The sequence below is a fragment of the Candidatus Amarolinea aalborgensis genome, from assembly GCF_900491745.1.
GTDB lineage: Bacteria > Chloroflexota > Anaerolineae > SSC4 > Amarolineaceae > Amarolinea > Amarolinea aalborgensis.
This window is the reverse complement of record NZ_UETR01000012.1, coordinates 57,672-114,409: the sequence shown is the minus strand read 5'-3', so window position 1 is coordinate 114,409 and position 56,738 is coordinate 57,672. Positions and strand designations below refer to the sequence as shown.

The window sequence follows — 56,738 nt, the reverse complement described above, 5'->3', positions numbered from 1 at the left end:
TTGTTTTGGGGTTTCCCGAAGGGGAGTCATAGCCCATGGTCATCGGTGATTACCTCGGCCGGCGGGCCATCTACTCGCCCGCGCAGATGGCCGTTGTGGATGCTGGCAAGACGCCAGCGTTACGGTTGACGTATGCAGACATGAACCTACGCGCCAATCGCCTGGCAAACTGGCTGCGCACGATGGTTGGCGTTGGCAAGGGGGATCGGGTGGGCGTCCTGGCCCGCGATGGCGTGGAGCATCTTGATCTTTTCTTTGCCTGCGGCAAACTAGGCGCAATCCATACCCCCTTCAACTGGCGTCTCCACTGGCGTGAACTGCTGGTGGTGGTCCAGGAAACCAGCCCGCGCATCTTGTTCTATTCGGATGAGTTCCAGGATACCGTAGCGATCCTGCGCGACGCCCTGCAGAGTCTCACTCTGGACAAGCCCCGCGTCTTTGTTCATCTCGAAGGCCGCGGCGTGAGCGACAGCCATGCCTATGCCGACATTATGGCGCATGCCGCCACGACCCCTGTCACGTGCCCGGAACTGGACGCGGAAGACACCGCGGCGCTGATCTTCACGGGCGGCACCACCGGCCATGCACGAGGCGCTCGCATTACGCACGGCCAAATTGCCTGGAACACACTCAACACGGTCATTCATGATCTGCAGCACCACGACATCTTTCTCAACGTCTTTCCCTTGTTTCATACTGGCGGCCTTTTCGTGTATACTCTACCGCAGATTGTCCTGGGCGGCGCGGTTATTCTGGCCCGGCAGTTCGACCCGGTGCAAGTGCTCAGCCTGATTGAGCAGGAGCGGGTGACAGTCTTTCTGGGCGTGCCGACCATGTACGAACTGTTGACGCAGGCGCCCACCTGGCCCACGGCCGATCTGAGATCGCTGCGCTTCTGCACCAGCGGCGGCGCGCCGCTGCCGGTCCCCTTGGTCGAAAAGTACACCACCGAGAAGCGCGTTCGGTTCAAGCAGGGGTTTGGCATGACCGAATTCGGCCCTGGCGTCTTTGCCCTGGCTGCGGAAGATGCCATCCGCAAAGCTGGCAGTATCGGCCGTCCTAATTTTTACGTGGACGCCCGCATTGTAGACAGCGAAAACCAACCGCTTGGCCCAGATCAAGTGGGTGAGCTGGTCTTGAAAGGCCCGTCCGCGGCGGCCGGCTATTTCGATGCTGCGGCCAATACGTCTCTCGTGGATGACGAAGGCTGGTTTCACACCGGCGACCTGGCGCGCTACGATGCGGAATGGTATTTTTTCATTGTCGGTCGTAAGAAAGACATGTTCATCTCTGGCGGTGAGAACGTTTACCCGGCCGAGATTGAAGCGCTGCTTTACCGCCATCCTGCGGTTGCCATGAGCGCGGTGATCGGTGTGCCGGATGCGCGTTGGGGCGAAGTGGGGCGGGCGTTTGTGACTCTGAAGCCAGGCGCAGCCGTGACGCCGGAGGAATTGCTTGCGTTTCTGCAGGCCAACCTGGCACGCTTCAAAGCGCCGCAGCGTGTGGTGATCCTGGATGCCATGCCGCTGTCCGCCGCGGGCAAAATCTTGAAGCATGAACTCAAGGCGCGACCAGAGCCGGCCTGACGCAGAGATTCAGCAAACATCAACTTGCTAGAAGGGCGCGAATGACAAGAAGGCAGCTCCAGAAAATTCAGGAAATTCACGGCAAGATTCCGACGCGCGGCGCAGGACAATATGCGGCCTAACCTTCTTTTGTTCGATGTGGATAGCACGCTGGTAAATTCACATGGCGCGGGGCGGCTGGCGCTGGCGCGCGCGCTGCAAGCCGTCTATGGGGCACGCGGCGCCATCGAGGTCATTCCCCTGGCCGGGAGCACCGATTGGCGCGCGGTGCGTGAGGCGCTGACCCCCACCGGCCTCAGCGAGGCAGACATCGTGGCTGGATGGCCTGAATTTTGCCGTGTGGCGCCGACCTGCCTGGAACTGACGATTGCTGAGGTCGGCATTGGTCCCTGCCCAGGCGCGCGGGAACTGCTGGCCGCGCTGCAACCGGCCGTGGCGCGCAACCAGGCCCTGTTGGGACTGGTCACGGGCAACCTGGAGAGCACCGCGCCGGTCAAGCTGCGCGGTGCGGGCATCAACCCGGCGCAGTTCCGTGTGGGCGGCTACGGCTCGGACAGCGGCGACCGCAATCAGCTTCCCCGACTGGCCGTGGAACGCGCGGCCGCGCTCACCGGTCACACCTTTGTGGGGCGAGAGGTGGTGGTGATTGGCGACACGCCCGCCGACATCGCTTGCGGCCAGGCGGTGGGCGCGGCTACGATCGCCGTCGCTACGGGGCCATTCAGTGTGGGCGTACTGCGCGCCGCCGGCGCCGATTGGGTGTTCGACGATCTGCAGGAAACCGAGCTATTACTGTCTGTACTGTTCGGCGATAGCCAGAAACCTGATCCCGTGATTCCTCTGGAGTAACCCCCGTGAACGTTGTGTACAGACTTCAAGGAATTGAGTTTGAGTGGGATGGCGACAAAGCTCGTAGCAATAAGGCTAAACACGGGATTGGTTTTGAGGAAGGATGCGAGGTTTTTTAGATCCGTTTTACCAGGAAGGGGACGCCTCGACCCAGGAAGAACAACGCAATTTCATCATTGGCTACTCCTTGTCCCAACGGATGCTGTTGGTAGTTCACTTGATACGTGGAAAACGGATTCGCCTTATTTCTGCGCGATTGGCTACACGAGCTGAAAGGAAACTGTATGAAGAAGCGTGATACGAAAAATCAACTACTTCTACGAAAACGGCCGACGGAGCCTGTCGCCATTGAGATTCCGCAAGACACTCTGCAATCGCTCAAGTACGTTGCCAGGCGGCGGGATATGTCTGTACAAGCCTTGCTCAAGTTCTATATTGGCTGTGGGCTACGCCAAGACCTGAGCCGCTTTTTTGCTGAGCGAGTATTGGACACAACGGCGGCGGTCTTAGCGCGACACATTCAATCAACCGACGAAGTGTCCGCCATTTTGACGGAGATCAAAGGCGGAGTAGATGCACCGGATCCTGTAGATCATCTGCCAGCGAAAGACAATACCACCGTTGAGCTTCCGGTTGACCATTACTATCACCATCCTGCCTGGGCGTATGAAGTAGCGGAGACCAAAACGACGGATAAGGACGAGGCGCTTGCCTGATGACGATGATCACTCTGCACGACATTGAGCTGCACTACGATGACCAGGGGCCGGCGGATGCCAGCGAGACCTTGCTGTTCGTGCATGGCAGCCTGGCGAGCAGCCGCTGGTGGCAGCCGGTGCGGCGGCATTTGCCGGCCGCGTGGCGCCTGATTGCGGTTGACCAGCGCGGCAGCGCGCGCTCGCGCCGGCCAGGTAGGGATGATGACGAAGCGTTTTACGCTATCCCGCGCCTGGCAGCCGACCTGGCGCAGTTCGTCGCCGCCCTGGGGCTGACCGACTATCACCTGGTGGCCCATGCCTTCGGCGGCGCCGTTGCCCTGGAGGGCATCGTCAGCGGGCTGCTGCAGCCGCATTCGCTGATCCTGGTGGACACGGCGCCCGCCATGGGCGTCGTGACGCCGGAGGAGGCCTTTCCATACCTGACGCAGATGCGCACGGATCGGGGCTTGTTGACGCGCGCGCTGGCCAGCCTGATGCCCGCGCATGCGCCGGATGATTTTTTCCAACGCCTGGTAGATGATGCGCAGGCCATGCCCGCGGCCGCGTTTACCGGCCCGGCGCGCGCCCTGGCCCATTGGAATATCATGGCTCAGCTTCCCCACATTCACCTCCCAACCTTGCTAATTCGGGGCGAACAGGATATGATGGTAGATAGCGAAGCGACTCGCTTCACCTTCCTGGGCATCGCTGGCGCGGCCAATCTGGAAGTCTTCCGCGGCTGCGGCCACTGTCCCATGATCGAGCAACCTGACGCCTTTGCCGATTCTGTCGTTCGTTTTATCGAAGAGGATAAACTACTGCCGCATGCCGACCTTGAACGTTAACGGAATTGATTTCTACTATGAGCTGCACGGAGCGGACAATGCTCCGGTTGTCGTCCTCAGCAATGGAATCCTGGCCAGCACCGCGAGTTGGTTCAACCAGACGCCGGTGCTCAAGCCACACTTCCGCGTCCTGCTCTACGACTGCCGCGGGCAGGGACAATCGGCCCACCCGCCGGGGCCTTACACCTTTGAGCAGCACGCCGATGACCTGGCCGCCCTGCTCGATCGGCTGCGCATTCAGCGCGCCCATGTCGCTGGCATTTCGTATGGCGGCGAAATCAGCCTGACCTTCGCGCTGCGCTATCCGGCGCGCACCCTCAGCCTGTTTGCGGCAAACGTGGTGAGCCACGTGGACAGCGCGTTGGCGACCATTATTGCCGCCTGGCGCGACGCGGCAACCAGGCGTGATCCTGATCTGTTCTTCAATGTCACCACGCCCTACAATTTTTCCTCGGCCTGGATACGCGCCAACGCGGCTGCGCTGGCGCTGGCGCATGAGCGCTACCAACGCCTCGATTTCCCAGCTGTGGCCCGTCTGTTGACTTGTTTTCTCGATCTCAACCTGACCGAGCGTCTGCCGGAGATCAAGGCGCCTACCTGTATTGTGGTGGGAGAGAAGGACATGCTCAAGCCCCGCGACTACGGCCAGCTCATCGCGGATGCGATTCAGGGCGCCGAGCTGCATGTCCTTCGCGACGCTGGGCACACCAGCTTCTGGGAACGCCCGGCCGAGTTCAACAGCATCTTGCTCGGCTTTCTCAAGAAGCACCCCAAGTAGGCGTAGGGTCGGTTGACCTTGCGCGTGCGGAAAGCCGCATAGACGTCGGGCGCGCGCAAATGGGCTGATGGTTCTACTGAGAAATCATCGTCCCCGGCCAGCGCCGCGCTGGAAACGCCCCAAGCAGGCGATGCCGGTAATGATGCACATCATACCTAGCTGTGGGATGATCGAGTAAAATACCGGCGTGTTCACGATCAGCCACGCGCTGGATACAAGAATCAAGATGCACTCCGGCGCTGCACGCGAGAAGATAGGGATATCCAGAATAGAGGGATTATGCTCAACTACCCATCGAATCTGAAACACGAGAGAATTCGCACCTGGGTCGAAGAAATGGCGGCCCTGTGCAAGCCCGATGCCGTCTACTGGTGTGATGGCTCCCAGGCTGAGTACGACGAGATGTGCTCACGCCTCGTTAAGTCTGGCACATTCATCCGATTGAATGAAGAGAAGCGTCCGAACAGCTTCTTGGCGCTCTCTGACCCCAGCGATGTTGCGCGGGTGGAAGATCGCACTTTCATTTGCAGCGTCAGAAAACAAGATGCTGGCCCCACCAACAATTGGCTTGACCCGAAGGAAATGAAGGCCCGCCTGAACCAGCTCTTCGATGGTTGTATGCGCGGCCGCACCATGTACGTTATCCCCTTCAGCATGGGCCCGCTCGGCTCCTACATTGCGCACATCGGCGTTGAGCTAAGCGATTCACCGTATGTCGTGGCCAATATGCGTATCATGACGCGCATGGGCGCCAAGGTGTGGGATGTGCTGGGCGCCGATGGCGAATTCGTGCCGTGTATGCATTCGGTGGGCGCGCCGTTGGCTCCTGGCCAGCAGGACGTGTCCTGGCCGTGCAACAAGGACCAAAAGTACATTGTTCACTTTCCTGAAGAACGCGCGATCTGGTCGTTTGGCAGCGGCTACGGCGGCAACGCCTTGTTGGGCAAGAAGTGCCTGGCGCTGCGCATCGCCTCTACGATGGCGCGTGACGAGGGCTGGCTGGCCGAGCACATGCTGATTTTGGGCGTCGAAGCGCCCAATGGCGAGAAAACCTACGTCGCCGCGGCCTTCCCCAGCGCATGTGGCAAGACCAACTTTGCCATGCTCATCCCGCCCAAGGCTTTCGACGGCTGGAAGATCACCACGGTAGGCGATGACATTGCCTGGATCAAACCTGGCCCGGATGGTCAGCTGTACGCCATCAATCCAGAGGCCGGCTACTTCGGCGTCGCGCCCGGCACATCGGACAAGACCAATCCCAACGCCATGGCCAGCATCACGGCCAACACCATCTTCACCAACGTGGCGCGTACGCCGGATAATGACGTGTGGTGGGAAGGTATGACCAAGGCGCCGCCGCCGGAATTGATTGACTGGCAAGGCAAGCCCTGGACGCCCGATTCGGGTCGCAAGTCCTCCCATCCCAATGCGCGCTTCACGGCGCCGGCCTATCAGAATCCGGTGATTGATGCGGACTGGGAAAATCCCGAGGGCGTGCCGATCAAGGCCTTTATCTTTGGCGGTCGCCGCAGCAACGTGGTTCCGTTGGTCATGCAGGCATTCAACTGGAACTATGGCGTCTACATGGCGGCTACGATGGGATCAGAAACCACGGCTGCTGCCGTTGGACAAGTGGGCCAGGTGCGACGTGATCCGTTTGCGATGCTGCCCTTCTGCGGCTACCACATGGGCGATTACTTCAATCACTGGCTGCAGTTCGGCCGCACGATTCCCAATCCGCCGCGCATCTTCGGCGTGAACTGGTTCCGCACCGACAAGAACGGCAAGTTCCTGTGGCCTGGCTTTGGCGAGAACATGCGCATCCTCAAGTGGATCGTCGAACGCGCCAACGGCCGTGCTGTCAGCGTGGAAAGTCCGCTGGGCTGGATGCCGCGCTACGAAGATTTGGACTGGCACGGGCTGGATGGCTTCTCGCGTGAACAGTTCCTGGAACTGATGAGCGTAGATCGTGAGCAGTGGAAGCAGGAAATGCTGGAGCACGATGAGCTGTTTATCAAGCTGTACGACCGCCTACCCAAGGAACTCATCTTCATCCGTGAGCTGATCCTCTCTGCCCTGTGGCGTTCGCCGGAGCAGTGGGCTTTGGCGCCTGAAATCGTGTGAAGAGTCGCCCGCGTGTGTGCGCCTGATAATAAGTAGATCGCCATTCCGTGAGACCGGGTTTGGACTTCCAGCCCGGTCTTTTTTCTGCGCCGATGTGCGTCGCTGCGGCGCCTTATTTGCATCTTGTGCGCTTGTCGTTTATTCTAACGGTAGACCTGCGACATCATCAAATTCTCACACGTCCTGGTCTACGAGGTAATGAGTCATGGCTGAATGTGTCAATTGCAAGACCTGGAATCCGGATGACAAAATGGTGTGCTGGCGCTGCCAGACGCCGCTGCCGAGGCCGAAGCCGCCGCAGCCCAAACGGCGGATGTCCTACATAACGTTATCGTGGCTCATTGTGGCTCTTTTCCTGATTGGCTGGCTGTTCGTCCAGCTTTTCGTTCTGAATCCGGTTGGCCGCTAGGGCGCCGGCATGGGCCAAACAAAGAGCCTCGCTGTCGCTGCTGATACTCTTTCTTTCTTGCCCGATGAGTCTGCGCTTGCAAGGCCCATGCCGACTGCGCTCGCTGCGCGCCTGTTGATGTGGGGCCGCGACCAGGGACGCTCACTGCCCTGGCGCAATCCATCTGGCGCTGGACATCGCGACCCCTACCAGGTTTGGATCAGCGAAATCATGCTGCAACAGACCCAGGTAAACACCGTAATTCCGTACTATGAACGGTGGCTCGCGCGTTTCCCTACATTGGCGGCCTTGGCCGCTGCTCCCCTAGACGATGTTCTAAAATGCTGGGAAGGTTTGGGCTATTATGCGCGTGCGCGTAACCTACACCGCGCCGCGCAGATTGTCGTCGCTCAGCATGGAGGTCAACTTCCCACGAGCCGCGCCGCGCTGGCCGGGCTGCCCGGCATCGGTCGCTACACCGCCGGCGCCATTCTGAGCCTGGCTTTTGGCCAGCGCGCCGCAGCCCTCGAAGGCAATCTGAAGCGCGTGCTGAGCCGCGTTTTCGATGTGGACACGCCTTTGGGCCAGGCAGCCACCGAGGCGCGCCTTTGGCATTTGAGCGAAGAAATGGTAGCGGCCCTGGCGTATGATGACCAGGCGGGGTCCTTGAACGAGGCGCTGATGGACCTGGGGGCTGCGGTATGCCTGCCGCAGAATCCAACCTGTTTGACGTGCCCCCTAATGGGCATGTGCCTGGCGCAGGCTCGTGGTGTGCAGAATGCCCGGCCCGTGCGCGTGCCGCGCAAAGCATTGCCCTATTTTGACGTGACCTGCGGGCTGATTTGGGGTGAAGACGGCCGCTTGCTTATTGCACAGCGGCCGCCCCACGGGATGCTTGGCGGCCTTTGGGAATTTCCAGGCGGCAAGCTGGAGCCCGGCGAAAGCCTGCCTGAATGCCTGCAGCGCGAGATCATGGAAGAGCTTGGCATTGCCATTGAGGTGGGCGCGAAACTGACGGCCGTTGAGCATACCTACACCCATCTACGCATCACACTGCATGCGTTCCACTGCCGTGTGCTGCACGGCGAGCCGCAGGCCTTGGGGGTGGCTGATTGGGTCTGGGCGCGGCCGGATGAGTTGGACCGCTACGCTTTTCCCGTGACTGACCTCAAGGTCATTCGCGCCCTGCGAGAAGGCGACGCCGCGGCTCGACTGAGCTCGCCGAAGTTCGCCGTTGAGACCGTCCCATGGGCGGCGCAGTGGGCCTGAACCGTCTGTCTGGCGCCTGCCGCGGCGCAGGCGTCAGACGCATGAAGAAACGAGGGAGGGATTTACATGTCGAGGATCTTGCGTTGGGGTTTGTTGAGCACAGCGCGCATCAATCGCGCGATCCTGACCGCCATGCCGCTGTCGAAGCGCAACCATGTGACGGCGGTAGCCAGCCGCACGCCCGCACAGGCCGCCGCTTACGCCGCAGAATGGGGAATTCCGCGTACGTTTGGCAGCTACGAAGCGATGCTGGCCGATCCCGACGTGGATATTATCTACAATTCCCTGCCCAACGGGATGCACGTCGAGTGGACGATCAAAGCGGTGCAGGCCGGCAAGCATGTGCTGTGCGAAAAACCATTGGCCTTGACGGTGGCCGATGTGGATGCTGTGGCTGCTGCAGCCCGGCAGGCCGGGGTCGTTGTCGCTGAAGCCTTCATGTACCGCCATCACCCACAAACGACCGTTGTCAAGGAGTTGATTGCGCAAGGCGCCATTGGTGAAGCGCGCCTGATTCGCGGCGCGTTCAGTTTTCTGCTGACGAACCGTCAGGATGCCCGCCTGCTGCCAGAATTAGGCGGCGGTTCGATCTGGGATGTGGGTTGTTATCCCATTAGCTTCACACGTTTCCTGGCCGGCGCAGACCCGATCGAGGTGTTTGGTTGGCAAATCACCGGCCCCAGCGGCGTGGACGAGCTGTTCACGGGGCAGATGCGCTTTGCCAACGGCCTTCTGGCGCAGTTCGATTCGGCATTTCAGCTCCCGTTCCGCGCCTTCATGGAAATCGTGGGCAGTGAAGCCACATTGACGGTGCCGACGCCGTTCAAGCCGCAGATGAACATGGAAGTGCTGCGGCGAGACAAAAACGATGCCGTCGAAATCGTCAAGATCGAGGGCGAGTCATTGTACCACGGCGAGATCGAAGACATGGCCGACGCGGTGCTCTTGGGGAAACCGCCGCGCGTCAGCCTGGCCGAAAGCCGGGGCAATGTGGCGACGATCAGCGCGTTGCTGGAATCAGCGCGCACAAACCGCCCCGTGACAATGTGAGGTGAGCATGCCGACAGCTTTACCAACATCCGCCGACGCGACCGCGGCGGTCTTCTTATGGGGCGATGCGCTCATTCGCATTGCCATCATCGTTCTTGTGACATTGATTCTGCTGCGCATCGTTCATCTGCTGGCGCGGCGAGTTCAGCGTCGGCTGGCTGCCGCCGAAGCCGACCAGCAGCAGTTGTTGCGCGTACAGACCGTGCTGCAGACCACGCGCAGCATGATTGATGTTGTGATCATCCTCCTGGCTGTTTTCATGATCCTCTACGCCTTGGGCATCAACGTGGTGCCCCTCCTGGCCGGCGCCAGCGTGGCCGGCCTGGCCATCTCGTTGGGCGCACAGACCCTCATGAAGGACTACATCGCGGGTACGTTGATCCTGCTCGATGACGTCTACCATGTGGGCGATGCCATTGAGATTGGGAGCGTCAAAGGGCGTGTGGAAAGAGTGACCCTGCGCACGACCTATGTGCGCAGTGACGACAACAGCGTTTTGCACATTGTGCCCAACGGCGAGGTGCGCGTGGTTGCCAACCATCGCGCGCCGTCGCGCTCCGCGTAGTCGTCGTTAGAACGACAGTAGGAACTGTATGCTTTCTGTGGTTCTTCGGACATGGCGCCGCTTGATGGCGCTCGATAATGCCCAACTGACGCCGGAGTTGAGGTGGAATTTCGGCCACCTCTACCTGGACATTGCCGGCTTTGGCATTCTCGCTGGCAGCGCGATGGCCTTTATCTCGGTCTTCGCTGCTCGCCAGGGCGCAACCGGTATCCAAATCGGCCTGTTGAGCGGCGGGCCGGCTATTGTCAGCTTGCTCATGTCGCTGCCGACCGGGCGTTGGCTGGAAGGTCAGGTGCTGACCCGCACCGTCTTTGTCACGTCCATCTGGAATCGCGCCGGCTACGCAGTGCTCGTCATCCTGCCCTGGCTGCTGCCCCCGTCTGCCCAGGTCTGGGCGATTCCGGTCGTCATCATGCTGATGTCCGTGCCAGGCACATTGATCTCCATCGCCTTCAATGCTATGTTTGCCGACGTTGTGCCGCCAGCCTGGCGTGCGCTGGTGGTGGGCAGGCGCAGCGCCGTGCTCGCCATCTGCATGACCATCGCCTCGCTGACCAGCGGCCTGCTGCTCGACCGCCTGCCCTTTCCGCTGAATTACCAGTTGGTCTTTTTCATCGGCGTGATGGGCGCGGCTCTGAGCAGCTATCATCTGTGGTTCTTACGACCGATGTCAGCCGCGCCCGCGCGTGTTGGGCGTCCCATCCTGGATGCTGCGCAGCCGGGCAGCCTGCGCCTGGTTGACACGCTCCGTACTTCCTTGGGACTGCGCTTCTTGACCCGCGCCCACGGCAAACCGCTGCTCCGGCTCGATTTGCTGCGCGGTCCCTTTGGCTCCATGCTGGCAGCCTACCTGTTCTTCTACCTTTTTCAAGCCATGCCCGTACCCCTGTTCCCGCTCTTTTGGGTGCGCAACCTGCACCTGACCGATGGACAGATCAGCCTGGCGGCCGCTTTGGTCAACGCGGCCACACTGATCAGCTCTCTCTACCTGGTGCGCATTAGCAACCGCCGTGGGCATCATTGGGTGCTCGTGGTGGGCGCCGCCTTTTACGGTATCTACCCCCTGTTGACCGGCCTGGCCTGGGATGTCACGTTGGTCTGGGCCGCCTCGCTGCTGGGAGGCGGCGTCTGGGGATTGGCCAGCGGCGGCCTGGTCAATCGTTTGATGGAACGCGTGCCGGAGGACGACCGCCCCGCGCACATGGCGTTGCACAATCTGGTGCTCAACCTGGCCATCCTGGTCGGCTCGCTGGCCGGCCCTTTGCTGGGCGATTGGCTGGGCCTGCGCACGGCCCTGCTGCTCAGCGCCGGCCTGCGTGTATTGGCCGCGCTGCTTCTGGCGCGCTGGGGTTGAGCATACCCGCAGAGGCGCATTCCAAAGAAAGCAGCGTCTACCCGTGTAGACCGATGGAGGTGTCATCATGCGACGTTGGAATGGCTGGGGGGACGACTCGGTCACCTATCCGCTCTCCAAAGCAGCCGCGCGCTTCTTAGAGGCGTTGATGGGATCAGGGCTACCCCCGCGCGACGCAAGCTGGCAGGCTGTCATGGCCGCCGCGGCTCGACTGAGCTCGCCGAAGTCGCCGCCCTCGCGCCTGCTCTCCCATCCCCTGGTTTTTAATGACCCGGCCGATCGCGTGCGCCATGCCCGCGGTCACAGCCTGCCCGATTGGATTGCCCTGCGCAGCGGTCGCCTGGGCGCACTGCCTGACGGCGTTGCCTATCCCACGAGCGATGGCGATGTACGCGCGCTCATCGCCTATGCTCGCGCGGCCGGCGCGCGGCTGATTCCCTACGGCGGCGGCACCAGCGTGGTTGGTCACATCAACCCGCAGACGGGCGACGCGCCTGTGCTGACGGTGGATATGCGCCGCTTGAACGGACTGTTAGGTCTCGACAGCATCAATCATCTGGCGACCTTTGGCGCCGGGGTCACCGGGCCAGACCTGGAGGCGCAGCTGCAGGCGCACGGTTTTACCCTGGGGCATTTTCCGCAGTCGTTCGAGTACTCCACCCTGGGTGGGTGGATTGCGACCCGTTCCAGCGGCCAGCAGTCGCTGGGCTTTGGACGCATCGAGCGTCTCTTTGCTGGCGGCCATCTCGAATCGCCGGCCGGCGCGCTGGACATGCCCGCGTTTGCCGCCTCAGCCGCGGGGCCAGATCTGCGCGAGATCATCCTCGGCTCCGAAGGCCGCCTGGGCATCCTCACGGCAGCGACCGTGCGCATCACGCCCATCGCGGCACGCGAAGACTTTCGGGCCGTCTTCTTCCCCGATTTCGAGGCCGGGCAGGCGGCCGCGCGCGCGATGGTACAGGCCCGGCTGCCCCTCTCGATGCTGCGTCTCAGCACGGCCGTGGAGACACAAACCAACCTGGCCCTGGCCGGGCATCCGCGCCTGATTGCCGCCCTGGAACGTTTCCTGGCCGTGGGCGGCCTCGCCGCAGACAAGTGCATGCTCATTCTAGGCTTCAACGGCTCCGACGCGCAGGTCAAGCTGTCGCGACATGCGGCCTTGGACCTCGCGCGGCAGCACAGCGGCATTCACGTAGGGCGCACGTTCGGCCAGCAGTGGTACAAGAACCGTTTTCGCGCGCCCTATCTGCGCAACACGTTGTGGGAAATGGGCTACGCCGTAGACACCGTTGAGACCGTAGCCGATTGGGTTGCGGCGCCGGCGCTGATCGCCGCCCTGGACAAGACCTTGCACGGCGGCTTGCAGGACATTGGCGAGCGGACGCATGTCTTCACTCACCTCTCCCATGTGTACCCCAGCGGCGCCAGCGTCTACACGACCTACCTGTTCCGTATTGCGCCCGATCCAGACGAAACCCTGCGCCGCTGGCAGACGCTCAAGCAGGCTGCCAGCCAGGTGATCATGCAGTACGGCGGCACCATCAGCCATCAGCACGGTGTGGGCCTCGATCACAAGCCTTACCTGGCGCAGGAAAAAGGCGTACTGGGCATGGCGGTGCTGGCTGACCTTTGCCAGCGCTTCGATCCAGAGGGGCTGTTGAATCCTGGTAAGTTGATAAGTTAGGTTGATTGGCTGATTGACAATGGCCTGCTTTTCGGCTATAGTCAAGGGAGAGGAGGCCAGAGAAATACAATGGCAAACGAATTTCATGTCACGATGCAGTTGAACCCACAAGAGCAGGAAGTGGTGGACATGCTGAAGGATGAGATGCAGCTTGGCTCCACGGATGATGTCCTGCGGATGTTGGTGCGCCAGGAGGCGCAGCGTAAGGCGGTAGTCTGCCCGACGTGCGGTCACCTGGCGCGCAAGGCCGCGGAGGATGTCGCAAACTGCAATTCCTGCCTCTCTGTGATTACGCTGAGCGAGGGCATCTGGGAAGTTGTACAGATGCAAAGACGCCCATAGGGCGGCCAGCTTTGACTGCCGCCCACGAGCGCATTTTGGTTTCGCGCTGTTGGCCCACGCCGATGGGCCGGGGAATGTAGGAGCGGCTCGCAGCCGCCCGGTTTGTGGGTGCGTCGCCTTGGATTGATCCATTCATCTCGCCAGCAAGAGGCACGCGCATGGGGTGGAAACGTAGAATTCTATTTGGACTAGCCTATCTCACGGGTAATACGCCCTGGGATACGGGCGTGACGCCGCCAGAGGTGATACGCCTGGTCCAGTCAGGTGAATTGATGCCCGGCCGCGCCGTTGACCTGGGCTGCGGCACAGGTCTGAACGCGATTTACCTGGTGCGGCATGGTTGGGAAGTGACCGGGGTGGATGGCGCCGCGGCGGCCATCCGGCGGGCGCGGCGTCGCGTGGAACGGGAGGTCGCTGCGCTCAGCCAGCACATACGCTTCGTGGTGGGCGAAGTGACGGATTGGCGTTGGGCCGATGCGCCGTTTGATCTGGCTCTCGATATTGGCTGTCTACACGGCCTGAGCGCGGCTGAGCAGCGATCTTACGCGGCGCAGTTGAATCGGTACACAACGCCAGGCGCCCATTTCTTGCTGTACGCCCGCGGCGCCCAACGTCCCGACGGGCAAGCGGCTCCGTTTGGTCTCGATCAGGCGCAGATCGAGTCGCTCTTGACGCCGGCATGGCGCCTGGTCTGGGCGCAGCACGGCCAGGAAGGCCCCTATGCCTCTGCCTGGTATCTTTTCCGGAGAGATGATCTGTGAATCCATTCGATTTGACGGGCAAAGTGGCGATCATCAGCGGCGCGTCTCGCGGCATCGGCGAAGCCATTGCCATCACGTACGCGCAGGCGGGCGCGGCGGTTGTGTTGACCAGTCGCAAGCTGGAGAACGTTGGTCCGGTGGCCGACAAGATCAAAGCGGCCGGTGGGCAGGCGCTGGCGCTGGCGGCGCACGCCGGTCAAGAGGCCGAAGCCGAGGCCGTGGTGACGCAGGCGGTGGGGACCTTTGGGCGTGTGGATATTGTCGTCAATAATGCGGGAACGAACCCTCATTTTGGCCCCTTGCTGACGGCCGAAAGCAGCCATTGGGACAAGATTTTCGAGGTCAACGTCAAAGGCTATTTCTTTTTGATCAAAGCCGCGGCGCCGGTCATGCGCAGGCAGGGCAGCGGCAAGATCATCAACATCGCCTCGATTGCTGGCATCAACCCAGGGCCGATGATGGGCGTCTACAGCACCAGCAAGGCCGCCGTCATCATGCTGACCAAGGCCCTGGCGGCCGAGCTTGGCCCAGAGAACATCCAGGTCAACGCCCTGGCGCCAGGCTTCATTCGCACCAAGTTTTCGGCTGCGCTCTGGGGTAATCCAGCGTTGAAGGAAATGTTGGAGAAGGCCACGCCCCAGCGCCGTATTGCGCCCGTGGATGAACTGACCGGGGCTGCGCTCTACCTGGCCTCAGACGCGTCCAGCTTCACAACCGGCAGCGTGCTGGTGGTGGATGGCGGCTTCAGCCTGGGCGCTCTGCCCATCGGCTAACGCACATACTGCGAGCCAGGCGCGAGAAACCCGACCTCTGCCAGAGGTCGGGTTTCTCGCGTTATCGTTCGTTCAAGCTACGCCGCAGTAGCTCTTCAAGCCCTGGTTCAGCGCCCGGTGAATTTCGAACGCGATCGCCTGCGCCACGATGGGGCGGATCAAAGGCACCAGGGGCCGCAGCCACACCGGCAAACGATCGGTGATGCGGGCAATCAGCTCACCGAGCAATTCATCCACTTTGGTCTTGATCTCCTCGGCCGACAGCGCAACCAGCCTGTCGTATACATCAGGGCCGCAGATCACCATTTTCGCCGCACGGGCGACTTGATCCCAGAGCCAGCCTATCACGCCCTGTGGATGCTCCAGCGCCCGCGTTGCCTCCGGCGCTTGTATCACATCTGCGGGAATGACCGCGCGTTGACCTTCGCCGGCTTGATAGTCCTCAAATGAAGAAGGCTCACCAGCCAACAGGCCGCGCACCTGTTCGACGAGTTGTTCATCAGCTTGTGGTAAGGACATAATCTACCTCCGTTGCGTGCTTTGTTGTGCTGCATTTCGATGCCTTGCCCGCGCTTGCCTCAAGCGCAAGAATGAATCTGACAAAGCACTGAGCCTGCCGCAGACCTGGAATGATTGGAGATCGGGGAACAACTGAGTGCATTTCGATCATACCACAAGTGCCATGAATTGGAAAGATGGGTGAGAGGAGAGAGGCGCGCTTCTAGTCGAAAGCTGGCAGCGTCAGTCGCCCCATTTCCTGGCCGTCGGTCGCCCGGTAGAGAATGAGCAGGGGCGTGAACGGCCCCCGCGCCTGCCGCGGCAGCGGCAGATCGTAGACATCCACGATGCGTTCGCCAGCCCGCCAGGTCGTTGTGGGGCGCGTCCGGTGGACTGGCTCAGCATCATACTGCGCGACCACGCGGCCGGACGCGTCGAGCAGGCGCGCCGAAACCTGCATGGCATCGGCCGGCGGCGCGTGCACCTGCCAAACGAGGCCAATGCGCTGTAAGCGCCCCTGGTGCACGGGCGTCGGCCAACTGGCAGCCGCCACGATGTCAATCTCCGGCGTCATAGCAGCCGCAGCTTGCAGAGCGGGCGGTTCCGGCGCCGGCGGCACCGCGGCTGTGCGTACGCGCAGCAGCGGCCCGACAGCATCCACGGCCAGGTTTGACCGATCAGGCTGGACTCCCAGCAGCCCCGCCAGCGGGCGCAAGAGGTAAACGGGCCGGCCCTGAGTCAGCGCGTCCAGCACGGCCGCGCGACGCGCGTCCTCCGCATCAGCCACCACGGTGACCAGGTCAGGGCGCTGATCATCGGTTTGCTGAAAATAGCGCAGCAGCGTGATCTCACCCAGCAGGCCGACGACGGTCGCGCCCGGCTCCAGCGGCTGGCTGAGGATATCCTGCGCGCAGTCGAAGGTTCGCCAGTCGTCGCGGCGATTGGGCGATAGCGCGGGCGCGACGCCCACGGCCAGCGCCTGTTCGCACGTCTGGGGAGCTGGCGGCGCCGCGGTCAGCGCAGCCCAGGCCTGCTGCGTAGGAACCCAGGCCACGGTCAAGGCCAGGGCCGCCTGTACGCCCGTTCGATACCAGGCAAAACGGCCGGGCAGGCGCAAACCCGCCCGGCGCATCTGCGCCAGCCACAGCAGCACGGCATCTTGCGCTTGCCGCATACCAGCCGCCACAAAGAGAGTGAACAGCAGTACGACGGGCAGGAAAAAGACCTCGGCATCCGCAGTTTGATAGCTAAGGGCAAATGCGGCCTGCGCGGCCAGCGTCAACGCCAACACCAACCAACGTCGCTCTTGCAACGGCCAGGGGAAAAGCCCCCACACACCAAGCAGGACGGCGGCCGGGCCAAGCTGCGCCAAGAGGAGCTGCGCCATGTCCGGCGCCGCGCCGCGGCTGGCGGTATGGCCGGCGAAGAAGGCGCCGTAGGCGCTGGCGGTGATGTGTTCCCAGAAGGCAGGCCAGGTATTCAGCCAGGCGCCAGCCGTCGTGGGAATGGCCTGGCCGCGCAGCCAGACATAGGCATAGAGCAGCAGGGGCGCCAACAGCAGCAGCGCAGCCCGCGCCGCGGCCTTCAGCCAACCGACCGCGCTGAATCCAATTCCTGGGCGACCACTGTCCCACCAGTGCATGCCAATCCACAGCGCCAGGCCGGGCGCCAGAAGGAGCGTCATCCGGTGGTGCGTCAACGCCAGGCCGCTTAGAACCAGCAGGGCTGTCGGCAGAGCAACGGGAAGAGTCGCCCCAGCGCGCATCGGGCGTTCGTCGAAGGCAGCCAACCCCAGCGCGACCATGAAGAGGCCATGCAGCGCGTAGACCTCAGCCAGCGTCGCCTGCGACCACCACAGGGGAGAGATCGCAAAGACGGCCGCGGCCAGCAGCGCCGGAACCCGCGCCCCGGTGACGCGCGCCAACAGCCGGTAGAGCAGCGCGACGGTCAACGCCGCGGCGAGGGCCGAAAAGAGGTTGGCCCGATAGGCCGCGTCGCCGAGCGGCAGCAGGTGCGTCCACAGCCAGCCGAGCAGGGTGTACAAGGGGTAGCCGGTGGGGTGAGCAATGCCCAACGTAGGCAGGACCACCTGAAATTCCAGGCTGTCATCGAACACCGTGGCAACGGTTGGCGCGGCCGTCATGCCATACAACGCCAGCGCGGCCAGACCCAGGCCCCACGCAATCAAGCGGTCTTTCATCATGATCTCAGCCTATTCCCTTCGCAGGGCTGACAACCAGCCAATTCTCTCTCCCGTGACCCCTGCGCAGGTTGCTCGTAACCGTTCACGAGGTTCGGGAATAGGACGCAGATGCACGCAGAAAAACGCAAATCGGACCAAAGAAAGATCCCAGCGCAGCGCCTGCGGCCACAAACGTCGCAGGGGCCGCATCTGCTATCCAACAAATCAGCCAAATCTGCGTGCGCAGCCTGCGTTAATCTGTGTTCTCTCCATCTCTTTGAACGCTTACGGTTGCTCTTCCACATCCCCGGCGCAGGTTGGGGCAATGCCATTTTGGCCTTCGTGCAATCTCTGGTACACTTGGTCTCAAGATGAAAATTTTGTCATCCATTTGTGGGCCTAATCAGGAGCTTATCCTCATGCGCATCTGCCGGTGCTTGCCCATTGCGTTGCTTGTCAGTCTCATCGCCGCCTTGCCTGCGCACGCAGCCTCCACAACGACGCCTGATGCGCCGCTGGTATTGGCGCTGTTTAGCAGCGCGCTCGCGCTCCTGCTCCCCCTGGGGCTTACCCTCGTGGTTGCTGGCGGGCTGGAACCAGAGCAGGCCCGTCAAGCGACCCTGACTTTTCTGGCTGTCATGGGACTGGCTGTGCTCAGCTACTGGGCCGTCGGTTTTGCCCTCCAATTTGGCGGCATCGGCCTGGTGGATGGCCGTCCCGGCTTCAATGCGCTCGTCTGGGAATGGTCGGCCCTTCCCGAAAGCTGGGGCGTTGGTTGGGGCATGGCCGGCTTGAGCGGCTTTGGGCTGCTGGGCGCCGGCGCCACCCCAGATGCGTATCTCCTTTTTCTTAGCCGCTTGCCCTGGGTCATCACCGCGACGCTGATTCCGCTCCTGGCGCTGCGCGGACGCGCGCCCGCGTCAGTCACCCTGTTCGGCGGCGCCCTCAGCGGCGGGCTGCTCTATCCCCTGACCAGCAACTGGAGCGTTGGCGGCGGCTGGTTATCCAACCTGGGCCGCAACCTGGGGCTTGGGCATGGCCTGGTGGATTTTGCTGGCGCTGGCCCCGTCTTCCTCGTCGGCGCGGCCACGGCCCTGGCCGGCATCCTGATCTTTGTGCCCCGGCGCGCACGACGCGCTGGCGCTGATGTGATTCCGCTGCCGCCGGTGCATTTGCCGCTGCTTGCCATCACCGGCGCAGGCTTCGTGTTGGTGGGCGCGGTCGGTTGGGCGCTGAGCAATCCGCTGCTCGATTGGGTGCACCTGACGGCCGCGCTGCCGGCGGTCAACGTCATTTTGGCCGGTGCTGGCGGCGCGCTGCTGCCCATCGCCTACACATGGTTCGCTGCCGAACATGCTGATCCGCTCATGGCGGCACGCGGGCTGACGGCTGGCGTGGTCAGCGGCCTGGCCGTGGCCGGATTCGCGCCGCCCTGGGCGGCTCTCGCCCTGGGCGCATTCAGTGGATTGCTCGTTCCGCTCTTCGGTTATTTGGTCGAAGAGGTGCTCCTCCTCGATGACCGCTCCGGCAGCCTCAGCGTCTTTGGCCTCAGCGCGCTCAGCGGGCTGATTGGACTGGCTCTCTTGGCCGACGGCCGCTTCGGGCAAGGCTGGAACGGAATCGGCGCTGAGTCCTATCTGGGCGTCGTCGGTCAAGGCGTTAGCGGCCTTTGGCCCGCGGCTGGCTTTCAGGCAGACTGGCCTGGCCAACTTCAGGCTCAGTTGGCCGGCGCGGCCGCCGAAGCCCTCTTCAGCTTCCTCCTCGCCACGCTGGCTTTCGGCGCGCTGGCCGCCTTACTGCAGCTCGGTCAGCGCCAGCGCCCGCCCCTTACCCGCCCAGGGGCCATGCTGAATGATGAACGCTGACTTTGTGCTTCCTAACTTCCTAGCTTCACCTCTCTCAATGCTGTATAAATCGGGCCGCCTGGCTGCAGATCGCTCCGAATAAAGGTGATGGCCGATACCGCCAACGTGGACAGTTCGCCTACTTCGAACTGCTCAATCGCGGCGCCCAACAGCGCGCGCTCGCGACTGGTCGCGCTGTCATTGATGCGGCCAATCGTCAAATGCGGTGTGAACGGCCGCGCTTCCGTGGGCCAGCCCAACGGCGAGACGCTTCGTTCGACCGCGTCGGCCAGTTTCTGTAGGCGCTGTCCACGATCTACCAGCCCGGCCCACACCACATGCGGACGTTTGAAATTGGGAAAACAGCCGCGGCCGGCCAGGGTGACTTGAAAAGGCATGATCGCTGGGCCAAGGCTGTCAAGAGCGGAACTCACAGCCGCCACCTGGTCAGGCCGGGTGTCTCCCAGGAATTTGAGAGTGATGTGAATGTTTTCCGGCGCCACCCAACGCACCAGGCCAGGCAGCATCAGCGGATGCAAGGCCACTTGCAGGGCTTTGAGTTGGCGACGCGCTTCAGCATCCAGCTCCACTGCGATGAAAGTGCGCAGCGCCGCGGGTGCGGAGTCTCCGCGCGCGCCAGGGGGTTTGCGGGAAGGTGATGTGTTTTTCATCTGGTCTCCATGCCTACACAATCAGCCGAATGGATTACGCCGTGCGATAGCGGCTCAGATCAACCGGGGGAAAGGTCACCTTTTGATAGGCGGCCGGTTCGCGCGGGCCAGTTGGCGTACTCCAGAACATGGTGGCGTCCACGCCGAGCTTGTCGGAACGCGACTTCTGGCCGGGGATGTGGACGGCCGAGGGGTCCAGCGAGCTGGAAGGCTGGCTGGGAAAAAGATGCAGCCCCTGGCCGCCTTGAAAACGGGTGGCAATCGCCCACTCCACATCGGCCGGATTGAACGGGTCAATATCACGATCCACCACCACGATGTGCTTGAGCGAGCTGTGCCCTCGAAAGGCGGCCTCGATGGCCCGCAGGCCATCGTCTGGCGTCTGTTTGTCAATCTGCACCACGGCGTGCAGCCAACTGGCGCCGCCGGGCGTGATGTTGACATTGAGGCAGTGGCAAACCTGGTTGACCTCACGGAAAATGGTCGGTTCACGCGGCATGCCCATCAACAGCTTGTGCTCCAGGCGTCCAGGCAGCAGCGCATGGTAAATGGGCCGGCGGCGGTGCGTAATGCAGTCCACCTCCAGCAGCGGCTGCTGGCGCACAAAATCAAGCGTCTGTGTCAGGTCAACGAACGGGCCTTCCGCGGTTAGACGATGCGTCAGGCGTCCTTCGATCACCACCTCGGCCGCGGCCGGCACCAGCACATCGTTCGTATGGCAGCGCGCAAGGGGCGTCGGCGCCAGGGCCTGGGCAATAGTCAGCTCGTCCACGCCGGGCGGCGGGGCCATGGAGGCCGCAAGCAGAACATGCAGCGGCAGGCCGATGCAGATGGCAACCGGCAAATCGCCGCGAGTTTTGCGCAGCGCGGTGTCGGTGCCGCGACGCTCCACCAGGCGCAGTGCGGCGTGGCGCGGGCCGAGGCGCAGCACCCGATGAAACGACGCATTGGCGCCCGTGTCGGGATCGTTCGTAAAGAGCACCGCCGCGGTGGCATACGGCCCGGCATCGCTCGCCCAATGCGTCAGGAAGGGAATGGTTTCTAGATCGGGCGTCGGCTCGATCACTTCCTGGCATGGCGCCTGGTCGCCTGGTACGACGGGCGGCGGTTGAGGATCGGCCAGGGCCGCGGCCAGGCGAAAGATCAGCTCAGGCGCAGTGCAGCCCAGGGCCGCGGCAAAGTGGCCCCGGTCTGCGCACAGACCGGTCACGACCTCGTACTCGCTGCCAATCACGTGACGAAAGCGGACAATGCGGCCCGGCGCTTCATCTTCGATAGCGCCGCTGACCGCGGCCAGTTCCAGGCAGGGGTCAACTGGCCGGTCAATGGTGATGACCTGGCCCCGGGCGCTGACAAGTTCAAGAAAAGTACGCTGATCCATAGATGCTTTCAGGTATTGACGCCAATGGGCGTAATGATGACTGCCGCTGCGCCGGCGTCGTGCACAGCCTGCTCCACCGCGGCCGCCGCGATGGAATCTACCAGGGCGATGACATTGCCGCCGCGACCGCCGCCGCTGAGCTTGGCGCCAAATGCGCCGGCAGCGTTGGCGGCGGCCACCAGGCGATCAAGAATCGGCGCGGAGACCCCCATTTGGCCCAAGACAGCATGATTGGCGGTCATCAGTGCCCCCAGGTGGAACCAATCCCCGGCCAGCATGGCTGCGCGCCCGGCGTTGACCAGGCCGGCCACCTGATCGAACAAGCCTTCGAAGCGCGTTGGATCGGCCTGCCATTGGCCGCGCACATCGCCCACGGTCTCGCGCGTCGGGCTGGCAATGCCGGTGCTGGCAATCACGAGCCAGAAAGGGTGCGGAATGTCAAAGGGCTGCGGCGGCTGCCCTTTGACAAACCACACAGGTTGGGCGTAGGCAATGACGGTGTTATCAATGCCGCTTGGTGTGCCGTGGTGCAGGCATTCCACCTCGTAGACCAGGGCTGACACAGCCGCTGGGGGCAATGCCTGCCCAGCCCAGGCGGCCACGGCCCGGACGATCGCGGTCGAAACCGCTGCGCCGCTGCCCATGCCGCCAGCCACGGGAATGGTTGAACGTACGCGCACCTCGCCGCCGGGCGCGGGGCGCTGCACAGAGGCCAAAGTCAGGCGCAGCGCCAGCGCCAGGGGATCAGCAGGCGGCGCGGTGGACAAGGCGAAGCGTTGGTTCAGGTCGGCGGCATCAATCCACAGCTCGGCCGCGTCGTCTTCCACGGTCAGCGTGGCCGTGGCCTGCACCTGAAAGACGGGCGCCGCCATCGCCGGCCGCCCGTACACCACGGCATGTTCGCCCATCAAGATAATTTTGCCCGGCGCGGAGGCCGTGTAGCGCGCGTGTGACATGTTTTTAGTCAGGGCGATGGGACGCCCAGAGTCCTCGCCCTTTGCTGCTTAGCCTGATGCTTCATGCGACGGCAAATTCGCCCAATGCGCGTACTTCTGGTTCCTGGAAGGCCAGGACGATGTCCTCTGGCGGAACGCCGGCCTTCATGAGTTCGGTGGCAATCCCATCCTCAGTCCAGTCCTGTTCGATCCAGATCTTATCTCCACGCAAACGAATGTGGAGGGTAACCCCATGTACCCGCTGCTGATCTCGCCAGCCAGTTTGCATCCAGAGGTATTGGTCCCGCTCCTCGTCAAACAGCAGCACCGTCTCCATGCCCGGCCTCGCTTGTCGAGATACTACATCCGCATAGCGCGAAAGTAGATTCCTGATCAGATTTCGGTAGTGGGTGATTTTGTCCATACTACAATCTCCTCAGACTCTACGTCCACAACCAAGATAGGTAGTTTGTATCTTTGGGCAATCACTTGGATGGCTCTCTGGCTGAACAAGCCATTGTAGACACCGCGACTAACAGCCAAAAACAGCTTTCGTTCGGGGTCTACGAGTTCCAAGAAGCCCTGATACAAGGTCGTATTGCCCAAGAGCAAGTTTGAGATCTTGGATTGGCGATCGGCTAACGAAGCTTTTGACTTCAACCACGATCTTGTGGCTGCCAAGTTGAGCCGCCATGGCACGCTCAGCTCCCAAATCGGCGAACAAGGTGATTTCTTCGAATTGGACAACATATGGATCATGCGTAATGAGCCAACCGGCTTTCACGAGTGCGTTCTTTACTGCGTCATGAATGCTGTCTGGAGCAGGCATAGTAACCTTTATTGGAGCAAATTGTACAAGAAGTGAATAATCGCGTCCGTGCCGCGTGACCAGTTGGGAAGGTGCTGGCGTTCGTTGGGAGAGTGAATGCGGTCGCCGGGTTGGCTGAAACCGGTCAGCACCGAATCAATGCCCAAGATCTGCTTGAGGTCTGCCACGATAGGCACGCTGCCGCCGCCGCGGGTGAAGACGGGGGCCACGCCCCACACCGTTTGCAGCGCAGCCTGCAGCGCCTGCACCTCGGCCGTTGATCGCTCGGTGATGACCGCTGAGGCCGCGTTGAGTTCTTTCGCTTCCCAGCGCACCGTCGCTGGCGCATGGGCCGCCAGGTAGCTGAGGAACTGGCTGCGCACCTCGCGCGGGTCTTGGTCGGGCACCAGGCGCATGGAGATTTTGGCCATGGCCTTGGCGGGCAGCACGGTCTTGGATCCTTCATCGGTGAAGCCCGACAGGAGGCCGTTGACCTCCAATGTGGGCCGGGCGCCAATCCGCTCAACGGCTGAGAAACCAGCTTCACCCCACAACTCAGCGACGCCGGCCTGCTGGCGAAAATGTTCGTCGCCAAAGGGCAAGCGCGCCAACTCGGCGCGTTCTTCCTCGCTCAGGGGACGCACGCGGTCATAGAATCCCGGCAAGGTGACGCGGCCGCTGGCATCGTGCATGCCGGCCACCAGATCGCACAGCACCTGCGCGGGGTTGTGGATCACGCCGCCGTAGCCGCCCGAATGCAGGTCGCGTTCAGGGCCGTAGACGGTCAGATCGTAGTAGGTGAGGCCGCGCAAGGCGTAGCCAATGGCTGGAATTCCTTCCACCAGGCCGCCAGCATCTGCGTTGAGCGAGAAGTCGCTGGCAAGAAGGTCGCGGTGATTGGAGATGAAGTCAGCCATGCTGGGTGAGCCGATCTCCTCTTCGCCCTCGATGAGGAATTTGAGATTGACCGGCAGCCCGCCGGCGTGCAGCGCGGACTCGATGCCGTTCAAGACCGCGGTCACCTGCCCTTTCATGTCAGAGGCGCCGCGCGCATGGACGTAGTCGCCTACGAGGGTCGGCGTGAAGGGGTCGCTTGTCCACAGGTCCAGCGGATCGGCCGGCTGTACGTCGTAATGCCCATAAATCAGCACCGTACGTGCGGCTGGCCCCGCGCCTGACCATTCGCCAAAGACGACCGGATGGCGCGTTGTCGGTATGATTTCCACGTGGCTGATGCCAATCGTGCGCAGGTGGTTGGCGACCCAGGCGGCCGCGGCCTGGATGTCGGTCGCGTGCGCAGGATCAGTCGAAATGGAGGGGATACGCAAGAAATCCTGATACTCGGTCAAGAAGCGCGCGCGCTGGGCCTCGGCAAAGGCCAGCGCCGTGCGGCGTGCGTCAGTCATGGTGGTTCCCTCGTTGAGAATACAATTTCATATTGCACGTGTCCGATTTGTTGGGCGGACAGGGTTACGCTGTCAGTGTGTCCAGGCGCTCTACCAGTTCGGCCAGCACGGCAAAGGTATCCTCCACAGCCTGCGGTGTGGTCATATCCACGCCGGCCAACCGAAGGGCATCCAACGGGTAAACCGAACTGCCTGCCTGCAAGAACTGCCGATAAGCGCCAGCGGCGCCAGGCTCGCTGCGCAGAATCCGTCCGGCGAGGGCGTGAGCCGCAGAGATGCCGGTGGCATACTGATACACGTAGTAGTCAGCAAACAAGTGTCCAAAAGCCGCCCAGTTCATTCCTACCCGCTCACGATCCAACACGACCTGGTCCCCAAATCCTTCAGCGTAGAGATCGGCCAGTAAATTGATCATGTCATCGGCCGTGGTTCCCTGGCCGCGTTCGACGCGCTGATGCACAGCCAATTCAAACTGCGCCAACATCGGCATGATGAAGAAGTAGCGGTAGAAGTTAGACATGCCTTCTTCGATGACAGCAATCTGGAAGGCTGTTTCGTTAGGCTGCGCCAGGAGATAGCCGCGCATCATGGCCTGGTGGAAATTGGAAGCTACTTCGGCCACAAACAACGAGTAATCGGCGTAGACATAAGGCTGGTGCTGCCAGGTCAGGTAAGAGTGCATCGAATGCCCCAGTTCGTGCGCCAGCGTGCTCAGGCTGAACAGATCGTCATGGTAGCTCATGAGGATGAAGGGATGCGTCCCCGGCGAGCCGGTCGAGAAAGCGCCGGCGACCTTGCCCACATTCGGCAGCACATCTATCCAACCATCTTCCAGCGCGCCCCGGCGGAGGATGTCTACATAATCGTCGCCCAAAGGCCGCAGCGCAGACGCAATGATGTCCACCGCCTGCTCGTAGCGAATCTGGGTTTTCTGGTTGGTTAGCGGCGCCCAAATGTCGTATGGATGCAGGGTTTCAACGCCCAGTGCGCGGCGACGCACGGCCCAGTAGCGGTGCCAGGTGGGTAGATGGCGGCGGAAGGTAGCGATCAGGTTGTGGAACACGGCGGGCGGCACATTGATGTTGAACAGGGAGGCTTCGAGGGTGGAGGCGTGCCGTCGCGCGCGCATGTCGAACACATTCTGCTTGACCGACGTTTCCAGCGCAGCCGCCAGGGTATTCTTGACAGTCAACAGACCGTCGGCCTGACTCTCCCAGGCCGTGCGCCGCAGCTGGCGGTCAGGACCGGTGAGCAAATCGCCGAGATTGCTAAGCGTCACCGTCACCTGACTGCCGTCCGCGGCAACCGCCGGGGTCAGCTTCAGCTCGGTATTACGCAGGTGATCTGCAGTTGTCTCTGCGCCGGCAAACGGTTCAGCCAGCATGCCCAGCAGTTCCTCGACTTCGGCCGAACGGACATGGGCCTGCTTGCGGAACAGATTATGGAAATAGTGGGCATAAACCGCCAAGTCTGGTTCGGCCTCCTGCCAAACCGCGAGGACGCCAGCGCCCAGCTCGAGCAGTTCGGGGTCGGCAAAAGAGACCGCGGCGCGCGCTTGCCCAACGAGGCCAAGCACCTGGCTGAAGGCCGCGCTGGCCGTACGATCGGTCATATCCACAAAATGGGCCATGCTGGCGTAGGTGTACAACCGTCCCACCTGGCGCATGATCTGCTCGATAGCGGCAAAGGCAGCCAGCAGCGTAGCCGGCCCCTCCTGCAGGCGGCCTTGGAAGGCGCGCACAGTGTCCAGTTCGGTCTGGACCTGGCGCAACGCAGCATCCCAGGATTCCCAGGATGCAAAAAGACTGACCGCATTCCACTGGTAGGACAGTGGAATCTCGGCGCGCGGCGGGGCTGTTGCTTCTGTCACAGTGAAGATCTCCTCATTGAGTGGTATTGGATTTGCGCGGCTTGCTGTTCGTGGTCGGTTTTGCCAGGATAGCCGCGGCCGTTTTGCGCACATTGCGCTTGGGATCAGTCAATGCCGCCTGCAGCGCGGTCAAGGCGGCCGGCGTGGATAATTGCCCTAAAGCCTGCGCCGCGGCCTCGCGCACCAGGGAAGACGTATCCTGGCGCAAACAAGCAGCCAGGGGTTCAACCGCGGCCGGCGCATCCATCTGCCCAAGGGCCAACGCCGCGGCGGCCCGCACGCGTGCAACCTCGTGCGTCAAGGCATCCAGCAAGACAGGTAAGGCGCGCGACCGCTGCGCAAAGCGGCGCAGCCAGTGAACTGCATTTTCGGCCAGCGTCACGTCCTCGCCGTAGAGCTGCTCCTGCCACCACTCAAACCCGTGCGCCGGCTGGCCGCTGAAGCGGGCCGCGTCCTTTTCCGCCGCCAGGAAGCCGGCGAAGAGATCGGCAAAGACCGGATCGCGCGGGTCAGGCGTTGGATCGCCCGTTGCGGCGACGGCAGGCTGTCCTGCCGATGTCATCTTGGCGGCAAAGTCGTGTGCGCTGATGATGCTGGCGCCCAACTGCCGCGCGCGTCCCGCCAACTCACGGTCGTTCGTGATCACCGCATACTGGCCGGGCTGCGCGCTTTTGCGCAGAAAGGCCACGATCAAATCGTCGGCCGTTTGTGGGCGCTGCGCAAAACGCACCTGCACCCCCGGCGTAGACCGATAATCGGCGCGGCCTGGCGCGTCGCCAGAGTCAAAGAAAACGATCATCGCCTTGCCCGTGAAACCGTGATACGCGCGCAGACGCACAAGCAGCTGGCCTTCGTCGTCTCGATCCCCTAACTCGATCGAGGGCAAGACGCCGATCAAATTGTGACCGTCAATCAGCAGGGACATGATGCCGTAGTATACCACGCGTGGGGAAAAAAGCCGATTGCTTGACTCTCGCGACGTCGTATGTTATCCTAATCCAGGTTGTCAAATCCCATCGTGAGGACATTTCCAATGCCAATTGCTCTCATCGTGCACGGAGGCGCGTGGCAAATTCCACCTGAGCAGCAAGCCGCGCATCTGGCCGGTTGCCAGGCTGCTCATGCGCGCGGCTGGCAAATTCTGAGCCGCGGCGGCAGCGCGCTGGATGCCGTGGAGGCGGCCATCCGGTTGCTCGAAGACGATCCGACCTTCGACGCCGGGCGCGGCTCCGTCCTCAACCTGGCCGGAGACGTGGAACTGGATGCCGGCTTGATGGAAGGCGGTGATTTACGGGCGGGCAGCGTGGTGGCTGTGCGCACGGTATCCAATCCAATCAGTCTGGCGCGCGCGGTGTTGACACAGACAGAGCACGTTCTCCTGGCTGGGGCCGGCGCGGACGCCTTTGCCCGCCGCATTGGTTTCCCCACCTGCTCGCCCGCCGATCTGATTGTGCCGCGTGAACTCGCCAACTGGCGCCAGCACCATGCCCAGGGCCTTGACCGCCAGGCCGAATTCGGCTGTGCGGCGGCCGACACAGTTGGCGCCGTGGCGCTTGACGCCGCAGGGCTGTTGGCCGCAGGCAATTCCACCGGCGGCACATCGTTCAAACTGCCCGGCCGCGTAGGCGATTCGGCCCTGCCCGGCTGCGGCTATTATGCCGACAATACCCTGGGCGCGGCCGTCTGCACAGGATGGGGCGAGCACATCATGCGCACGACCCTGGCGCGCGTGACCGTTGATTTGATCGCACGCCTGGGCGATCCCCAGGCCGCGGCCGAAGCTGCGATCAGCGGCCTGCAGAGGAAATTGAACGGACTGGCCGGCGTCATTTGCCTCAGCCCGGACGGCCGCGTGGGGCGCGCCCACAGCACGGCCAACCTGGCGCATGCCTGGCAAGCGGCCGGGATGGCAACCGCGGCATGTGGGCTTGAAGTTGGCGGATAGCACGCGATGGACAGATGCCTCTAAACCGCGGCCGCGTCCAGGATAGCATCCACCGCGGCCGCGAACCCGGTCAGCAGCGGAGAACGGGCAGATTCGCCGCGCTTGAAAATGCCGTAGGTGACATAGGTGGCGTCTCGCAGAGTCAGAACCGTGACTGTTTCCAACTGTGGGTCAACCAGCCAATACTCCTGAATCCCCGCACGGGCGTATTCCCCGCGCTTGGTCACCACATCACGTTCCCGGTCACTAGGCTCCCCGCTGACCACCTCCACCACCAGGTCAGCGCCTTCGAAGTAATCATTGTGTTCACGCGCCCGATGAGCAGTCGCCATAAAGATCAAATCCGGTTCACGAAATTTGCCGGGCCAGAGCCGCACGCGAAACGGCGCAATCAAGAGGGTGCCAAGACGGCGGCTTGCGACAAAATCAAACAGGAGCCGATACAGGAAGAGAACAATCTGTTGATGGCTGCGGGTCGGCATACTTAGCACCTCTAGATGGCCGTTTGAAAACTCGACCAGGTGATTCGTTTCCAGCGCCATGTATTCTGCCTCGGTCCAGGCGCCTTGCGCCGGAAACAGCAGCGCAATGTCCCACACCGGTTCGAGAAGCTGATCTGGTGAAGTGGCTGGCGTCGTGATGGTCATCTGCATGACTTCCTATTGTGACGTGCGCGGCCGAAGCCCTTGCCCCCGGCCGACATGGTGTTGTTTTCTGTCCGGTCTTGCGTGCAGGCCATGTCGTGGGCGTACGATCAGGGCCCGGTTTCGCTGCTTGGCACGGTCTTGAGTCGTTCGGTTTCTGCCAGCAGAGCCTCCGCGCTCTCACGCCCGACGGAGGTGGGTGTGCCCAGCATCTGCGCCAGCTCTTCGACGCGCGCAGGGCGGGACAATGAGCGGACATCGGTAATGGTGCGTCCGTTGTGCGTATCCTTTGAAACGCTGAAATGGGTGTCGCCAAAGGCAGCCAATTGCGGCAGGTGCGTGATGCAGAGCACCTGGTGGTTGCTGTTCAGGCTCCACAGCTTCTGGCCGACGATGGCGCCGACGCGGCCGCCGATGCCTACATCAATCTCGTCGAAGATGAGCGTGGGCGTCTCATCGGCGTGGCTGAGCACTGTCTTGAGCGCCAACATCAGGCGCGAGGTTTCGCCGCCCGACGCCACCCGCGCCAGGGGCCGCAGCGGCTCGCCAGGGTTGGCCGACACCAGGAATTCCACGCGATCGAGGCCGGTGCTGTCGAAGCTGACACGGCGCTGGATGGCTGATTCGTCCGCGCCTGCGGCCGCCGCGCCGGGAAAGGCGCTGGCCGGCACAAATGCGCCGTCGGCGCTCTCCTGCCATTGAATGTCCACGGCAAAATTGGCGCGCGCCATGCGCAGGTCAGCCAGTTCGTGTTCAATGGCGCGCGCCAGCCGTTCACCCGCGGCCCGCCGCGCGTGCGACATCTGGACCCCCAGCGCGCCGATTTCGTACAGCAGGCGCTTTTCTTCCTTGCCCAATTCCTCGATGCGTTCGCCGGCGTGGGTGATGCTGTCCAATTCAGCCTGGGCGCGCTCGCCAAAGGTAACAATGTCGGCAATGGAATCGCCGTACTTTCGTTTCAGATTGTAAATCAACGACAGGCGTTCCTCTGCCTGCTGCAAGCGCTCTGGATTGAATTCGATGCCATCGCCATAGTGGCGTACTTCGCGGCCGATGTCCACGATCTGCTCAGTCAGGTCGTCCAGTTGGCGCTGCAAGTCTTCCAGGGTTGGGTCAATCCGAATCAGGCGCCCCAAGGCATGGCTGGCATGGCCCAGCATGTCCACGGCGGCCGGCTGCTCGTCGCCGCCTTCTTCTAGGGCAGCAATGACTTGTTCGGTCAACTTCATCAACTGCTCGGCGTTGGACAGGCGTTTCAACTCCATTTCCAGGGCCTTGTCCTCGCCCGTCGCCAGCCGCGCCGCGCCAATTTCGTTCACCTGGTAGGTGAGCAGATCAACGCGCCGCGCCAACTCGCGTTCATCGCGCTGCAAGGCGATCAACTCACGGCGCACCGTGCCCAGCTGGCGCACCAGGCGCGCCATGGTGGTGCGCAAATCCTCTAAATTGACATAACGGTCAAGCAAACCGACGTGGCGTTTGACGTTCATCAGTGACAGATGCTCGCTTTGGCCGTGCACATCTACCAACGCGGCGCCAATTTCAGATAACAGCGCCGTGTTGACCGCGGAGCCGTTGATGCGGCTGATGCTGCGGCCGCCGCGGCGGATCTCGCGCGCCAGGCTCAACTCCTGCCCATCGGTTTCCAGCCCATTCTCGCGCAGCAAAGGGTCAAGAATGGCGGCCAGGCCTGGGGAAAGCATGAAAATCCCTTCCACGAGGGCCTTCTCCTGGCCGGCGCGTATCATGTCTGGCGACGCGCGATCGCCCAACAGCAAGCCGATGGCGTCAATGATGATAGATTTGCCGGCGCCCGTCTCACCGGTGAGCACATTAAAACCAGCGCCGAAGGTCAAATGAAGCTGATCAATAATGGCAAAGTCACGGATCGTTAATTCCGCAAGCACGATGGGTTTGCTCCTCTCCGCGTGCAGCAGTGGTTCCAGGCCGATTATAAGACCAAAAGCCCAAAGCAGAAAATCCCAAACCTTTTGACAAACCAGGGGCAGGGCTAGAATGATGAAAGTGTCAGAGGCGACAAGCTATGGTCGAATAGATAATTGATGCGATTAAGATGACTCGCAGTAATCGTTACCCTAACGATAAGCGGTTGCGTTATCTGTCGCGGGCTGAGCGATTGGCTTTCTAATCCCCGTCTTCTCACTTGCAAACGATAGCAAAACATGCTATCATGCGGTCAATGAACAAGCGGCAACAAAAAACCCTGGACAAGATCTTCCAAACGCCTGTTCCAGCCACCTTGGAATGGGGCGACATCGAGGCGCTCTTGTTAGCATTAGGCGCCAGGATGGTAGAAGGTCGCGGTTCGCGGGTGCGCTTCGAGTTGAACAGCGTTGTCGCAACCTTTCATCGGCCGCATCCAGAGAAAGAGGCGAAGCCCTATCAAGTGCGTGATGCGCGCCGTTTCTTGGAGCAAGCAGGCATCAAACCATGAACACGATGATTTATCGAGGATATGCAGCCCGCATCGAGTATAGCGATGAAGATCAGTGCCTGGTGGGTCATATCGCTGGCATCAATGACGTGGTAGGTTTTCATGGCGATTCGGTGACCGAACTGCGCGCAGCCTTTGAAGAGGCGGTCGAGGACTATTTGGAGGCGTGCGAGAAGTTGGGACGCGCTCCGCAGAAGCCTTATTCAGGCAAACTCATGCTGCGCGTGCCACCTGAAATCCATGCCGCAGTGGCTGTTGCGGCTCAGGTCAGCGGAAAGAGCATCAATCAATGGGCGGTTGAGGCGTTCACCAAGGCTGTGCAGCCATAGTGAAATGATCGTGAAGCGAGCCGGAGAAAACTGATCCGCTTATCTTGATGGCGCTTTGCCGCTGCTCCCTACTGGCTCCAGCAGGCGGAGCTTCATCTCCGTGAACTATGCCCCGAAATTGAAATGCACCCCCTGGTGAGAGTCAGGCGTGCATTTCCCTTATGAAGTATGCTAGAATCGGACTGCGCATTTTACGAAAGAGAGTATTCCAATGGCTAAAGCACTCGCCCGCATCACCGGGCTATTCTTCGAGGAGTTCACGGCGGGCGATTCGATTACCAGCGTCGGGCGCACCGTCACCGAAACCGACGTGGTGAGTTTCGCCGCGCTTAGCGGCGACTGGAACCTGATTCATACGGACGCCGAGTATGCCCGCCAGGGCCTGTTCGGCGAACGCGTTGCGCATGGGCTGCTCGTGCTCTCGATTGCCAGCGGCCTGGCCGTGCGGCTGGGCTTCATGGAAGACACCGTGCAAGCCTTCATGGGCCTGGAATGGGAATTCCGCGGCCCGGTCAAGATCGGCGACACCGTGCGCGTGCGCGCCACCATTGATGAAAAAAAGGCGATGCCCCGCTTGGGCGGCGGCTTCGTCACGTTCAAGATGCAGATTCTCAACCAACGGGACGAAGTTGTCCAACGCGGCAATTGGAAAGTGCTGGTGAAGTCGGCGCCGGCCGCCTGAGCCGTACGTCTGCTGCCAAGAGGCGCAGCGTTTGAGCGATGAGCAGGGGGCCGTGCGTTGCTTTGCCCGCGGACATGGATAGACGATGAATCCGAGATCACTGAAACTCCTGGAATACGACAAAGTGCTGGCCCGCCTGGCCGGGTTTGCCGATTTTTCGGGTGGGCAAGAGCTGGCCCTGGCCCTGCTGCCCACCGATGACCTGCGGCAGGCTCAAGATTGGCAGGCAGAGACCAACGAGGCCCGGCGTTTGCTGCCCGAAAACCCCAACCTGCACCTCGGCGGGGTGTTCGATGTGCGGCCGCTACTGGCGCAGGCCGAACGCGCGGTCACCCTGCGGCCGCCAGACCTGCTCGACATTCGCAGCACGCTGCTGCGCGCCCGCGCCTTGCAGCGCACCATGACCCGCGCCGCGGATACCGCACCGCACCTGGCAGACCTCGGCGCGCGTCTGCAGTCGAGCGATGAAGTGGCGAATGAGATCGGCCGCTGCATCAGCGAACGCGGCGACGTGCTCGACAGCGCCAGCGACGCCTTGCTGCGCATCCGGCGTGAGCTGAAGGTGGCTCACGATCGCTTGATGACCACCCTGCAGCGCCTTGTCACCTCGACGGCCAACCAGCCCTATTTGCAGGAGCCGATTGTTACGCAGCGTCAGGGACGCTATGTGATTCCACTGCGCGCCGAGTTCAAGGGCCGTATCCCTGGTCTGATTCATGACCAATCAGGCAGCGGCGCCACCCTTTTCATTGAGCCGCTGGCCGCGCTTGATCTCAACAACACCTGGCGTGAGATGCAGCTGGCCGAAGAAGAAGAAATCCAGCGTATTCTTACCAAGCTGACCGCCCTGGTGGCGGCAGAAGCGTCCACCATTCAGCGCACCGTGGACACGCTGGCGCAGCTGGATCTCATCCTGGCGCGCGCCCGCTTTGCCGAAAGCCTGATGGCCGTGGAGCCAGAACTGGTTCCGTTCCGGCCGCAATCGGTAGCTAGACCTGGGCAGGATAAGCGTGCGCATGGCAAAGGTCGAGAGACAGCCGCGGAACACGCGCCGCCGATCATGCATCCCGGCTCGACGATTGACCTGAAGCGCGCCCGCCATCCCCTGCTCGATCCGCTCACCGTGGTGCCGATTGATGTGTGGATTGACGACACGTACTACAGCGTCGTCGTCACCGGTCCCAACACGGGCGGCAAGACGGTGTCGCTGAAAACGGTGGGCCTGCTGGCGTTGATGGCCCAGTCTGGCATGCACATTCCCGCGGACGAGGGCAGCCGTCTGAGCGTCTTCGAGGGCATCTATGCGGACATCGGCGATGAGCAGAGCATCGAACAGAATCTATCTACGTTCAGCTCGCACCTGACCAACATTATTGACATCCTGGAAGAGGCCGATAATCGCTGCCTGGTGCTGCTGGATGAGCTCGGCGCCGGCACCGATCCCGAGGAAGGTTCTGCCCTGGCGCGTTCGCTGCTCAGCTTCCTGCTCGACCGCGGCGTGACCACGTTCGCCACTACGCACTACTCCGAGTTGAAGGTCTTTGCGCAGGCGACGCCCGGCATCAAGAACGCCAGCGTGGAGTTCGACTTGGAGACGTTGGCGCCCACCTTTGAGCTGAGCATCGGCCTGCCCGGCCGCTCCAACGCGCTGGCCATTGCCCGGCGCCTGGGCCTGCCCGAGCCGATTGTGGCGAAAGCTGAAGCCCTGGTACGGCCGGAATCGCTGGAATCAGAGGTACTGCTGACCGAGATCAAGACGGCCAAAGACGCCACTTTGAGAGCGCAGAGCGAGGCCGAAATTCGCGCGCGCCAGGTGCAGGTGCTCGAAGCGGACCTGCGCTACCAAATGGCGCGCATCGAAGAGGCGCGGCGTGACGTGATCAACCAGGCGCGCGCGCAGGCGCAGGGCGAGCTTGAGGTTCTGCGTCAGGAACTAGCGCAGCTGCGCCAGCAGATAGCCGCGCTGGGCGCGCCGGGCGCGGCCGATTCCACGCATCGCGCTTTCCTGTCACAGGCCGAATCTGTCTTGCTCACGCGCCTGCAAGAGCAGCGGGCTGTCCCAGACGAGGTGGTGGAGAAGGCGCCGACCGTCGCGCTAGACGGCCCCATTGGCGTGGGGGATCGCGTGTGGGTATCTAGCCTGCAGGCCAGCGGCGAGGTCGTCGCGCTGGAAGGCAGCGACGCCCAAATCATGATTGGCTCCTTCCGCATGAACGTGCCGGCGCGCAGCCTTGAACTGCGCGCCAAGGCCGCCAGTTTGACAGCGCCCGCCAGCACCCGCCAAGGGGGAAGCCGGCTGCCGCCGTCGCCAGGGCTTGAGCTCGATCTGCGCGGGCAGCGCGCCGAAGAGGTGCTGCTCGTGCTGGAAAAATACCTGGACGATGCCTTTTTGGCTGGGCTGCCCTGGGCGCGCATCATCCACGGCAAGGGCACCGGCGTCCTACGCCGCATTGTGCGCGATGAGCTGCGACGCCATCCCCTGGTCAAAGACGCACACAGCGGTGAGGCGAATGAAGGCGGCGACGGCGTCACGATCGTCAAGTTCATCCCCAACCAGGGTTGAACCCTCGCATAAACCGCAGGGATGCACCTGCCGCAAATGACAAGCATGGGTCGAGGGCAGAAGGATTAACTCGCGAAAATTCGTGGCCGAGACTGCTCTGTCAAGGGCGTAACCGATCTTCGGCGTTGTTCGTTCTGATTCACGGCGGTTCAAACTGCAGCAACGAGGGCGAAGCCTGAGTTGTACAGGCTTAGGCGACGACGGTCCCTCGCAAGCGTTATCTGTAACGTAAGCCAATGCTGCTATGCTAGATGAACCGTCACCCATGCTGAACCTGAGAGAGGAGCCGACATCGTGAATCAACCAACGACCGAACACGCGATCGCGCAGACTGCGCCCAGCCCTTTGAGCCAACTGTGGTTTCAGTTGGGTTGGCGTGTGGTCATCAGTATCGCCATTCTGTGGTTGATCGTGCAGTTCCGTTAGCACTTCCACCTGAAAACACTATCAAGACCGGGTTTCCTACGTGAGACCTGGTCTTTTTTCGGGCAAAGCCAACGTCGCACCTGGGCGTGCGAACTCAACGGATGCACATCCATGCTCAGCACAAACGTTCTTGCGCGCCGCCATCTTTTGCGGTAAAATCGCCCGCATGGAAAACATCGAACGTCTCGGCTTCTTCTACCTGGGCAAACCCTACGATCTCAAGACTGGGCAAACCGAAGATCGCCCCATCATGTACGATGCGCGTGATCTGACGACGCACGCCATTTGCGTCGGTATGACCGGCAGCGGCAAAACTGGCCTCTGTATTGATCTTTTGGAGGAGGCGGCCATTGATCGAGTGCCCGCCATTGCCATTGATCTCAAAGGCGACATCACCAACCTCCTGCTCACCTTCCCTGACCTGCGGCCGGCTGACTTCCGCAACTGGGTGAACCTGGATGACGCCCGCCGACGCGACCAGACGGACGATGAATTTGCGGCGGCCACCGCCCAGACGTGGCGTGATGGCCTGGCCGCGTGGGGACAGACGCCGGAACGCATTCGCCTGTTGCAGGAGAGCGCGCAGTTCCTTATTTACACGCCGGGCAGCGATGCCGGCCTGCCCGTGAGCATTCTGCACAGCCTGGAAGCCCCGCACGTCAACTGGGAAGAGCAGGCTGAAGAGGTGCGTGAACAGATCAGCGGCACAGTCTCCGCGCTGCTCGGCCTGGTGCGCGGCAACACGGACCCCGTGCGCAGCCGCGACCACATCCTGCTCTCCACCATTTTCGAACACTTCTGGCGTCAAGGTCAAAGTCTTGACCTGGCGATGCTCATTGCGGCTATCCAAAACCCGCCGGTGCGCACGCTGGGCGTCGCCGATGTAGACACCTTCTACCCACAGAAGGATCGCTTCAACCTGGCGATGGCCTTCAACGGGCTGATGGCCGCGCCGTCGTTTCAAATGTGGCTCACCGGCCAGCCGTTGGATGTGGGCCAACTGCTGTACAGCCCCGATGGAAAACCGCGCCATTCCATCTTCTACCTGGCGCATCTCAACGATACCGAGCGCATGTTCTTCGTCACCCTGCTGCTGGGGCAGATCTTGACTTGGACGCGCAATCAACCCGGCACCACCAGTCTGCGCGCGCTGGTCTACATGGATGAAATTTTCGGCTATTTCCCGCCTGTGGCCGAGCCGCCCAGTAAACGCCCGCTGCTCACCCTGCTCAAGCAGGCGCGGGCGTATGGGGTGGGCATCGTACTCGCCACCCAGAACCCCATTGACCTCGATTACAAAGGTCTGAGCAATGCAGGCACGTGGTTTGTGGGCAAACTGCAAGCCCAGCGCGATAAAGATCGTCTGCTCGACGGCCTCGAAGGCGCGCTGGCCGGTGCAGCCGCGGGGTTGGATCGCGCTTGGCTGGACAAGACCATCTCCGCGTTGACCAACCGGGTTTTCTTACTGCACAATGTGCACGAGGGCCATCCGCAGGTCTTTCAGACGCGTTGGGCGCTCTCCTATTTGCGCGGGCCATTGACGCGTCCGCAGGTGCGCACGCTGATGGCGGCTGCCAAAGCGCAGCTCGGCAACGGTCAAGCTGGCGCGGCGGCGCCTCTGCCAGCCCCTGCCGATCCAGCGGCCGCGCCGCAGACGACGCCGGCGGCTGATGCACCCTGGTGGGTCACGCAGGCCGTAAGACAGCCTGCGTCAGCGCCTCCTCCCGTTCAACCGCGGCCAGCCGTCCCGCCCGCGCCTATCCGCGCGCCGGCGCCGCGTCCCATCCCCAACCTGACACGGGCTTCGTTGTCGAACGCTCCTGTGCTGCCGGTCGAGGTGGCGCAGACCTACCTACCCATCCGCGCGGGACAGGGTTCTGCGCTGCGCCGCTTGACCCAGGCGGCTGGCTTTCGGCTCGAAGCCACGGCCATTGATCTGATCTACACGCCTGCGCTGCTTGGATTGAGCGCCATTCACTTTGTAGACCTGAAGCGCGGCGTGGATCAAGCCAGGGATGTAGCCCTTCTCCTGCACATGCGTGAGGGCGATCGCCTGCTGCGGTGGGGCGAGGCTGAAGCCGTGGACGTAGCGCCGGGCGCACTGCTGAGCCGGCCTGAACCAGGCGCGTTGTTCGACGATGCGCCGCCGCTTGTCAGCACCGCGCGGGCGCTCAAGAGCCTGGAAAGCGGATTCATCGAGCATCTCTATCGCACCCAGGCATTTAGCCTGTGGTATAACCCCATGCTCAAACTCTATTCGAAACCGGCGGAGCGGCAGCGTGAGTTCATTATTCGCTGTCAGCAGGCCGCCCGCGAAGCGCGTGACGCAGAAGTTGACGCCCTGGCGCAGCGGTACAATGCCCAAATCGCGCGCTTGCAAGCCAGACTCTATAAGCAGCAGCGCACGTTGATTGAAAACGAAACCGCGGCGACGGCGCTCAACCGCGAGAAATGGGTGACCATCGGCGAAACCGTCGTTGGCGCGCTGTTGGGCAGCCGGCGCACGCGGGTCATCTCCACCACCATGACCAAGCAACGCCTTGCCGATCAAGCGCGCCTGGATGTGGTGGAAGGCCGGCAAACCGTCGAGAGCCTGCGCAAGCAGATCGGCGATTTGCAGACGCAGAGTCAGCGCGCCGCCGAGGCCATTACGGCGCGCTGGACAGCCACCCTGGATGACATCCAGGAGGTCAAGATTACGCCGCGCAAGACCGACGTCGGGGTACGTTTGGTGGCCCTGGCCTGGCTGCCGGTCTGGGAGGTCACCTACACGGACCTGGCGGGGCAAATTCGCAGTGAACGTGTGGAGGCGTGGCGCGGGTGACCCGTCTCATCAACTGGCGACGGCGCTTGTGCGCACAGCGGGGCTGCTGGCAAAGAAAAACGGAGGCTGGAGAGATCCAGCCTCCGTTGCGCATGACGTATACAGCCTGCTCGTGAGTGGCGAGGGATGGGGGAAAACAGAGACAAGTCAACCGTCTGCTGTGGGCAAACCAGGCGACGCTGAGCGGCTGCCCATCAGCCGGCAGCGTGGGTTCGCTAATGAGGGTTTGACCCTTGCTTAGACGGTGACGACCGAATCTTCGGTGCCAAATTCATTGGCCGCATAGGAATCCGCAGCCCAGTCATTATGCCAGGCGCCATCTTCGCTGCGATAGCGAAAACGATAGCTGTTGCCGGTCGCAAGCGTGACGGCGGCGTAGAGAACACCATCCTTGCGCCGCTTGAGCGGCGTTGCGGCCACATCCCATTGATTGAAGTCACCCACGAGAGTGCCCTTCGTCAAGCCCGCCTCAGCGGGCAGTTCAAACGTGACTTTGCACGTCTTATTGTTTTTTGCATACTGCTTGGTCAACATCGCGTTCTCCTTGTTAATCTTTCAGGCGTGAATCTCGCTCCCAGCAAAGGCCGCTTTACGCGCAGGCTGGGTGAGCTTACTGCTGCTCAACCCCAGCCGGTCTAGATTGTACCAAACAAGGCAGATTCTGCAAAAAACCATCTATTTGTTGGTGGATTCGTGCCATTTGAATTACCATCACCTTCTGCGGAAGTCCACAGCGAGCTGTCCCTGCATTTGGAAATGGCTGAACGGGAAGATGGATTGCTTGCGCCTGCGCAAAACCTGTGTTAAACTACGCCCGCCTTAGATTTCCCGCAGGCGCTCAACCTGCGGGAAGTTGGTTCTGTGCCTGCAGATATCCTGCTGCAACAGCTCATGCCGAGGTCGCCCATTTGCCGTCAATGTCATTCTTGACCGATCCCTACGCCATTACGACCGTGCGTTGGCTGATCGGCCTGATCTTCCTGTTGTCCAGTATCACCAAGCTGCGTGATCCCAGGGGATTCACGATGGCCGTCTACAATTTTCGTGTGCTCCCGCCGCGCCTGGCGGATCTCTATGCGGCGCTGATTCCCTACGTCGAGATGATCACCGGCGCGTTGTTGATGGTGGGACTTTTCACGCCGTGGGCGGCCGCAGCCGCGTTCCTCACCCTGCTCAGCTTCACGCTCGCCATCGGCTGGAACCTGGCGCGCGGCCATCACCCCGATTGTCATTGCTTTGGCAATCTGTTCTCCGAGGAACTGTCAGGCATGCTGGTCATCCGCAACACGGCTTTAATGCTCCTTGTCAGTTTGGCGATTTTTACCCCAAGCGTTTTTCTCGCCCTTGATCCCCTCTTGGGGTTGGCGCCAGCCGCCGCGCGCCTCCCGCTGCTCGATGCGGTTCCCTGTTTGCTGCTGGCGGTGACCGGCGTCGCCATTGTCCTTCTGGCTGGCCAGGTCAGCGCCACGATCAGCCGCAGCCCCTGGGTCGAAAGCCCCTGGCCCTCGTTTACCCCCAATCCTTCACTCCGGCGTCGTTTGGGTCGCCGACGGTAGATGCCCATGTCTTCACTTTGGATCATTAGCACGGTCGTGCTCTGGATTTTCCTTCTGGCCCTTGCCTTCCTGGTTTTTGTGCTCTATCGCCAGGTCGGTTTGATTTACCTGGGACGCTCCCAAGGCGTCTCCCGCGATGGCATTGCCGAGGGGAGTCAGGCGCCTGATTTCACCGCCCCGGACCTGAACGGCGTGCCGCACCGCCTGGCCGATTACCGGGGCCAGCGTCTGCTGCTGATTTTTGGCTCGCCCAACTGCCGGCCTTGCCAACAGTTGATCCCGGATCTCAACGAGTTCAGCGCTGCACACAAGAGCGATGTGCGGCCGTTTTTCCTCAGCGGCGCGTCGCGCGAAGAAAATGCACGCTTTGCCGATCTGTACGATGTGCGCGTGCCGATTCTGACCATTCCCACCGATGAATCTCTGCAGAGCCGGTACCTGACGCGCGTCACGCCCTTTGGCTTTGCCGTGGATGAAGAGGGTAGAATTCTGGGTAAGGGTCTGGTCAATTCGCGCATCCACCTGGAAGTGCTCTTCGAGCGTCCGGTGGGCGATCCACTGAACAACTAAAGCCTATACGAACTGCGGCGAGTACGTCACAAGACTCGCCGGCGCAGTTTCTCTGATAGACGCCAACGTATCTGTCACGGAGGACTTATGAACGCAGAACAAGAAACGCGTGCCCAGTTGATGAGCGAGGCGATTGCCCGCCGCACCGTTACGCGGCGCAGTTTCCTGGGCCGCGTGGCCCAGACCACATTCACCTTTTTGGCCGCGGTCGCTATGAATTCCGCGCCCACGGCCAGCGCGCGCGCGAAGTTCGGCGTGCAAGATTGCTGTGTGCCGCCAGGCCCCTACTGCATGGATTACGGTTTCCAGTGCAACGAGGATGGCACGTGCAAATCTCCATGCTGGATCAACCTGATCTACTACCCGAACCAGGGCGGCTGCTGGACATGCGGCGGCAGCGTCAATCCGATCAACTGCTGTGACTGTTGGTGCCGCAAAGCCGGCTGCCCCAGCGATCGGCAGTGCGGCTGCGTTTCAACGAACGCGCCCGACACCTTCAACCGCCACCCGCGCACGGTGAATGCAAACTGTTAAGAGGAATTCATGACGACGTCTACTCCAGCCCTGCGCAGCAGCCACCTCGTCGCGGTCGCTGCGTTGTTGGGCGCATTGGCTGGCTGGGCCGCAGGCGGCGCCGCGCCCGCCATTGCGTTGGGCATAGGTTGTGTGCTGGCCATCACGGCCGGGCTGTCGAAAACGTGCACCCCTTGAGGGGTCAACATGATCTTCGTGATCGCGCCCCTCGTGCAGGAGCGTCAGACAACTCGGCAGTGGCTGATCCGGGCTGCCATCTACGCCATCGCGTTGGTGGCCACGGTCATTTTGTTCAACACGTTGCTGGCCGCGGCCGCGCAGCGGGTGCAGTTGGCCCTGGCCGCGCCGCCGATGTTGCGCGCCGGGGCGTTGGCCGTGGTGGGCGCGTTGGCGCTTCTTTACAGCGCGAACGAGATTGGCCTGGTGAGTTTGCCGCTGCCGGCGTTAGCGATCCAAGTGCCTCGGCAATGGGCCACCTATGGGCTTTACCGCGGCGCTGCGATTTACGGCGCCGCGCTGGGGGGCGCCGGCTTTATCACCTACCTTCCGTTTGCCTCCTATCATGCCATGCTGCTGTGGAACCTGGCGCTGGGCTTGCCCTGGTACGGCGCGCTGCTCGGATTGCTCTATGGCCTGGCGCGGGTGACGCCTGTCTTCAGCGCCGCCGTGCGTCAGCAGCCCATTCAGGCGCTCGTGCGTTGGAAGGAGTGGCTCTATGCCAAGATCAGCGTTTGGCACTTGTTCAACGCCCTCACGCTGAGCTTCTTCGGCGCCTTTGTGCTCGTGATGGCGTTACGCTAGGCCGCGGCAAAGGTATGCTTTCGACGTTCTGTGCGCCTGGCAGGCAGATGCAGATTTTATGACTCGACGCGGCATCCCAGACAAGTTCACCGTAGACCCCGCGGCGCCGACCTTTGGCCCAGAGAACCTGGAAACCGGCAAAGGACTGGCCGGCGGCAACCCCTTCCAGCGTCTGCAGCACAGCGGCTATTTGCGCGCCCCGCTAGACAAACCCCTTTTCCAGATTGCTGACCTGGAGCCGAACGGCGACGGGCTGCATGACTTCTATCGCCAACGGCTGGCCGATTTCCTGGCGCGTGGGCCGTTGGAAATCGAGATCGGCTTTGGCGATGGCAACTTCCTGCTCGACCGCGTTGTCAAGCACCCTGAGCGCCAGTTCATCGGCTTTGAGCTGCGCTGGCATCTCCTGCGCCACGTGCTGAAGGCCGCTGAAAATATCCCCCTGCCCAATCTGTGGGTGTCGGCTGACGATGCCCGTTACGCGCTGGCGCGCTCATTGCCGCCAGGATGCGCGACCGTGATGCATGTCCTGCTGCCCGATCCGTGGTGGAAACGACGCCATCAGCACAAGCGTATGTTCACCGACTACAGCGTCATCCTCTTGGCGCGCGGCCTGGCGCCTGACGGCATCCTGCATGTGCGCACCGACGTACCAGGATACGCCGAGCTGATCGAAGATGTCATCCGCGCCAGCGGCCTCTTTCGGCCGCACGACGATAGCCTGGCTGCCTGCCTGGCCGATACGATTCCTACCACCCGTGAAGCCTGGTGTTACGAAAATGGATTTCCCATCTTCACCTTCTATTTTCAGCGGCTTGCGCGCTGAGTCACGAGCGAACTTTCATGGACCTTGTTGCATTTTACGATGACTACTGGCGCAGCAAGCCTGACATCTACGATCAAGTCAGGCTGGACATTGTCGCCAGCTATGTGGGCGCGGGTGAAGCCGTGCTGGCGGTGGACTGCGGCCCTGGGGTGCTTGCGCGCCAACTGGCCGACAAGGGCAACCGGGTCATTGGCACGGATATGTCGCACGTCGCCGTCGGCCGCGCGCGTGACCGCGGCATCGAAGCGCACCAGGTTGACCTGGACAGCGCGCCGCTGCCCTTTGCCGACGGCGTCTTCGACACCGTCGTCTCCGACTCTGGCCTGGAGCACCGTTACCACTTCGACAAGGCCTTCGATGAGTGCGTGCGCGTGCTCAGGCCGGGCGGTAAGTTGGTGCTCCTCCTGCCCAACATGGCCCATTGGCGCTGCCGCTGGTGGCTGCTGCGCGGCCGCTTTCCCTACGTGCGCAACACGCCCACCGATCTAACCCACCTGCGCTTTTTCACCTTGGCGGAGGCGCGCGACCTGCTCAAGGCGCGCCGCGTGCGCATCGTGCGCACCGATGGCAGCGCCAGCTTGTGGGTCTCCGGCTTATACCCCTTCTTCTTCCGCTGGCCCGGCATTCGTCAAGCCTACACCTGGCTGGCGCGGCGCTGGCCCTCGCTGTTTGCACGCGATTTCATCGCCATCGGCATCAAACAATGACCCAGATTCCACGTCATGAACGCGCCGTGCAGGCCGTCTTATTTGATTTTGACGAAACGCTGGCGACCCTGACGCAGCCGGAAACGCACCTGGCCGTGCAAGGCGCGGCCGCCACGGCCGCGACGCTGCGCGCGGCCGGGCTAGACCTGCCGGACGATTTTGAACTGCAGTGGCTGAAGGCGCTGGAGTTCGCGGCCAGCAAGTCGGTGCAGGAGCAGGACGAACATACGGCCGACGACACCCTGGCCTTCCTCGTCCAGTTCTACGGCTACGTGTCGCTGGAACGCAAGCTCGTGCGCCAGGCCGTAGACGCCTATTTCGCGCCGTTCATCGAGGCCAGCATCCCGCTGCCTGGCGCAATGGAAACGCTGGCCGCCCTGCACGCCGCAGATTATCACCTGGGGATCATCGCCAATCACAACTGCGACCGGGCGCTGCAGCGGACCGTGCGCAGGCTGGGCCTGCGTGACCTGGTGGATGTTGTCGTCACCTCGCAGACGGTGGAACAGCGCAAGCCCAAAACCAAACTGCTTGAAGTGGCCCTCGGCTACTGGGATGTGGAACCCTACCAGGCTGTGGCCGTCGGCGACCGCCTGGATGAGGATGTGGCGCCAGCGCAGGAGTTGGGGCTGCGCGGCGTGCTGCTCAACATCGCCGCTCATCCATCGAACCGCCTGGCCGGCCGCCAGACGACCCCTGATGCCAGTCTGACCGCGTGGGATGAGCTTTTGCCGCTGCTGGCGCGCTGGCAAGCTGAGGGCGAAACAGAGGTTGACGACTTCTGGGCCGGCCAGACGCCCACTGCGCCGCCGCCGGTGGCGCCCGATTTCGATCCCGCCAGGCCGGCTGACGCATGAACCCGCAGCCAGTCGCCGCGCGTCGTGAATATCCACTCGCCCCGCGCGTTGGCGTCGGCGCGCTGATTTGGCGTCCGGAGACCCGGCAGGTGCTGCTCATTCAGCGTGGACGTGAGCCGAACAAGGGGCTGTGGTCGCTGCCAGGTGGACTGGTGGAAGTTGGCGAGAGTCTGGCCGCGGCCGTGATGCGCGAGGTGGCCGAGGAAACGGCCCTGACCGTGCAGCCAGGGCCATTCATTGCCGCGTTCGAACCGATCGTGCGCGACGCGCAGGGCCGCGTGCGTTTTCACTATGTGGTGTTGGATTACCTGGCCTACTACCAGGGCGGGGAACCGCACGCCGGCGATGACGCGGCCGACATTGGGTGGTTCACTCTGGCGGAGATGGCCGCCCTGCCAATGATGGCCGACACGCGGCAGGTCATTGCGCAGGGCATCGCTGTGGCCGGCGCGAGTTAGGGGCCAAGCGGGCGCTACAGGGCGCGGGCGTATTGGCGGTGCATCTTGTAGAAGTCCACGCCCAGATCGCGCAGTTCGCGCTGCATGTTGTCGTTCGACACGCTGATTTGCACGAGGTCGGCATGTTCAAAATGCCCCTCGGCAATGCTTTTCTGCATTTCGCTGAACAGGATTGCCATCCCACCCAGTCCCCGGTACTTCTCCACAATGCCCGCACCGTTGATGTTGACCCATTTGGTGCGCTTGAGCTCCCTCAGCAGGTCTATCCAACCCAGGGGCCACACGCGGCCGCCTGTGCGCTGCACCGCGGCGGAAACGTCCGGATAGGCAAGCAAAAAGCCGACCGGTTCGTCCTCTTTCATCACAATTTTGATCAGCCGCGGATCCGCATATAGCAGAATCTGGTTCGCGATGGTCTGCATTTCTTCTGCGGTCAGCGGCACTCCGCCGCTCGTGCCGCCCAGCGCGGCGTTGTACAGGTCGCCGAGCTGGGGCGTTAAGCGCAGCAGCTCACGCCGGGTTTGAAAACGCACGACGCGCAAGCCGCGTCGCTTTTGTACGAGCGCGGAGACCTCGTGGATTTTCTCTGGGAACGGCATGGCCGCACTGAGGTAGCCGGAAACCGAATCGTCCATGCGCTCGAACCCCGCCGCTTCGATCAGTCCCGGATAGAATGGCAGGTTATAGGGGATGCCGAGTGCCGGGCGGTGCTCGAAGCCTTTCACCAGCAGCCCCAGGCCGTCCAGCGCGCTCAGGCCGTGCGGTCCCACCATCCGGTTCAGGCCGCGGGCGCGCGCCCAATCAAAACCGCGTGCAAAAAGGGCCAGGGCGGTCTCGCGGTCGTCAATGCACTCGAACAGATAGAAAAACGCGGTGCGTTCGTGGTTGAACGCGTTGTAGTTCGCGTTGTCGAGCACCGCCAGCCGCCCGATCGCTTCGCCATTCTGCCAGGCCAGCAGGAAGATGGCGTCTGAGTGACGGAAGAAAGGATGGCGCTCACGATTCAGCATCAACGCGGCGTCGGCGGCCAGCGGCGGCACCCACTGGGGCACGTAGCGATAGAGACGAAATGGCACGCCCAAGAACTGCTGACGCCAATAGCGGCTGTCAGTGTCAATCTCCATGATTTCCAGGTCGTCTTTCATGCTTACATGCCCTTTGGCTGCTGAGATTTGCATCATCTCATGCATTGTAATGCAAGTTAGGGAGATGGGCAATTGGAGATCAGAGATCAGAGAATGGAGATCAGAGAATGGAGATCGGAGATCAGGGGCGCCTTGCGTGTCCGTGAGTCCGGTGCTAAACTACTTGGGAGAGAGCATGTGAGTTTGCAGGTCTGTCTGTGGTTACGTTTTGTATCTGAATGGACATTAGGAGGTTGCACATGCAGGTCACAGCCATCATTTACGCTACTAAACGCCAGCAGCGTACGATCAAAAGCCATGTTTCATCCGTCTTGACCCTCTATCCTGACTCGGCGTTGGTTGAGGTCACACCCCAACAGCTGGACCAGTTGACCGCCGATGGTTATACGATTGAGGTTCTGGACGGCATCAATGAGATCAACGTGGGAGGCGAATTGGTGGACACCTCCATCGCGCCGCTCGCTATCTCCCAAAATGTCGCCGACGCCCGTGGCGCGCGCATGGCGGACGATGTTCCCCATCATTTCCTGGTGCAGTTCATTGGCCCCATCAAACCCGAATGGCTGCAAGCCGTGGAGAAGGTCGGCGGCATCTTGCGCGAACCGCTGCCATCCTATGCCTACGTCGTCGAACTGTCCGATGCGGCGTATGAAGCAGTGAGGAATCTCGATTTCGTCCGCTGGATCGGCTACTTTGAGCCGAGTCTGCGGGTGTCGCCGGACCTGCGCGAGAGCCTCGCGGAACCGGCTGGCCGCGATCTGTCGCCGCAAAACATGCACAGCCGCGCCGCGCTGACGGTTGAAGCATCGGATGCGATCACTGCCGCCGAGCCGCTCATCAGCACATTCACGGTGCGCTTCTTTACCCCAGAGCTGCTGCAGGAAGCCATTCCGGCCATCGAAGCAATCGGGGGCAGCCTGGGCGAACCTCCCGACCAGAATGCGCTGGTCACGAGCGTTTCGTTTCCGCCCAACACCCCCAACCTGGCGGAGAAGGTCATGGCCCTGGCGCACATCCACGGCGTCAAGTCGGTAGATCAATTCGTGCTGCGCCAGGTGCGCAATAACGTGGCCGCGCGCCTCATGCACGTGCTCGATGTGGCGCCTCCCCAGGAACCCGGATTGACCGGCAAAGGCGAGATCATCGGCGTGGCCGACACGGGGCTTGATTCTGGCGAGACGGAGCACATCCACCCTGACTTTGCCGGGCGCGTCGCTGCCATTCAAAGCTGGCCCATCTCTGCGGACTACAACAGCGTAGTTCTCAACAAGGGCGGCAACGATGGCCCGGCCGATCTCGACTCAGGGCACGGCACGCATGTGACGGGCTCCATCCTCGGTTCTGGCGCTGCGTCTGCCCAAAGTAACGAAGTCATTCGCGGCATTGCACCCGAAGCGACGCTGGTTTTTCAAGCGATTGAGCAGAAGCTGGAATGGACGCCTGCCTACCGCCGGGCCTTTCAGCAGCGGTATGGACGGCCCCCCGCCCCTTTTGGACTCGCCGGACTGCCGGCTGACCTCTACGCCTTCTTCAACAAAGCTTACGAGGCCGGTGTCCGGGTTCACAACAACAGCTGGGGCGGCGGCGCTTTCGGCGCGTATGATAACTTCTCGGAGGCGCTCGACCGCTTCGTGTGGGACCACAAGGACTTCGTGGTCGTGGTGGCGGCCGGAAACGATGGTGCGGATCAGGATCGTGATGGCAAAATTGACCCTGGCAGCATTACCCCACCAGCCACAGCCAAGAACTGCATCACCGTAGGGGCATCCGAAAGCGAGCGCAGTGGATTGGGCTACCAGGCGAGCTGGGGTCAGTTGTGGCCTGGATTTTACCCGCGCGACCCCATCCGCAACGACGCAACGAGCGATCAGGCGGATGATCTGGCGGCCTTCAGCAGCCGCGGCCCCACGCGTGATGGCCGCATCAAGCCCGATGTGGTCGCGCCCGGCACCAACATTGTCTCCACCCGTTCGCATTTGCTGGATTCCAGCGCGCACGGCTGGGGCGACTATCCCCCCTTGCCCCAGGATTACATGGTGGACGGCGGCACAAGCATGGCGACGCCGCTCACCACAGGCGCCATGGCCCTGCTGCGCCAATTCCTACGCCAGCAAGGCCGCCGCAACCCCAGCGCCGCCCTGCTCAAAGCCCTTCTGCTCCACGGCGCAGACTACCGCCCCTATCGCTACGGCGTGAGCCAAAACGGCGCGCCCTATGATTTTGAACAGGGTTGGGGCCATGTGAATGTGCTAAACTGTGTGCGACCGATAACGCCGCGCGTGATCAACATGTATGAACGCACACGTGGGTTGACCACGGGCCGCTCGGTGCGCTTGAGCTCAATCGTGACCGACAGCAGTATTCCGCTCAAGGTGACGCTGGTGTGGAGCGATTATCCCAGCTCGGCCAGCCAGAATCCGAACCTGGTCAATGATCTCGACTTGATCGTCACGACGCCGTCCGGTCAGAATTATCATGGCAATCAGTTTGTCGCCCCCTTCAATCGCGGTTTCGATCGCACGAACAATGTGGAGATGGCGCTGATCCCTGAGCCAGCGCCAGGCCGCTATACTATCACCGTGCGCGCCTACAACGTGGCCCGCGGCCCGCAGGACTTCGCCCTGGTGTGGTCGGGCGCACTGGGCTGATTGCCAATGGACGATCGGCGTCAGCCAGGGTAAGACATATGATGACAATGGAGTCAAGCTAGATGGATGAACATCTCAGTAACCTGCGTGTAGATACGCTGTTCATTCTGCTGCTTGGCATCATGGCGTTTGTCTTCGACACCGCGGCCGGACTGCTGTTTGCGCGCTTGCTGAACTTTCTGAGCCGGGGCCATTTCAACCCGCTGTCGGGCGTGGCTGGCATCAGCGCCTTTCCGATGGCCGCCCGCGTCGTGCAAAAGCTAGGACTGGAAGAGGATTTCGAGAACTTTCTGCTCATGCACGCGATGGGAGCCAACACGGCCGGGCAAATCGGCAGCGTCGTCGCGGGCGGCGTCCTGCTGGCCTTGATGGGGAAATGAGCGCGGGATCATCAACGCGGCGGGGGAATCTCGTTCGGATGCGTACCATCTGCGCCGTGCCAGGCCGGCAGTATGAACCAGAATGAACTCCCGCCGTCCAATTGACTCTCGACGCCGGTCAGCCCGCCGTGCGCCTCGATGATCCGTTTGACGATCGCCAGGCCCAGGCCGGCCCCGCCAAAGCGGCGCGTCTTTGTGCCGTCCACCTGGTAGAACCGATCCCAGATGCGGCTCAACTGATCTTCGGCAATGCCGATGCCCGTGTCAGTTACCGTCACCTTGACCCCGGCCTGCGGTTGTTGGTCCGTATCACGAAAGTGGGCCTGTGTCTGCTCGACTCGGATCGTGATCACACCGCCGTTGGGGCTGAACTTGATTGCATTGTCGAGCAGATTGTCGAGCACTTCCCCCAGGCGATGGGAATCTCCCGAAACTTGGGGCAGATCAGGGGCAATCTTGACCTCCACCCCGATGCCATTTCGCTGCGCAGTGACGCGTGCGCCTTGGGCACAAGCCTCCGCCAGTCTGCCCAGGTCTACCGGTCCATGGACATAGGAACGCAGATCCATCTGCTGCAAATTGATGATGTCATTCACCAGGTGCACCATGGCCGCGGCGCGGTCCGCGACAATGGTGAGGGCTTCCCGCTGCGGCGCGCTCAGATCACCCAGGGCATTTTCCAGTAGAAGATCCACATAGCCACAAACGAAGGTCAGCGGTGTGCGCAGCTCATGCGAAACCGTTTGCACGAACTCGTCCTTCAGCCGATCGAGCTGTTTGAGATCATCGTATGCCACGGCTAGTTTTTCTGCGCGCGCACGGGCATCTTCATACAAGCGGGCGTTGACGATCGCCACGGCGACCTGGCCCGACAGAAGCCCGGCCACACGTTGATCATCTGGATTGAAGACGCGGCCGGCTTCAGTATTGTAGATCGTGAGGACGCCCAAAATCTCGCTGCCCCACGTCAGCGGTACGCCGAGAACCGAGCTAAGCGCGATTTCGGCAAAGGCCTCAGTGGAAAAGCCAGCATGGTAATCATTCGTCATGATGGTTTCGTTGCGCGTCAGCACCGCGCCCGCCAGGCCTTCGTCACGCCGCAAGCGCGCGCCGGTATAGTCGTGCTGCCAGGAGGGCGGCTGCTGCGACACCCGCAGCTCAAGCTGATCCGAATCAGGTAGGTAGATGTACAGGCCGGCGCCCTGTGCATCCACAAGTGTAATCGCTTGGGCGACGATCGTCCGCAGAAGTTGATCCAGATTCAAGTTGCTGGTCAATGCCAGTTCTACCTGGCGCAGAGCCTCCAATTGATGTAACTGCCGGGTGACGGTGTCGAACAGGCTGGCATTGGTGATGGCAATCGCCAGTTGGTTCGCCAGAATCAAGAGCAGATCAAGATCATTGATCGTGAGTTGTCCGGGTACAGCCGACTCCACGTTGATGACGCCCAGCACTTGCTCCGCATTTTGTACGGGAACAGCCACCTCGGACACAAGCGTTGGCAGCTCGCGCTGAAAATCAACATCCATACTGGCATTCGGCACAAGTTGGGCCTTGCGCGTGCGGACAGCGCGCGCCATGACCCCAGTGGTCAGCGGCAAATCCCAAATCAGCGTTGCCGGGTCGTATCCGACCTGGGACTGCAGATGCAGGCGTTCGTCCTCGACGCGGTAGATACTGACGAAGCTGTAACCAAAGACCTGCGCCAGGGTCTCCACCGTACGCCTGTAAACCTCCTGCGGCTGCAGCGTGCTGGCCACCATGCTGCTGACCACGTGCAGCGCCTTCAAGTCCTGGGCAAACCGCCGACTTTCCAGGAGTAAGCCAGCCGTGTAGAGGGTCACTCCTACCTGGTTGCCCAGGGTAGTCAAAAGGTCAATATCCTTCTGCGGATAAAAATCGTCAGGATGCCTTTCGCCCAGCAGCCAAATACCGCGGCCCCCTTTTCCCACTGAGAAGGTAATTGCCAGTCGCGGCCAATCGAGCGTTGGATGAGGGGCGCGCCTTTCGTACGGGCGGTAACGTCCGGCGGCAGCCAACAGATCGTGCAGCGCCGACGCCGGCCAGCTTGGAGGCATAGCGGCGTTCTCCACGTAGACGGCGTCTACCGTCACCCCGGCTGATCCCCGCGGTAGATCGGATGGAATCACGATCAGCGCCGATTGGCGGATCAGCAGGCTGGGCATGATTTCGCGCGCCAGCAAGGTTACGAGATCATCGCGCGTCACGGCCTGGGGAATACGGTTGGCGAAAGCGCGAATCAATTCGTCGGGGCTGTGTTCAGCGCCGTAGGCAAGGCGATCAATGATGCGCACAAAGCGTTGACGCAGCGCAAGGGCGATGGCGACGAAAAACGCCGAGCAAACAAGATAAGCTAGAATCGCATTCGTGCTGAGTCGCAACCAGCGTCCGAGCAGGGAAAAAACAAAGAAAAACGCCGTGCCATAGAGGGAAATGAAAGCGTAGACGCTTAACAAACGGTTGGCGCGAAACTCCAGGGTGCCCAAACGGTGTTTGTAGGCGGCATAGGAATAGAAGAGCGGTAATGCTGGCAGAGCCAACGTCGCAAAGACCGCGGTGTTGACAATGGGAAGCTCGATACCGATCAAGATGGGAATGACCCAGAGGAAGAGGCCGGGAGCAAACGCCAAGATGACGCCGGTCAGCATGAGACGCGCCGCAAGACGATCGGATGTGGACATAGGGCGCAAGAGGCGGTAGCTGATGAGGCCAAGGCTCGTCAAAATCGCCAGCGCGTCGCTTGCGACATAGGTCCGTGGGGGCGGCAGCGACCACAGCTCGCTCAGGGCCAGCGCGATGAAGATCAAATAGATTGGCGGCAGCGAGATTCGAGATCTGAGGCGGGGCAGTGGATCTGGCACATCCAGATGGAGATGGAGAAAGACCGGCGCCATGAGCCATCCGGCGATGCGTACGACAAAGGCCGAACCTCCCAGGTGTGTGTTGGAGGTGAATCCGGCTGCCAACCAGATGGTAATCAGATAGTTGGAAAGAACCAGCAATACCCAGCGTCTATCGCGCGGCCGCAGAAAGAGCGAGATGATGGAGCCGGCTAACCAGAAGGGAAGGACGAACAGTAGATTGAAGAACGCCATGTTCCAGGCCAGACTGGTTGAGTCAGGCATGACCCAATGAACCTGCCTTACCTGGCCATTTCGTTGTAGGATGATAGGCACATGGCTGCCTGCCGTAAAAGCCCCAAATGGCACGGCTGTGCGGTCTTCGACATACGCGGCGTATGTCAGGTCGCCAATTTGCAGCAAATGATCGCCGCGCAACATCTGCCCGTTATTGGCGCGACACCAGGCAAGCGCTGGATCACAGCCATCGGTGTCCAGCACTTCCCAGTCATACGTGAGGCTCATACCCGGATAATGACCAAGCAGCGGATAGGAAAACGCGTAGAACACGCACACCAGCAGAATGGTCAAGGCCACGATGGACAAGACGCCATCAAGCCGCCAGGCGGCTGCGCGTTGGTTTCCACGGGTTGGAGGATCCGCGCGGGCTGCATCCGGTGCGAGCGCTTCAGAGCCTCGGTTCATGCATGGCTTCCTAGATGTTCAATTCGGGAGGAGCTTCAAGCCCAAGCTGTTGAAACAAGGTCTTGAGAGGCGCTATTTGATCCATCAGCGCGCGCCGAATTGGCTCCGGATTGGCCAGCCCGAGATTCTCCAGGCGCTGCCGCGCGGCCTGAAAGCGCGTTACCGCCTGGTAGATCGCATAGCTCACCGCGCCGCTGTCAATGAGGATTTGCTGCGCCTCCTGCAACACGCCTGGTTCGGCCAGGCGGGAAAGCCGCGCGACGAACGCATCGCGCTGCTCATGCGCTGCGCTGCGGGCATAGAGAATGAGGAGGTTGTTGCGTCCCTGCGTCCAATCGGGCGAGGCAGGGTCTTGCAGGGCGTCTTCAAGATCGTCAAACAACTGGACAATCTCGCCCAACTGCACGCCCAGGGCATAGATTTCAGCCGCAAGTTCGGCGTCGGCGCCGCCCAGCAGCGCCCCTACCTGCAGAGCCACGCCATAGAAGGGCGTGCTTTTGGCTTCGACGACTTTCCAGTAGTCATCTTCGCCGGTCAGGTTTTGCACGTCGAGCCACTGCCCGTAGGCTGTCTTCAGCGCCAGGAATGCCAGGCGACCCTGCACCGCTGCGCGTTGGGCGGCAGACATGGGCGCCTGGTCAATGACGCGCAAGGCTGCGGCTTGAAAGGCCAACGCCAGGTTGGCTGCCTGGCCGGTCCCGATCCGATGATGCTCGCCGCGCGGGTCTTCGTCCAGCAGGTCGTCAGCCAAAATGATGCTGATTTGTGAACAAGCCATGGCCGCCACGCCCGGCAGCGCATCAGCCTCGGCGCCGCCCACGGCCTGACACCCAAATACGGGCAAGAGCCAATCCATACGCACCTTGCCAGCCGTGCGCGTCAAAATGCTCGCCATTTGCGGCCAAGCGGCAATTTCCGGAATGGCCAGCAACAACCCGGTGATGTCATCGTTCGTCATGTGGCTCCCTCAGACTGTGATGATCTAGGGGCAGTAACCGGACTAGAAAGCTATAGCGTGTGGGGATCTCCCACACGCTATAGGGCAACAAATCGAGCTGTCTGTCATCTCAGACAGGCGACATGACCAATCAGGAAGGTCTAGAGGTTCCATCCAGTCCAAACGAAGTTGGGGCTTTGGTTGTTACTGGTGTGCAGTGCGATTCGTTGGGGCCCCTTGACAGTCTTTACCTGGCGCAGTGCGGCTATCAGCGGGGTGTTGGGTTGCGATGATGCCATCATCGTGTGAAAGTGGTCAATTGACATTGGGTGTTTCATGATGTTTCGCCTCCTGGCAAGTCGGTGTTTGTGCAATGGCGGCAATGTTGAAAAAGAGGAGCGGCACAAACAAATGATAACCGGCAACCCCATTTCTGTCAAAGGTCAGAATTGGCCCAACTGCACTGCGTTGGGTGACGCCAGGTCGTCAGGCGCCTGCTCTTTCTGCTTCTGCTGCGCGCACGGCTGCGCGCACCGCCTGCGCTGAATCGAGCATCAGGACTGACTGCGCCAGCGCCGTCGCGGCCCGGCGATTCAACGCGCGCAGCCGTTGCTTGGCCGCGGGAATGGAGGCGGGGCTCATGCTGAATTCATCCAAACCCAGACCCAGGAGAATCGGAATGGCGGTCAGGTCGCCGGCCAATTCGCCGCAAACGCCCACCCAGCGCCCGCACGCGTGCGCGGCTTTGATAACCTGTGCAATCAGCCGCAGCACGGCTGGATGCAGCGCATCCGCGAGATAGGCCACGCGAGGATTGCCGCGTTCGGCGGCCAGGGTGTACTGCGTCAGGTCATTGGTGCCGATACTGAAGAAGTCCACGGTCGGCGCCAGCTGATCGGCCATTACGGCGGCGGATGGAATCTCCACCATGATGCCGATCTGCAGATCCACAGGCGCAGGCACGCCAGCCCCCGCCAGTTCACGCTGCACCCGCTCCAACTGGCTGCGCAGCATCGCCACTTCGTCAGCGGTCGCGACCATCGGGAACATGATGCGCACACGATGCCCGACGGCCGCGCGCAGCAAGGCGCGCAGCTGCGGCTCGATCAGATCCGGGCGCTCCTGGTACAGGCGAATGGCCCGCGCGCCCAGGAAGGGGTTGTCCTCATGGCCGAGGTTGACATACGGCAATTCCTTGTCTCCGCCCACATCCAAGGTGCGCGCCACGACCGGTCGTTGGCCCATGATGTCGAAGATGGCGCGGTAAATTTCTTCCTGATCTGCTTCCGTCGGCGCCGTGTCACGATTCAGGTAAAGGAACTCAGTGCGCAGCAAGCCGACCCCTTCCGCGCCCGCTTCGATGGCCCGGCGTGCATCGGCCACACTGCCAATGTTGGCCACCACCTCAACGTGGACGCCATCCGTGGTCACGGCGCCCTGTTGGCTGGCCGCCGCCGCCTGCTGACGCGCGGCAAGCCAGGCCGCGCGTCGCGCCTCCCAGGTCGCCGCCTCGCTGGCGTCCGGGTTGACCAAGACCGCGCCGCTGTCGCCATCCACCACCAGGGACGCGTTCGTGGGCAGCGCTAACACGCGCGCGCCCAAACCGACCACGGCCGGAATGCCGAGCGTGCGCGCCAGAATGGCGCTGTGCGACGTGGGGCCGCCGCGCGCCGTGCACAGCGCCAGCACTTTGCTGCGATCCAGGTTGGCGGTGTCGCTCGGCGCAAGGTCGTCGGCCACCACGATGGCTGGGGTGTCCAGGCAGAAAGCGGCGCGCTCGCCGGTCAGTGCGAACAGCACCTGGCGCCCCACATCGCGCACATCGGCCGCGCGGGCCTTGAGGTAAGGATCATCCAGCGCGTCGTAAGCGGCTGCCGTCGCCTCGATGCTGTCCTGCCAGGCAGCCTCGGCGTTCGAGGCCTGGTTGAAGATGCCCTCGTGCGCCGGATCCAGCAAAGCCGGGTCGTCAAGGAAAAGCAGATGGGCATCGAAAATGGCTGCCTCCGCGCGCGCGCCCTGCTGCAGCAGCAGGCCATGAGTCGTCTTGATCTGCTGGCGCACCGCCTGCATCGCGGCCTGCAGCCGCTGCCATTCGGCCGCCGGGTTTGCCACGACCTTGCGTGTCACCGCCGCCACGGTCGGCTCGAAACGGCGTGCAGGGCCAATGGCAATGCCAGGGGAAGCAGCCACCCCTTGCAACCACCCCTGCGGCTCGTCCTGGTCAGCCAATCCAGGCTCTGTCACCACGCCCACGTCTGGCGCAGGCTCAAGCGCCCTGACCGCGGCTGACGCAGGTGCAGCTAACTCACCATTCAGCGGCGCGATGCCGTCGCCAAAGCCTGCGTCGGCCAACTGCTGTAACGCGGCGAGCGCGGCTTCGGCGTCGGCGCCGCTGGCGTTCAGCTCAATCTCGTCGCCCTGACGGATCGCTTGCGTTGCCACCAGGTTGATGCTGCGCGCATTGACCGCTGGGCCGTGCCGGGTCAGGTTGCGCACCGTCACGGAACTGGCAAAACGGCCCACAGTCTGCACGAACAGCGCGGCGGGCCGGGCATGCAGCCCCAAGCGGTTGCGCACGATCAGCCGCCGTTGAATCGGGCGGTCGGTTGCGCTGACCGGGGGCAGCGCCGCAGGCTCGGCCGCATGGACACCCAGGTGCGTGGCCTTGGGCAGCAAGGCGCTGCGCGCTTCGGCCGCGGTGACAGCCAGGGAGCTGCCCAGGCCGGCCTGTACGGCCGCGGCCAGCGCGCCTTCGACCAGGGGCGCTTCGCACAGGAGAACTCGCTGCCGCGTCTCTTCGGTCACAAAATCAAGCGCCATTTCGGCGCTCAAAATGGCGCTGCCCAAGTCCATCAGAACCAGGACGCCGTCGGGGTCGTCAACGGCCTCGATCGCGCGCTGCACCAGGAAAGGGTCGGTGCCCAGGGAATGGTCGGGATCATCCAGCCCGCCGGCGGCCGCGATTTTCACGCCGGGGGTCGCCATCTGGCGCGTCAACTCCAAAACACCCTGGGCAAGGGAATAGCTGTGTGATACAATGACGAGGCCAACCATAGAAACCTCTCGTGTGAGATGATGGCTGGTGTGCGGAGACGATGCGGCGAACCTATCGCCTTCGTGGCCAGCGGGGATGATCTAGGCGAGGGCAGCCACCAATTCACGACAGAAGAACGGGATGTCGGGCACGACGCGTCCCCACACCAGGTTGCCATCGCGAAAGGCCG

52 protein-coding genes and 1 pseudogene (1 of these 53 only partly in view) are annotated in these 56,738 nt (G+C 62.0%); 34 read left to right on the top strand and 19 right to left on the bottom strand.

What is annotated here, in order from left to right; genetic code table 11:
• The first annotated feature begins 35 nt into the window (after positions 1–35).
• From ACPQ6D_RS15560 to ACPQ6D_RS15490, 15 genes are all read left to right on the top strand, one after another.
• On the top strand, positions 36–1,586 hold the full coding sequence (locus ACPQ6D_RS15560) for an AMP-binding protein (RefSeq protein WP_423225260.1): 1,551 nt from the start codon (positions 36–38) through the stop codon (positions 1,584–1,586).
• 111 nt (positions 1,587–1,697) lie between these two features.
• Positions 1,698–2,435, top strand: coding sequence for an HAD family hydrolase (locus tag ACPQ6D_RS15555; protein WP_423225259.1), 738 nt, complete (start codon positions 1,698–1,700; stop codon positions 2,433–2,435).
• A 103-nt stretch (positions 2,436–2,538) separates the two neighbouring features.
• Positions 2,539–2,733, top strand: a complete 195-nt coding sequence (locus ACPQ6D_RS15550; protein WP_423225258.1) for a BrnT family toxin — start codon at positions 2,539–2,541, stop codon at positions 2,731–2,733.
• On the top strand, positions 2,720–3,151 hold the full coding sequence (locus tag ACPQ6D_RS15545) for a hypothetical protein (RefSeq protein WP_423225257.1): 432 nt from the start codon (positions 2,720–2,722) through the stop codon (positions 3,149–3,151). The genes ACPQ6D_RS15550 and ACPQ6D_RS15545 overlap by 14 nt, the downstream gene beginning before the upstream one ends.
• On the top strand, positions 3,151–3,978 hold the full coding sequence (locus tag ACPQ6D_RS15540; protein ID WP_423225256.1) for an alpha/beta fold hydrolase: 828 nt from the start codon (positions 3,151–3,153) through the stop codon (positions 3,976–3,978). The genes ACPQ6D_RS15545 and ACPQ6D_RS15540 overlap by 1 nt, the downstream gene beginning before the upstream one ends.
• On the top strand, positions 3,959–4,756 hold the full coding sequence (locus tag ACPQ6D_RS15535; RefSeq protein ID WP_423225255.1) for an alpha/beta fold hydrolase: 798 nt from the start codon (positions 3,959–3,961) through the stop codon (positions 4,754–4,756). Before ACPQ6D_RS15540 ends, ACPQ6D_RS15535 begins: the two co-directional genes overlap by 20 nt.
• A 279-nt stretch (positions 4,757–5,035) precedes the next feature.
• Positions 5,036–6,880: a phosphoenolpyruvate carboxykinase (GTP) gene (locus ACPQ6D_RS15530; protein ID WP_423225254.1), complete on the top strand. Its 1,845-nt coding sequence runs from the start codon at positions 5,036–5,038 to the stop codon at positions 6,878–6,880.
• Between the two features lie 496 nt (positions 6,881–7,376).
• The gene (mutY, locus tag ACPQ6D_RS15525; protein WP_423225253.1) at positions 7,377–8,537 is read left to right on the top strand and encodes an A/G-specific adenine glycosylase; all 1,161 of its coding nucleotides are present in this window, start codon (positions 7,377–7,379) and stop codon (positions 8,535–8,537) included.
• 66 nt (positions 8,538–8,603) lie between these two features.
• Positions 8,604–9,587, top strand: coding sequence for a Gfo/Idh/MocA family protein (locus ACPQ6D_RS15520; RefSeq protein WP_423225252.1), 984 nt, complete (start codon positions 8,604–8,606; stop codon positions 9,585–9,587).
• A 7-nt stretch (positions 9,588–9,594) separates the two neighbouring features.
• Positions 9,595–10,152: a mechanosensitive ion channel family protein gene (locus ACPQ6D_RS15515; RefSeq protein WP_423225251.1), complete on the top strand. Its 558-nt coding sequence runs from the start codon at positions 9,595–9,597 to the stop codon at positions 10,150–10,152.
• Positions 10,153–10,180: 28 nt separating this feature from the next.
• A complete protein-coding gene (locus ACPQ6D_RS15510; protein WP_423225250.1) occupies positions 10,181–11,506 on the top strand; it encodes an MFS transporter in 1,326 nt (441 codons plus the stop codon).
• A gap of 67 nt (positions 11,507–11,573) precedes the next feature.
• Positions 11,574–13,190, top strand: coding sequence for an FAD-binding oxidoreductase (locus ACPQ6D_RS15505; protein WP_423225249.1), 1,617 nt, complete (start codon positions 11,574–11,576; stop codon positions 13,188–13,190).
• Positions 13,191–13,259: 69 nt separating this feature from the next.
• Positions 13,260–13,532, top strand: a complete 273-nt coding sequence (locus tag ACPQ6D_RS15500; protein WP_423225248.1) for a hypothetical protein — start codon at positions 13,260–13,262, stop codon at positions 13,530–13,532.
• 158 nt (positions 13,533–13,690) lie between these two features.
• Complete coding sequence (locus ACPQ6D_RS15495) at positions 13,691–14,293, top strand: class I SAM-dependent methyltransferase (protein WP_423225247.1); 603 nt, start codon at positions 13,691–13,693, stop codon at positions 14,291–14,293.
• Entirely contained in the window at positions 14,290–15,066 is a 777-nt protein-coding gene (locus ACPQ6D_RS15490; RefSeq protein WP_423225246.1) for a glucose 1-dehydrogenase, read from the top strand. The genes ACPQ6D_RS15495 and ACPQ6D_RS15490 overlap by 4 nt, the downstream gene beginning before the upstream one ends.
• Positions 15,067–15,138: 72 nt before the next feature.
• Here the strand turns inward: ACPQ6D_RS15490 and ACPQ6D_RS15485 are convergent, their stop codons facing one another.
• Both ACPQ6D_RS15485 and ACPQ6D_RS15480 read right to left on the bottom strand, forming a co-directional pair.
• Positions 15,139–15,585, bottom strand: a complete 447-nt coding sequence (locus ACPQ6D_RS15485) for a hypothetical protein (protein WP_423225245.1) — start codon at positions 15,583–15,585, stop codon at positions 15,139–15,141.
• Between the two features lie 202 nt (positions 15,586–15,787).
• The gene (locus tag ACPQ6D_RS15480) at positions 15,788–17,767 is read right to left on the bottom strand and encodes a protein O-mannosyl-transferase family (RefSeq protein WP_423225244.1); all 1,980 of its coding nucleotides are present in this window, start codon (positions 17,765–17,767) and stop codon (positions 15,788–15,790) included.
• Positions 17,768–18,165: 398 nt separating this feature from the next.
• Here ACPQ6D_RS15480 and ACPQ6D_RS15475 point away from each other — a divergent pair, with 398 nt between their 5' ends.
• Positions 18,166–19,611 carry a hypothetical protein gene (locus ACPQ6D_RS15475; RefSeq protein WP_423225243.1) on the top strand — a complete coding sequence of 482 codons (1,446 nt, stop codon included), beginning with the start codon at positions 18,166–18,168 and terminating at the stop codon, positions 19,609–19,611.
• A gap of 11 nt (positions 19,612–19,622) precedes the next feature.
• On the opposite strand, the gene thpR is transcribed toward ACPQ6D_RS15475, so the two are convergent.
• The 9 genes from thpR to ACPQ6D_RS15430 form a co-directional block, all read right to left on the bottom strand.
• Entirely contained in the window at positions 19,623–20,261 is a 639-nt protein-coding gene (gene thpR, locus ACPQ6D_RS15470; protein ID WP_423225242.1) for an RNA 2',3'-cyclic phosphodiesterase, read from the bottom strand.
• A gap of 34 nt (positions 20,262–20,295) precedes the next feature.
• Positions 20,296–21,642 carry a UbiD family decarboxylase gene (locus tag ACPQ6D_RS15465; protein WP_423225241.1) on the bottom strand — a complete coding sequence of 449 codons (1,347 nt, stop codon included), beginning with the start codon at positions 21,640–21,642 and terminating at the stop codon, positions 20,296–20,298.
• 8 nt (positions 21,643–21,650) lie between these two features.
• Positions 21,651–22,598, bottom strand: a complete 948-nt coding sequence (gene mvk, locus ACPQ6D_RS15460) for a mevalonate kinase (RefSeq protein ID WP_423225240.1) — start codon at positions 22,596–22,598, stop codon at positions 21,651–21,653.
• Between the two features lie 61 nt (positions 22,599–22,659).
• Positions 22,660–23,001 (bottom strand): XisI protein, encoded by a 342-nt coding sequence (locus tag ACPQ6D_RS15455; RefSeq protein ID WP_423225239.1) that lies wholly within the window; start codon positions 22,999–23,001, stop codon positions 22,660–22,662.
• Entirely contained in the window at positions 22,971–23,153 is a 183-nt protein-coding gene (locus ACPQ6D_RS15450) for an element excision factor XisH family protein (protein ID WP_423225238.1), read from the bottom strand. Before ACPQ6D_RS15450 ends, ACPQ6D_RS15455 begins: the two co-directional genes overlap by 31 nt.
• A complete protein-coding gene (locus ACPQ6D_RS15445) occupies positions 23,110–23,406 on the bottom strand; it encodes an element excision factor XisH family protein (protein WP_423225237.1) in 297 nt (98 codons plus the stop codon). The genes ACPQ6D_RS15450 and ACPQ6D_RS15445 overlap by 44 nt, the downstream gene beginning before the upstream one ends.
• An 8-nt stretch (positions 23,407–23,414) precedes the next feature.
• Entirely contained in the window at positions 23,415–24,791 is a 1,377-nt protein-coding gene (locus ACPQ6D_RS15440; protein WP_423225236.1) for a dipeptidase, read from the bottom strand.
• Positions 24,792–24,855: 64 nt separating this feature from the next.
• Entirely contained in the window at positions 24,856–26,661 is a 1,806-nt protein-coding gene (pepF, locus tag ACPQ6D_RS15435; RefSeq protein ID WP_423225235.1) for an oligoendopeptidase F, read from the bottom strand.
• Between the two features lie 13 nt (positions 26,662–26,674).
• The gene (locus ACPQ6D_RS15430; RefSeq protein ID WP_423225234.1) at positions 26,675–27,586 is read right to left on the bottom strand and encodes an NYN domain-containing protein; all 912 of its coding nucleotides are present in this window, start codon (positions 27,584–27,586) and stop codon (positions 26,675–26,677) included.
• 108 nt (positions 27,587–27,694) lie between these two features.
• Between ACPQ6D_RS15430 and ACPQ6D_RS15425 the strand changes: the two genes are divergently transcribed.
• The gene (locus tag ACPQ6D_RS15425; protein ID WP_423225233.1) at positions 27,695–28,606 is read left to right on the top strand and encodes an isoaspartyl peptidase/L-asparaginase family protein; all 912 of its coding nucleotides are present in this window, start codon (positions 27,695–27,697) and stop codon (positions 28,604–28,606) included.
• A gap of 20 nt (positions 28,607–28,626) precedes the next feature.
• Here the strand turns inward: ACPQ6D_RS15425 and ACPQ6D_RS15420 are convergent, their stop codons facing one another.
• Complete coding sequence (locus ACPQ6D_RS15420) at positions 28,627–29,253, bottom strand: Uma2 family endonuclease (RefSeq protein WP_423225232.1); 627 nt, start codon at positions 29,251–29,253, stop codon at positions 28,627–28,629.
• Positions 29,254–29,360: 107 nt separating this feature from the next.
• Entirely contained in the window at positions 29,361–31,157 is a 1,797-nt protein-coding gene (gene recN / locus ACPQ6D_RS15415; protein ID WP_423225231.1) for a DNA repair protein RecN, read from the bottom strand.
• A 293-nt stretch (positions 31,158–31,450) separates the two neighbouring features.
• On the opposite strand from recN, the gene ACPQ6D_RS15410 reads away from it, so the two are divergent.
• The 6 genes from ACPQ6D_RS15410 (at position 31,451) to ACPQ6D_RS15385 (ending at position 38,529) form a co-directional block, all read left to right on the top strand.
• Positions 31,451–31,705, top strand: a complete 255-nt coding sequence (locus tag ACPQ6D_RS15410; protein ID WP_423225230.1) for a type II toxin-antitoxin system HicA family toxin — start codon at positions 31,451–31,453, stop codon at positions 31,703–31,705.
• Positions 31,702–32,034: a type II toxin-antitoxin system HicB family antitoxin gene (locus ACPQ6D_RS15405; protein WP_423225229.1), complete on the top strand. Its 333-nt coding sequence runs from the start codon at positions 31,702–31,704 to the stop codon at positions 32,032–32,034. Before ACPQ6D_RS15410 ends, ACPQ6D_RS15405 begins: the two co-directional genes overlap by 4 nt.
• A gap of 211 nt (positions 32,035–32,245) precedes the next feature.
• A complete protein-coding gene (locus tag ACPQ6D_RS15400; RefSeq protein WP_423225228.1) occupies positions 32,246–32,716 on the top strand; it encodes a MaoC/PaaZ C-terminal domain-containing protein in 471 nt (156 codons plus the stop codon).
• 85 nt (positions 32,717–32,801) lie between these two features.
• Complete coding sequence (locus ACPQ6D_RS15395; RefSeq protein ID WP_423225227.1) at positions 32,802–35,279, top strand: endonuclease MutS2; 2,478 nt, start codon at positions 32,802–32,804, stop codon at positions 35,277–35,279.
• 294 nt (positions 35,280–35,573) lie between these two features.
• Positions 35,574–35,705: a hypothetical protein gene (locus tag ACPQ6D_RS15390; protein ID WP_423225226.1), complete on the top strand. Its 132-nt coding sequence runs from the start codon at positions 35,574–35,576 to the stop codon at positions 35,703–35,705.
• 166 nt (positions 35,706–35,871) lie between these two features.
• Positions 35,872–38,529 (top strand): ATP-binding protein, encoded by a 2,658-nt coding sequence (locus ACPQ6D_RS15385; protein ID WP_423225225.1) that lies wholly within the window; start codon positions 35,872–35,874, stop codon positions 38,527–38,529.
• 237 nt (positions 38,530–38,766) lie between these two features.
• On the opposite strand, the gene ACPQ6D_RS15380 is transcribed toward ACPQ6D_RS15385, so the two are convergent.
• Positions 38,767–39,063, bottom strand: coding sequence for an isoamylase early set domain-containing protein (locus tag ACPQ6D_RS15380; protein WP_423225224.1), 297 nt, complete (start codon positions 39,061–39,063; stop codon positions 38,767–38,769).
• A gap of 383 nt (positions 39,064–39,446) precedes the next feature.
• On the opposite strand from ACPQ6D_RS15380, the gene ACPQ6D_RS15375 reads away from it, so the two are divergent.
• The 9 genes from ACPQ6D_RS15375 (at position 39,447) to ACPQ6D_RS15335 (ending at position 44,838) form a co-directional block, all read left to right on the top strand.
• The gene (locus tag ACPQ6D_RS15375) at positions 39,447–40,085 is read left to right on the top strand and encodes a MauE/DoxX family redox-associated membrane protein (protein WP_423225280.1); all 639 of its coding nucleotides are present in this window, start codon (positions 39,447–39,449) and stop codon (positions 40,083–40,085) included.
• Positions 40,086–40,091: 6 nt separating this feature from the next.
• Entirely contained in the window at positions 40,092–40,655 is a 564-nt protein-coding gene (locus ACPQ6D_RS15370) for a redoxin domain-containing protein (RefSeq protein WP_423225223.1), read from the top strand.
• Between the two features lie 87 nt (positions 40,656–40,742).
• On the top strand, positions 40,743–41,189 hold the full coding sequence (locus tag ACPQ6D_RS15365) for a hypothetical protein (protein ID WP_423225222.1): 447 nt from the start codon (positions 40,743–40,745) through the stop codon (positions 41,187–41,189).
• 9 nt (positions 41,190–41,198) lie between these two features.
• Positions 41,199–41,366 (top strand): hypothetical protein, encoded by a 168-nt coding sequence (locus tag ACPQ6D_RS15360; RefSeq protein ID WP_423225221.1) that lies wholly within the window; start codon positions 41,199–41,201, stop codon positions 41,364–41,366.
• Positions 41,367–41,375: 9 nt separating this feature from the next.
• Complete coding sequence (locus ACPQ6D_RS15355) at positions 41,376–41,990, top strand: hypothetical protein (protein WP_423225220.1); 615 nt, start codon at positions 41,376–41,378, stop codon at positions 41,988–41,990.
• A 58-nt stretch (positions 41,991–42,048) separates the two neighbouring features.
• The gene (gene trmB / locus ACPQ6D_RS15350) at positions 42,049–42,816 is read left to right on the top strand and encodes a tRNA (guanine(46)-N(7))-methyltransferase TrmB (protein ID WP_423225219.1); all 768 of its coding nucleotides are present in this window, start codon (positions 42,049–42,051) and stop codon (positions 42,814–42,816) included.
• A 17-nt stretch (positions 42,817–42,833) separates the two neighbouring features.
• Positions 42,834–43,523 (top strand): class I SAM-dependent methyltransferase, encoded by a 690-nt coding sequence (locus tag ACPQ6D_RS15345; RefSeq protein ID WP_423225218.1) that lies wholly within the window; start codon positions 42,834–42,836, stop codon positions 43,521–43,523.
• On the top strand, positions 43,520–44,380 hold the full coding sequence (locus tag ACPQ6D_RS15340; RefSeq protein ID WP_423225217.1) for an HAD family hydrolase: 861 nt from the start codon (positions 43,520–43,522) through the stop codon (positions 44,378–44,380). Before ACPQ6D_RS15345 ends, ACPQ6D_RS15340 begins: the two co-directional genes overlap by 4 nt.
• Positions 44,377–44,838, top strand: coding sequence for an NUDIX hydrolase (locus tag ACPQ6D_RS15335; protein WP_423225216.1), 462 nt, complete (start codon positions 44,377–44,379; stop codon positions 44,836–44,838). Before ACPQ6D_RS15340 ends, ACPQ6D_RS15335 begins: the two co-directional genes overlap by 4 nt.
• Positions 44,839–44,852: 14 nt before the next feature.
• On the opposite strand, the gene ACPQ6D_RS15330 is transcribed toward ACPQ6D_RS15335, so the two are convergent.
• Entirely contained in the window at positions 44,853–45,878 is a 1,026-nt protein-coding gene (locus tag ACPQ6D_RS15330; RefSeq protein WP_423225215.1) for a hypothetical protein, read from the bottom strand.
• A gap of 344 nt (positions 45,879–46,222) precedes the next feature.
• Here ACPQ6D_RS15330 and ACPQ6D_RS15325 point away from each other — a divergent pair, with 344 nt between their 5' ends.
• Together ACPQ6D_RS15325 and ACPQ6D_RS15320 are read left to right on the top strand one after the other, a co-directional pair.
• Positions 46,223–48,631, top strand: a complete 2,409-nt coding sequence (locus ACPQ6D_RS15325; protein ID WP_423225214.1) for a S8 family serine peptidase — start codon at positions 46,223–46,225, stop codon at positions 48,629–48,631.
• Between the two features lie 83 nt (positions 48,632–48,714).
• A pseudogene (locus ACPQ6D_RS15320) lies at positions 48,715–49,011 on the top strand (sodium ion-translocating decarboxylase subunit beta); the annotation flags it as partial.
• An 11-nt stretch (positions 49,012–49,022) separates the two neighbouring features.
• On the opposite strand, the gene ACPQ6D_RS15315 reads toward ACPQ6D_RS15320, so the two are convergent.
• The 4 genes from ACPQ6D_RS15315 to ACPQ6D_RS15300 all read right to left on the bottom strand — a co-directional run.
• Positions 49,023–52,577 (bottom strand): GAF domain-containing protein, encoded by a 3,555-nt coding sequence (locus ACPQ6D_RS15315; protein ID WP_423225213.1) that lies wholly within the window; start codon positions 52,575–52,577, stop codon positions 49,023–49,025.
• 10 nt (positions 52,578–52,587) lie between these two features.
• Positions 52,588–53,535 (bottom strand): polyprenyl synthetase family protein, encoded by a 948-nt coding sequence (locus ACPQ6D_RS15310; protein WP_423225212.1) that lies wholly within the window; start codon positions 53,533–53,535, stop codon positions 52,588–52,590.
• Positions 53,536–54,000: 465 nt separating this feature from the next.
• The gene (gene ptsP, locus ACPQ6D_RS15305) at positions 54,001–56,568 is read right to left on the bottom strand and encodes a phosphoenolpyruvate--protein phosphotransferase (protein ID WP_423225211.1); all 2,568 of its coding nucleotides are present in this window, start codon (positions 56,566–56,568) and stop codon (positions 54,001–54,003) included.
• Positions 56,569–56,649: 81 nt separating this feature from the next.
• Positions 56,650–56,738 carry the 3' portion of a type 1 glutamine amidotransferase domain-containing protein gene (locus ACPQ6D_RS15300; RefSeq protein WP_423225279.1) on the bottom strand. 433 nt of this gene lie beyond the right edge of the window, so the window shows 89 of its 522 coding nt (coding positions 434–522); its start codon lies beyond the right edge, outside the window; it ends in the stop codon at positions 56,650–56,652.

Excerpts from the sequence above, each read along its gene's own strand:
- ACPQ6D_RS15560 (WP_423225260.1), top strand. The coding sequence starts at position 36 with ATGGTCATCGGTGATTACCTCGGCCGGCGGGCCATCTACTCGCCCGCG.
- ACPQ6D_RS15555 (WP_423225259.1), top strand. The coding sequence starts at position 1,698 with ATGCGGCCTAACCTTCTTTTGTTCGATGTGGATAGCACGCTGGTAAAT.
- ACPQ6D_RS15550 (WP_423225258.1), top strand. The coding sequence starts at position 2,539 with ATGCGAGGTTTTTTAGATCCGTTTTACCAGGAAGGGGACGCCTCGACC.
- ACPQ6D_RS15545 (WP_423225257.1), top strand. The coding sequence starts at position 2,720 with ATGAAGAAGCGTGATACGAAAAATCAACTACTTCTACGAAAACGGCCG.
- ACPQ6D_RS15540 (WP_423225256.1), top strand. The coding sequence starts at position 3,151 with ATGACGATGATCACTCTGCACGACATTGAGCTGCACTACGATGACCAG.
- ACPQ6D_RS15535 (WP_423225255.1), top strand. The coding sequence starts at position 3,959 with ATGCCGACCTTGAACGTTAACGGAATTGATTTCTACTATGAGCTGCAC.
- ACPQ6D_RS15530 (WP_423225254.1), top strand. The coding sequence starts at position 5,036 with ATGCTCAACTACCCATCGAATCTGAAACACGAGAGAATTCGCACCTGG.
- mutY (WP_423225253.1), top strand. The coding sequence starts at position 7,377 with ATGCCGACTGCGCTCGCTGCGCGCCTGTTGATGTGGGGCCGCGACCAG.
- ACPQ6D_RS15520 (WP_423225252.1), top strand. The coding sequence starts at position 8,604 with ATGTCGAGGATCTTGCGTTGGGGTTTGTTGAGCACAGCGCGCATCAAT.
- ACPQ6D_RS15515 (WP_423225251.1), top strand. The coding sequence starts at position 9,595 with ATGCCGACAGCTTTACCAACATCCGCCGACGCGACCGCGGCGGTCTTC.
- ACPQ6D_RS15510 (WP_423225250.1), top strand. The coding sequence starts at position 10,181 with ATGCTTTCTGTGGTTCTTCGGACATGGCGCCGCTTGATGGCGCTCGAT.
- ACPQ6D_RS15505 (WP_423225249.1), top strand. The coding sequence starts at position 11,574 with ATGCGACGTTGGAATGGCTGGGGGGACGACTCGGTCACCTATCCGCTC.
- ACPQ6D_RS15500 (WP_423225248.1), top strand. The coding sequence starts at position 13,260 with ATGGCAAACGAATTTCATGTCACGATGCAGTTGAACCCACAAGAGCAG.
- ACPQ6D_RS15495 (WP_423225247.1), top strand. The coding sequence starts at position 13,691 with ATGGGGTGGAAACGTAGAATTCTATTTGGACTAGCCTATCTCACGGGT.
- ACPQ6D_RS15485 (WP_423225245.1), bottom strand. The coding sequence starts at position 15,585 with ATGTCCTTACCACAAGCTGATGAACAACTCGTCGAACAGGTGCGCGGC.
- ACPQ6D_RS15480 (WP_423225244.1), bottom strand. The coding sequence starts at position 17,767 with ATGATGAAAGACCGCTTGATTGCGTGGGGCCTGGGTCTGGCCGCGCTG.
- ACPQ6D_RS15475 (WP_423225243.1), top strand. The coding sequence starts at position 18,166 with ATGCGCATCTGCCGGTGCTTGCCCATTGCGTTGCTTGTCAGTCTCATC.
- thpR (WP_423225242.1), bottom strand. The coding sequence starts at position 20,261 with ATGAAAAACACATCACCTTCCCGCAAACCCCCTGGCGCGCGCGGAGAC.
- ACPQ6D_RS15465 (WP_423225241.1), bottom strand. The coding sequence starts at position 21,642 with ATGGATCAGCGTACTTTTCTTGAACTTGTCAGCGCCCGGGGCCAGGTC.
- mvk (WP_423225240.1), bottom strand. The coding sequence starts at position 22,598 with ATGTCACACGCGCGCTACACGGCCTCCGCGCCGGGCAAAATTATCTTG.
- ACPQ6D_RS15455 (WP_423225239.1), bottom strand. The coding sequence starts at position 23,001 with ATGGACAAAATCACCCACTACCGAAATCTGATCAGGAATCTACTTTCG.
- ACPQ6D_RS15445 (WP_423225237.1), bottom strand. The coding sequence starts at position 23,406 with ATGCCTGCTCCAGACAGCATTCATGACGCAGTAAAGAACGCACTCGTG.
- ACPQ6D_RS15440 (WP_423225236.1), bottom strand. The coding sequence starts at position 24,791 with ATGACTGACGCACGCCGCACGGCGCTGGCCTTTGCCGAGGCCCAGCGC.
- ACPQ6D_RS15430 (WP_423225234.1), bottom strand. The coding sequence starts at position 27,586 with ATGTCCCTGCTGATTGACGGTCACAATTTGATCGGCGTCTTGCCCTCG.
- ACPQ6D_RS15425 (WP_423225233.1), top strand. The coding sequence starts at position 27,695 with ATGCCAATTGCTCTCATCGTGCACGGAGGCGCGTGGCAAATTCCACCT.
- ACPQ6D_RS15420 (WP_423225232.1), bottom strand. The coding sequence starts at position 29,253 with ATGACCATCACGACGCCAGCCACTTCACCAGATCAGCTTCTCGAACCG.
- ACPQ6D_RS15410 (WP_423225230.1), top strand. The coding sequence starts at position 31,451 with ATGAACAAGCGGCAACAAAAAACCCTGGACAAGATCTTCCAAACGCCT.
- ACPQ6D_RS15405 (WP_423225229.1), top strand. The coding sequence starts at position 31,702 with ATGAACACGATGATTTATCGAGGATATGCAGCCCGCATCGAGTATAGC.
- ACPQ6D_RS15400 (WP_423225228.1), top strand. The coding sequence starts at position 32,246 with ATGGCTAAAGCACTCGCCCGCATCACCGGGCTATTCTTCGAGGAGTTC.
- ACPQ6D_RS15395 (WP_423225227.1), top strand. The coding sequence starts at position 32,802 with ATGAATCCGAGATCACTGAAACTCCTGGAATACGACAAAGTGCTGGCC.
- ACPQ6D_RS15385 (WP_423225225.1), top strand. The coding sequence starts at position 35,872 with ATGGAAAACATCGAACGTCTCGGCTTCTTCTACCTGGGCAAACCCTAC.
- ACPQ6D_RS15380 (WP_423225224.1), bottom strand. The coding sequence starts at position 39,063 with ATGTTGACCAAGCAGTATGCAAAAAACAATAAGACGTGCAAAGTCACG.
- ACPQ6D_RS15375 (WP_423225280.1), top strand. The coding sequence starts at position 39,447 with ATGTCATTCTTGACCGATCCCTACGCCATTACGACCGTGCGTTGGCTG.
- ACPQ6D_RS15370 (WP_423225223.1), top strand. The coding sequence starts at position 40,092 with ATGTCTTCACTTTGGATCATTAGCACGGTCGTGCTCTGGATTTTCCTT.
- ACPQ6D_RS15365 (WP_423225222.1), top strand. The coding sequence starts at position 40,743 with ATGAACGCAGAACAAGAAACGCGTGCCCAGTTGATGAGCGAGGCGATT.
- ACPQ6D_RS15360 (WP_423225221.1), top strand. The coding sequence starts at position 41,199 with ATGACGACGTCTACTCCAGCCCTGCGCAGCAGCCACCTCGTCGCGGTC.
- ACPQ6D_RS15355 (WP_423225220.1), top strand. The coding sequence starts at position 41,376 with ATGATCTTCGTGATCGCGCCCCTCGTGCAGGAGCGTCAGACAACTCGG.
- trmB (WP_423225219.1), top strand. The coding sequence starts at position 42,049 with ATGACTCGACGCGGCATCCCAGACAAGTTCACCGTAGACCCCGCGGCG.
- ACPQ6D_RS15345 (WP_423225218.1), top strand. The coding sequence starts at position 42,834 with ATGGACCTTGTTGCATTTTACGATGACTACTGGCGCAGCAAGCCTGAC.
- ACPQ6D_RS15340 (WP_423225217.1), top strand. The coding sequence starts at position 43,520 with ATGACCCAGATTCCACGTCATGAACGCGCCGTGCAGGCCGTCTTATTT.
- ACPQ6D_RS15335 (WP_423225216.1), top strand. The coding sequence starts at position 44,377 with ATGAACCCGCAGCCAGTCGCCGCGCGTCGTGAATATCCACTCGCCCCG.
- ACPQ6D_RS15325 (WP_423225214.1), top strand. The coding sequence starts at position 46,223 with ATGCAGGTCACAGCCATCATTTACGCTACTAAACGCCAGCAGCGTACG.
- ACPQ6D_RS15315 (WP_423225213.1), bottom strand. The coding sequence starts at position 52,577 with ATGAACCGAGGCTCTGAAGCGCTCGCACCGGATGCAGCCCGCGCGGAT.
- ACPQ6D_RS15310 (WP_423225212.1), bottom strand. The coding sequence starts at position 53,535 with ATGACGAACGATGACATCACCGGGTTGTTGCTGGCCATTCCGGAAATT.
- ptsP (WP_423225211.1), bottom strand. The coding sequence starts at position 56,568 with ATGGTTGGCCTCGTCATTGTATCACACAGCTATTCCCTTGCCCAGGGT.